General features: G+C 67.3%; 50 protein-coding genes and 1 pseudogene. 9 read left to right on the plus strand and 42 right to left on the minus strand.

The genetic code is table 11. The features are described from left to right. Positions 1–74: 74 nt before the first annotated feature. The 8 genes from ACFRAH_RS21680 to ACFRAH_RS21715 all read right to left on the minus strand — a co-directional run bounded on the left by ACFRAH_RS21680 (position 75) and on the right by ACFRAH_RS21715 (position 6,367). Entirely contained in the window at positions 75–1,376 is a 1,302-nt protein-coding gene (locus tag ACFRAH_RS21680; RefSeq protein ID WP_377992972.1) for an MFS transporter, read from the minus strand. A gap of 56 nt (positions 1,377–1,432) precedes the next feature. After that, positions 1,433–2,311 carry an SseB family protein gene (locus ACFRAH_RS21685; protein WP_377993017.1) on the minus strand — a complete coding sequence of 293 codons (879 nt, stop codon included), beginning with the start codon at positions 2,309–2,311 and terminating at the stop codon, positions 1,433–1,435. A gap of 57 nt (positions 2,312–2,368) precedes the next feature. Continuing rightward, positions 2,369–3,115, minus strand: coding sequence for a bifunctional 1-(5-phosphoribosyl)-5-((5-phosphoribosylamino)methylideneamino)imidazole-4-carboxamide isomerase/phosphoribosylanthranilate isomerase PriA (priA, locus tag ACFRAH_RS21690; protein WP_377992973.1), 747 nt, complete (start codon positions 3,113–3,115; stop codon positions 2,369–2,371). A gap of 74 nt (positions 3,116–3,189) precedes the next feature. Continuing rightward, positions 3,190–3,348, minus strand: a complete 159-nt coding sequence (locus ACFRAH_RS21695) for a hypothetical protein (RefSeq protein ID WP_377992974.1) — start codon at positions 3,346–3,348, stop codon at positions 3,190–3,192. After that, the gene (gene hisH / locus ACFRAH_RS21700) at positions 3,349–4,086 is read right to left on the minus strand and encodes an imidazole glycerol phosphate synthase subunit HisH (protein ID WP_377992975.1); all 738 of its coding nucleotides are present in this window, start codon (positions 4,084–4,086) and stop codon (positions 3,349–3,351) included. Next, positions 4,083–4,709 (minus strand): imidazoleglycerol-phosphate dehydratase HisB, encoded by a 627-nt coding sequence (gene hisB / locus ACFRAH_RS21705; RefSeq protein WP_003798736.1) that lies wholly within the window; start codon positions 4,707–4,709, stop codon positions 4,083–4,085. Before hisB ends, hisH begins: the two co-directional genes overlap by 4 nt. Before the next feature lie 59 nt (positions 4,710–4,768). After that, a complete protein-coding gene (locus ACFRAH_RS21710) occupies positions 4,769–5,887 on the minus strand; it encodes a histidinol-phosphate transaminase (protein WP_377992976.1) in 1,119 nt (372 codons plus the stop codon). A gap of 135 nt (positions 5,888–6,022) precedes the next feature. Then, positions 6,023–6,367: a LysM peptidoglycan-binding domain-containing protein gene (locus ACFRAH_RS21715; protein WP_377992977.1), complete on the minus strand. Its 345-nt coding sequence runs from the start codon at positions 6,365–6,367 to the stop codon at positions 6,023–6,025. Between the two features lie 506 nt (positions 6,368–6,873). Here ACFRAH_RS21715 and lexA point away from each other — a divergent pair. Next, complete coding sequence (lexA, locus tag ACFRAH_RS21720) at positions 6,874–7,620, plus strand: transcriptional repressor LexA (protein ID WP_377992978.1); 747 nt, start codon at positions 6,874–6,876, stop codon at positions 7,618–7,620. Positions 7,621–7,687: 67 nt separating this feature from the next. On the opposite strand, the gene ACFRAH_RS21725 is transcribed toward lexA, so the two are convergent. Both ACFRAH_RS21725 and hflX read right to left on the minus strand, forming a co-directional pair. Further along, entirely contained in the window at positions 7,688–9,745 is a 2,058-nt protein-coding gene (locus tag ACFRAH_RS21725) for an ATP-dependent DNA helicase (protein ID WP_377992979.1), read from the minus strand. Next, positions 9,738–11,315, minus strand: coding sequence for a GTPase HflX (gene hflX / locus ACFRAH_RS21730; protein ID WP_377992980.1), 1,578 nt, complete (start codon positions 11,313–11,315; stop codon positions 9,738–9,740). Before hflX ends, ACFRAH_RS21725 begins: the two co-directional genes overlap by 8 nt. A gap of 377 nt (positions 11,316–11,692) precedes the next feature. Here hflX and ACFRAH_RS21735 point away from each other — a divergent pair, with 377 nt between their 5' ends. Continuing rightward, the gene (locus tag ACFRAH_RS21735; protein ID WP_377992981.1) at positions 11,693–12,307 is read left to right on the plus strand and encodes a class I SAM-dependent methyltransferase; all 615 of its coding nucleotides are present in this window, start codon (positions 11,693–11,695) and stop codon (positions 12,305–12,307) included. Here ACFRAH_RS21735 and dapF read toward each other — a convergent pair. From dapF to ACFRAH_RS21770, 7 genes are all read right to left on the minus strand, one after another. Beyond that, positions 12,288–13,232, minus strand: coding sequence for a diaminopimelate epimerase (dapF, locus tag ACFRAH_RS21740; protein ID WP_377992982.1), 945 nt, complete (start codon positions 13,230–13,232; stop codon positions 12,288–12,290). The two genes, ACFRAH_RS21735 and dapF, sit on opposite strands and share 20 nt — an antisense overlap. Further along, positions 13,229–14,200 (minus strand): DMT family transporter, encoded by a 972-nt coding sequence (locus ACFRAH_RS21745; protein WP_377992983.1) that lies wholly within the window; start codon positions 14,198–14,200, stop codon positions 13,229–13,231. Before ACFRAH_RS21745 ends, dapF begins: the two co-directional genes overlap by 4 nt. A 31-nt stretch (positions 14,201–14,231) precedes the next feature. Beyond that, on the minus strand, positions 14,232–15,131 hold the full coding sequence (gene miaA / locus ACFRAH_RS21750; RefSeq protein ID WP_377992984.1) for a tRNA (adenosine(37)-N6)-dimethylallyltransferase MiaA: 900 nt from the start codon (positions 15,129–15,131) through the stop codon (positions 14,232–14,234). A gap of 4 nt (positions 15,132–15,135) precedes the next feature. Further along, positions 15,136–16,686, minus strand: coding sequence for a tRNA (N6-isopentenyl adenosine(37)-C2)-methylthiotransferase MiaB (gene miaB, locus ACFRAH_RS21755; RefSeq protein ID WP_377992985.1), 1,551 nt, complete (start codon positions 16,684–16,686; stop codon positions 15,136–15,138). Between the two features lie 57 nt (positions 16,687–16,743). After that, positions 16,744–17,409 (minus strand): regulatory protein RecX, encoded by a 666-nt coding sequence (locus ACFRAH_RS21760; RefSeq protein ID WP_377992986.1) that lies wholly within the window; start codon positions 17,407–17,409, stop codon positions 16,744–16,746. After that, positions 17,396–18,448: a recombinase RecA gene (recA, locus tag ACFRAH_RS21765; protein WP_377992987.1), complete on the minus strand. Its 1,053-nt coding sequence runs from the start codon at positions 18,446–18,448 to the stop codon at positions 17,396–17,398. Before recA ends, ACFRAH_RS21760 begins: the two co-directional genes overlap by 14 nt. Before the next feature lie 208 nt (positions 18,449–18,656). Continuing rightward, on the minus strand, positions 18,657–18,896 hold the full coding sequence (locus ACFRAH_RS21770) for a DUF3046 domain-containing protein (RefSeq protein WP_377992988.1): 240 nt from the start codon (positions 18,894–18,896) through the stop codon (positions 18,657–18,659). 42 nt (positions 18,897–18,938) lie between these two features. Between ACFRAH_RS21770 and ACFRAH_RS21775 the strand changes: the two genes are divergently transcribed. Continuing rightward, positions 18,939–19,448 (plus strand): MarR family winged helix-turn-helix transcriptional regulator, encoded by a 510-nt coding sequence (locus ACFRAH_RS21775; RefSeq protein WP_377992989.1) that lies wholly within the window; start codon positions 18,939–18,941, stop codon positions 19,446–19,448. Between the two features lie 103 nt (positions 19,449–19,551). Here ACFRAH_RS21775 and ACFRAH_RS21780 read toward each other — a convergent pair whose 3' ends face one another. The 7 genes and pseudogenes from ACFRAH_RS21780 to ACFRAH_RS21810 form a co-directional block, all read right to left on the minus strand. Then, entirely contained in the window at positions 19,552–20,004 is a 453-nt protein-coding gene (locus ACFRAH_RS21780; protein ID WP_377992990.1) for a helix-turn-helix domain-containing protein, read from the minus strand. A gap of 190 nt (positions 20,005–20,194) precedes the next feature. Next, complete coding sequence (locus tag ACFRAH_RS21785; protein WP_377992991.1) at positions 20,195–20,680, minus strand: CinA family protein; 486 nt, start codon at positions 20,678–20,680, stop codon at positions 20,195–20,197. A gap of 131 nt (positions 20,681–20,811) precedes the next feature. Further along, positions 20,812–21,432, minus strand: a pseudogene (gene pgsA, locus ACFRAH_RS21790) (CDP-diacylglycerol--glycerol-3-phosphate 3-phosphatidyltransferase); the annotation flags it as partial. 24 nt (positions 21,433–21,456) lie between these two features. Then, the gene (locus tag ACFRAH_RS21795; RefSeq protein ID WP_377992992.1) at positions 21,457–24,342 is read right to left on the minus strand and encodes a DNA translocase FtsK; all 2,886 of its coding nucleotides are present in this window, start codon (positions 24,340–24,342) and stop codon (positions 21,457–21,459) included. A 103-nt stretch (positions 24,343–24,445) separates the two neighbouring features. Then, a complete protein-coding gene (locus tag ACFRAH_RS21800; protein ID WP_377992993.1) occupies positions 24,446–26,137 on the minus strand; it encodes a ribonuclease J in 1,692 nt (563 codons plus the stop codon). 42 nt (positions 26,138–26,179) lie between these two features. After that, positions 26,180–27,088 (minus strand): 4-hydroxy-tetrahydrodipicolinate synthase, encoded by a 909-nt coding sequence (gene dapA, locus ACFRAH_RS21805; protein WP_377953814.1) that lies wholly within the window; start codon positions 27,086–27,088, stop codon positions 26,180–26,182. Between the two features lie 235 nt (positions 27,089–27,323). Then, positions 27,324–28,211, minus strand: coding sequence for a carbon-nitrogen hydrolase family protein (locus tag ACFRAH_RS21810; protein WP_377992994.1), 888 nt, complete (start codon positions 28,209–28,211; stop codon positions 27,324–27,326). Positions 28,212–29,011: 800 nt separating this feature from the next. Here ACFRAH_RS21810 and ACFRAH_RS21815 point away from each other — a divergent pair. Next, positions 29,012–29,578 (plus strand): dihydrofolate reductase family protein, encoded by a 567-nt coding sequence (locus ACFRAH_RS21815; protein ID WP_377992995.1) that lies wholly within the window; start codon positions 29,012–29,014, stop codon positions 29,576–29,578. Between the two features lie 68 nt (positions 29,579–29,646). Then, positions 29,647–30,882, plus strand: a complete 1,236-nt coding sequence (locus ACFRAH_RS21820; RefSeq protein WP_377992996.1) for a heparan-alpha-glucosaminide N-acetyltransferase domain-containing protein — start codon at positions 29,647–29,649, stop codon at positions 30,880–30,882. A gap of 15 nt (positions 30,883–30,897) precedes the next feature. On the opposite strand, the gene ACFRAH_RS21825 is transcribed toward ACFRAH_RS21820, so the two are convergent. The 7 genes from ACFRAH_RS21825 to ACFRAH_RS21855 form a co-directional block, all read right to left on the minus strand. Then, positions 30,898–31,386, minus strand: a complete 489-nt coding sequence (locus tag ACFRAH_RS21825; RefSeq protein WP_377992997.1) for a hypothetical protein — start codon at positions 31,384–31,386, stop codon at positions 30,898–30,900. Positions 31,387–31,390: 4 nt separating this feature from the next. After that, positions 31,391–32,149 carry a 4-hydroxy-tetrahydrodipicolinate reductase gene (dapB, locus tag ACFRAH_RS21830; RefSeq protein ID WP_377992998.1) on the minus strand — a complete coding sequence of 253 codons (759 nt, stop codon included), beginning with the start codon at positions 32,147–32,149 and terminating at the stop codon, positions 31,391–31,393. Between the two features lie 87 nt (positions 32,150–32,236). Next, complete coding sequence (locus tag ACFRAH_RS21835; protein ID WP_377992999.1) at positions 32,237–32,716, minus strand: molybdenum cofactor biosynthesis protein MoaE; 480 nt, start codon at positions 32,714–32,716, stop codon at positions 32,237–32,239. Beyond that, on the minus strand, positions 32,706–33,233 hold the full coding sequence (locus ACFRAH_RS21840) for a molybdenum cofactor biosynthesis protein B (RefSeq protein ID WP_377993000.1): 528 nt from the start codon (positions 33,231–33,233) through the stop codon (positions 32,706–32,708). Before ACFRAH_RS21840 ends, ACFRAH_RS21835 begins: the two co-directional genes overlap by 11 nt. After that, positions 33,230–33,724 (minus strand): cyclic pyranopterin monophosphate synthase MoaC, encoded by a 495-nt coding sequence (gene moaC, locus ACFRAH_RS21845; protein ID WP_377993001.1) that lies wholly within the window; start codon positions 33,722–33,724, stop codon positions 33,230–33,232. The genes ACFRAH_RS21840 and moaC overlap by 4 nt, the downstream gene beginning before the upstream one ends. Further along, positions 33,712–35,028 carry a gephyrin-like molybdotransferase Glp gene (gene glp / locus ACFRAH_RS21850; RefSeq protein ID WP_377993002.1) on the minus strand — a complete coding sequence of 439 codons (1,317 nt, stop codon included), beginning with the start codon at positions 35,026–35,028 and terminating at the stop codon, positions 33,712–33,714. Before glp ends, moaC begins: the two co-directional genes overlap by 13 nt. 18 nt (positions 35,029–35,046) lie before the next feature. Continuing rightward, positions 35,047–36,597 (minus strand): molybdopterin-dependent oxidoreductase, encoded by a 1,551-nt coding sequence (locus tag ACFRAH_RS21855; protein WP_377993003.1) that lies wholly within the window; start codon positions 36,595–36,597, stop codon positions 35,047–35,049. A gap of 142 nt (positions 36,598–36,739) precedes the next feature. Between ACFRAH_RS21855 and moaA the strand changes: the two genes are divergently transcribed. After that, positions 36,740–37,912, plus strand: coding sequence for a GTP 3',8-cyclase MoaA (gene moaA, locus ACFRAH_RS21860; protein ID WP_377993004.1), 1,173 nt, complete (start codon positions 36,740–36,742; stop codon positions 37,910–37,912). Positions 37,913–37,915: 3 nt separating this feature from the next. After that, positions 37,916–38,182, plus strand: coding sequence for a MoaD/ThiS family protein (locus tag ACFRAH_RS21865; protein WP_377993005.1), 267 nt, complete (start codon positions 37,916–37,918; stop codon positions 38,180–38,182). 90 nt (positions 38,183–38,272) lie between these two features. Here the strand turns inward: ACFRAH_RS21865 and ACFRAH_RS21870 are convergent, their stop codons facing one another. The 7 genes from ACFRAH_RS21870 to ACFRAH_RS21900 form a co-directional block, all read right to left on the minus strand. Then, positions 38,273–38,752: a DUF1579 family protein gene (locus tag ACFRAH_RS21870; protein WP_377993006.1), complete on the minus strand. Its 480-nt coding sequence runs from the start codon at positions 38,750–38,752 to the stop codon at positions 38,273–38,275. Between the two features lie 17 nt (positions 38,753–38,769). After that, positions 38,770–40,113, minus strand: a complete 1,344-nt coding sequence (locus ACFRAH_RS21875) for a M16 family metallopeptidase (protein WP_377993007.1) — start codon at positions 40,111–40,113, stop codon at positions 38,770–38,772. Positions 40,114–40,310: 197 nt separating this feature from the next. Further along, entirely contained in the window at positions 40,311–42,575 is a 2,265-nt protein-coding gene (locus ACFRAH_RS21880; RefSeq protein ID WP_377993018.1) for a polyribonucleotide nucleotidyltransferase, read from the minus strand. Between the two features lie 239 nt (positions 42,576–42,814). Beyond that, entirely contained in the window at positions 42,815–43,084 is a 270-nt protein-coding gene (rpsO, locus tag ACFRAH_RS21885) for a 30S ribosomal protein S15 (RefSeq protein WP_003798808.1), read from the minus strand. A 180-nt stretch (positions 43,085–43,264) separates the two neighbouring features. Beyond that, the gene (gene kynU / locus ACFRAH_RS21890; RefSeq protein ID WP_377993008.1) at positions 43,265–44,503 is read right to left on the minus strand and encodes a kynureninase; all 1,239 of its coding nucleotides are present in this window, start codon (positions 44,501–44,503) and stop codon (positions 43,265–43,267) included. After that, the gene (kynA, locus tag ACFRAH_RS21895; protein ID WP_377993009.1) at positions 44,500–45,354 is read right to left on the minus strand and encodes a tryptophan 2,3-dioxygenase; all 855 of its coding nucleotides are present in this window, start codon (positions 45,352–45,354) and stop codon (positions 44,500–44,502) included. Before kynA ends, kynU begins: the two co-directional genes overlap by 4 nt. A gap of 53 nt (positions 45,355–45,407) precedes the next feature. Further along, positions 45,408–46,391 carry a bifunctional riboflavin kinase/FAD synthetase gene (locus ACFRAH_RS21900; protein WP_377993010.1) on the minus strand — a complete coding sequence of 328 codons (984 nt, stop codon included), beginning with the start codon at positions 46,389–46,391 and terminating at the stop codon, positions 45,408–45,410. Between the two features lie 264 nt (positions 46,392–46,655). Between ACFRAH_RS21900 and ACFRAH_RS21905 the strand changes: the two genes are divergently transcribed. Then, positions 46,656–47,414, plus strand: coding sequence for a DUF937 domain-containing protein (locus tag ACFRAH_RS21905; RefSeq protein WP_377993011.1), 759 nt, complete (start codon positions 46,656–46,658; stop codon positions 47,412–47,414). A gap of 9 nt (positions 47,415–47,423) precedes the next feature. On the opposite strand, the gene ACFRAH_RS21910 is transcribed toward ACFRAH_RS21905, so the two are convergent. The 3 genes from ACFRAH_RS21910 to truB are packed head-to-tail and all read right to left on the minus strand — an operon-like array spanning position 47,424 to position 49,193. Next, entirely contained in the window at positions 47,424–47,879 is a 456-nt protein-coding gene (locus ACFRAH_RS21910) for a hypothetical protein (RefSeq protein ID WP_377993012.1), read from the minus strand. A gap of 1 nt (position 47,880) precedes the next feature. Continuing rightward, positions 47,881–48,234: a hypothetical protein gene (locus tag ACFRAH_RS21915; protein WP_377993013.1), complete on the minus strand. Its 354-nt coding sequence runs from the start codon at positions 48,232–48,234 to the stop codon at positions 47,881–47,883. A gap of 2 nt (positions 48,235–48,236) precedes the next feature. Beyond that, a complete protein-coding gene (truB, locus tag ACFRAH_RS21920) occupies positions 48,237–49,193 on the minus strand; it encodes a tRNA pseudouridine(55) synthase TruB (protein ID WP_377993014.1) in 957 nt (318 codons plus the stop codon). 91 nt (positions 49,194–49,284) lie between these two features. On the opposite strand from truB, the gene ACFRAH_RS21925 reads away from it, so the two are divergent. After that, positions 49,285–50,448 carry a pyridoxal phosphate-dependent aminotransferase gene (locus ACFRAH_RS21925; RefSeq protein ID WP_377993015.1) on the plus strand — a complete coding sequence of 388 codons (1,164 nt, stop codon included), beginning with the start codon at positions 49,285–49,287 and terminating at the stop codon, positions 50,446–50,448. Positions 50,449–50,493: 45 nt separating this feature from the next. On the opposite strand, the gene ACFRAH_RS21930 is transcribed toward ACFRAH_RS21925, so the two are convergent. Then, complete coding sequence (locus ACFRAH_RS21930) at positions 50,494–50,979, minus strand: nucleoside deaminase (RefSeq protein ID WP_377993016.1); 486 nt, start codon at positions 50,977–50,979, stop codon at positions 50,494–50,496. Positions 50,980–51,190: the final 211 nt, after the last annotated feature.

The following is a 51,190-nucleotide window of genomic DNA, read 5'->3' on the forward strand; positions in this document are numbered from 1 at the left end:
GGGCCGGCTCCTCGGGGCCGGCCCGCCGCCGTTTTTGTGCGTGGGGGCCGGCGGCCGTCAGGCCGCAGCGGCCGTCAGCATATGGCAGCGGCGCGGCGGCGGCGCTGCTGCAGGACAAGCCCCGCGACGCACAGCAGCACACCTGCCACGCCGACGGACACGAAGCCGCCCGCAGGCCCGACGCCGTCGATGAAGATTCCGGCCAGCGGAGCTCCCAGTGCCACGCCGGCGGTCAGCGCCGAACCGTACCAGCCCATGGCCTCGCCGCGCCTGGCCTCGTCGACGAGTTCGGCGACTTTCTCGGAAGCGGCCGATAGGACGGGTGCGCAGAGCAGCCCCGGCAGCAGCGACAGCAGGCTCAGGGTCAGCGTGTCGGTGGCGAAGCCCATGGGAATGGTCAGGGCCGCCATGCCCAGTAACAGGAGGAACGGAGAGACTGGGCGGTGCATCGCCCCGTACACCAGGCCGCCGACCACCGACGCGGCGCACCAGAAGAGGAACACCACGCCGATCTCGCCCTGGTGGCCGCCCGTCTCCAGCGCTGCCACGATGCCCACGTCTGTGCCGCTGAGCACCATGCCTGCGCCGGCGGCAACGACGAACACCGCGGCCACCGCAGCGGTGAACCAGCCGAAGCTGTGTGCCACCCGGCGCTTCAGAGCCGACCGCCGCCTGCTGCCCGCTGCCGCCGGACCGAGTTCGGCTGCAGCTTCCTGCAGGTGGGCGGGGGCGGCTGCCACCACGGCGACCTGTGCGGCCTCCTGCTCGTCCGCCTCGCACGCCTCCGAGCGGTCAGCGCTGCGGGTGGGCGGGTTGAACCACATGAGGAAGAGTCCGGCCAGCGATGTGGAGACTCCGACGGCGGTCAGCCCCAGCACGGAATGGCCGCTGGTGGCCACCACGGCACCGGCAGCCGGGCCGATCATGAACACCATCTCGGTACTGACCGCATCCAGGGCGAAGGCTGTCCGGCGCTGGTCACCGTCCGCCAGGACTCCCAACGACTGCCGCACCACACTGAAGATGGGAAGCGTCAGCAGGCCGCCCACGAACACGAGCGGCAGCAGCCACTGGTAGGAAACGTGCGGCACGATGGACCAGATGACGGTCTCTGAAATCACCGACGGGATCAGCGCCTTCCGCAGGCCGGCCGTATCCACCCGGCGGCCGCGCCACGGTGCGCCGAGGGCGATGCCAATGGTCATCACGGCCGCCGCCGTTCCCGCCGCGGCATAGCCCTCGCCGAGGGTCAGGACGATGTGCAGGGTCAGCAGGACGCCGGCTGCCGAATGGGGAATGCGGGCGATCATGCCGACGGCCAGGAGCCTGCGGATGGGCCGGACGGCCAGCAGCTCCCGGTACAGGCTGAAATTCACAGGTGGGTCCTCAGTTCCGCGGCCGCACAGCAGCGGCGGACCCCCGGGCCCGGCGGCTACTGCGCGGCGCGCCTTAGCTTGACTTCGATCGAATCAACGCGCTCACCAAACAATACATTCCGGCTCCACTCGGCTTGGAGGCCGGCGACCAGCCCCTGAACGGCAGCGGCGTCAAGGCCATCCTCGAGATACAGCACCACCCGCAGTTCCGGTCCGGACCCGCCGCCCTCGACGCGATGGCCAGAGGCAGTGGTGGTGGCCACTCCTCCGCCGGGAAGGACGTCGAGTCCGCGGACCGCGGGCTTGCCTTCGGCTCCGGCGCGAAGCACCGCTGCAAGCTCGGCGTCCCGGTAGGCGGGCACCCACTGCTGCTGTTGCGCGAGTGCCCAGACGCCCGGCCGACGGACAACGAAGGTCACCTCGGAACCGGGGTCAACGACCAGCAGTTCCGCTCCTTCGGAGACGGCGGACAAGGCCGCCCTCGCGGCGTAGACGGCCACGGGCCGCGCCTCCGGATGCCACGCGGCCAGGGCTCCCGCGGATGTGAAGACTGGCATGGCGAGACGGCCGTCCGGCGCCTTGAGCGTGACCAGCGCCATGTCCGCCTGCTTGTCGGCGTGCACGCCGTGCGCACCCTCGGCCTCCTCCGCCAGTTGGGCGACCACGGGGACAAAGACGCGGGCAGTGGCCAGCGAGGCGACCACGGCGGCTTCGTCGCCGTTGCCCGCAACAAGAGCGGAGACTGCGGTGAGATAACCGGCGTCGGCTGTGCCGTCGTCGTCCTCGAAGTTGTGGATCTTGGCGTCGTCACCGGCGAGGCTGCGCCCGGCCCAGGGCTGGCCGGCAGAATCCGTGGCGCCACCGGCCCTTGCGAGGGCGGCCTCGATGTGGCCGGGCAGCCGGCGCGGCTGCGCACCCCGACCGGCAAGGGGCAAGTCCGCTGCCGGCCCGCCATCCGCGGGGTTGCTGTGATGCTCGGCCACGGCGAAGCCCTAGCGGCGTCCGGCGACGTCGAGGGCCTCGGGCAGCGTGAAGGCGCCGGCGTACAGCGCCTTGCCGACGATGGCGCCTTCGACGCCGAGCGGCACCAGGGAACGTAGCACCTTCAGGTCATCAAGGCTGGAGATGCCGCCGGATGCCACCACGGGCTTGCCGGTCTTCTCCACCATCTGGCGCAGCAGCTCAACGTTCGGCCCCTGCAGCGTGCCGTCCTTGGTGACGTCGGTGACCACGTATCGGGCGCAGCCGGCCTCTTCAAGGCGGCCGAGCACGTCCCACAGGTCCCCGCCTTCCTTGGTCCAGCCGCGTCCGGCGAGGGTGGTCCCCCGGACGTCCAGGCCGACGGCGATCCGGTCACCGAAGCGGTCGATGGCCCGTGCAGTCCATTCCGGGTTCTCCAGGGCGGCGGTGCCGAGGTTGACCCGGGCGACACCCAGGTCCAGTGCCTTCTCCAGGGACTCGTCGTCGCGAAGGCCGCCGGAGAGCTCAACCTTGATGTCCAGCCGGCCCACCACTTCGCGCAGCAGGTCCGCGTTCGAGCCGCGTCCGAAGGCGGCGTCCAGGTCCACCAGGTGGACCCATTCCGCGCCCTGCTGCTGCCAGTTCAGTGCCGCCTCCAGCGGCGTTCCGTAGCTCGTTTCGCTGCCGGCTTCGCCCTGGACCAGGCGGACGGCCTGGCCGTTCACGACGTCGACGGCGGGCAGCAGTTCAAGTACCGGCAGCTCGTTTGGGCTGGTCATCGGGGTCCTCAGTTCTTGTAGGCGCTGGTTCCCGTGGGCGCCGTCTTCCGCGGCGCACACGGCGGTTTGGTTGGTTACTTGCCGGGGAGGGTCAGCAGGTAGGCGGCCAGCAGCGACATGGCCGCCAGCACGCAGAAGCCGATCTGGATCCAGAGCGGCTTGCGCTGCTGCCTGAAGGACAGGGCGCCGCCCACCAGGAGGCCGCCCAGTCCCATCAGGAGGATTGACCACATTTAGGCGTCCGCCGGCTGCCGGGAGTGGGAACCGCGGAGCCCGTCGACCCAGTTCTTCAGCAGGCGCGCGCCGGCGTCACCGGACTTTTCCGGGTGGAACTGGGTGGCGCAGAGGGGGCCATTCTCCACGGCCGCGATGAAGGGTGCGCCGTGCTCGGACCACGTGACCAGCGGCGGGGCCATCCGGGGCTGGATGACGTCGAAATCCCAGTTCTGGACGCCGTACGAGTGCACGAAGTAGAAGCGCTCACCCTCGACGCCGTCGAACAGCTTGGAGCCTTCGGGAACCTTGACGGTGTTCCACCCCATGTGCGGCACCACTTCGGCCGGCAGGAGCTCCACCTTGCCGGGCCACTCCCCCATGCCTTCGGCTTCTGTTCCGTGTTCAACGCCGGCCTCGAAGAGCACCTGCAGGCCCACGCAGATGCCCATAACCGGGCGTCCGCCGGCAACGCGGCGGCCGATCATCCGGATGCCGTCCACGGCCTTGAGCTCACGCATTACCGTTTCGAAGGCGCCGACGCCGGGCACAACAAGCCCGTCGGCGTTCAGCACGTCCTCGGGCTTGGAGCTCAGGATGACCTCAGCACCGGCACGCTCCAGGGCACGCACGGCCGAGCGGACGTTGCCCGAGCCGTAGTCCAGGACGGTGACGGTGGGCTTACCCTCCGGGGATGCCGGCTTCTGGGTGGCCGAAGGATCGAGGATCGCGCCCTCGCGCAGTACTTTTCCGGTCACAGTGCCCCCTTGGTGGACGGGATGCCTTCGACGCGGGGGTCCGGCTCGACGGCCGCGCGGAGCGCCCTGGCGAAGGCCTTGAACTGGGCTTCCACGATGTGGTGCGGGTCGCGGCCGGCGATGACGTTCATGTGCAGGCAGATGCCGGCGTGCAGCGTGATGGCCTCGAACACGTGCCGGGTCAGCGATCCCGTGAAGTGGCCGCCGATCAGGTGGTACTCCTGCCCGGCGGGCTCGCCGCCGTGCACCAGGTAGGGCCGGCCGGAGACGTCGACGACGGCGTGCGCCAGGGCCTCGTCCAGGGGCACGGTGGCCTCGCCGAAGCGGCGGATGCCCGCCTTGTTGCCCAGGGCTGTGCGCAGAACCTCGCCGAACGTGATGGCAACGTCCTCCACCGTGTGGTGCACGTCAATGTGGGTATCGCCGGTGGCCTTGACGGTCATGTCGATCAGTGAGTGCTTGCACAGCGCCGTCAGCATGTGGTCATAGAACGGGACCGACGTGCTGATGTCCGACACTCCGGTGCCGTCGAGGTTGATCTCCACCAGCACGGAGGATTCGCTGGTGGCGCGCTCCATGCGTGCAGTCCGTGCCTCGGCAGCCTTGATTCCGGTGTCGCTCATGGTGATAGGTGTCCTTTGACGAAGGATGGGGGCGGACCAGACATGGTCCATGGTCAAGTTTAGGCCGGAAGTGCTGCCTGCCCGGCCAGGATGCTTTCCAGCGTCTCCAGGAAGGCTGTGGTTTCGGTCTCAGTGCCGGCGGTGACCCGCAGGTGGCCGGCAATGCCGACGTCCCGGACGAGCACCCCGGCGTCCAGCAACCCCTGCCAGACCTCATGGGGGTTTTCCAGGCCGCCAAAGAAGACGTAGTTGGAGTCGGACGCCGCCGGCCGCAGCCCCATCCGCGTCAGCTCCGCCACGATCCGGTCGCGCTGGCGCTTGATGTCCTGGACGTCCGCCATGAGTGCTTCCCGGTGCTGCAGCGCAGCGAGGGCGGTTGCCTGCGTGACGGCCGAGAGGTGGTAGGGCAGGCGCACCAGCCGGAGGGCATCGGTCACCTCGGGGGCCGCTGCCATGTAGCCGAGGCGGGCGCCGGCAAGCGCGAACGCCTTGCTCATGGTCCGGGAGACGATGAGCCGTTCCCGGCCGGGCAGCAGCGTAAGTGCGCTGGGCGTGCCGTCATGGGCAAACTCGTGGTAGGCCTCATCCACGACCACCACGGCCTGGCTTGCCTCGCCTGCCTCGTAGACAGCTTCGACCACATCAAGGCCCAGACCGGTGCCGGTGGGGTTGTTGGGTGAGCACAGGAAGACGATGTTGGGCTGCAGTTCGCGGACCTGCCGGGCGGCGGACTCGGCGCTGAGGCCGTAGTCACCGGCACGCTTGCCGGCGATGTAGGCGGTGTCGGTGCCGCTGGCGAGCAACGGGTACATGGAGTACGTCGGGGGAAAGCTCAGGAGCGAGCGGCCCGGGCCGCCGAAGGCCTGGAGGATCTGCTGGAGGACCTCGTTGGAGCCGTTGGCTGCCCAGAGGTTGTCCGCGCCGAGGCCGTGGCCCAGGTATTCCGCCAGGGCTTCGCGAAGGTCGGTGAATTCGCGGTCGGGGTACCGGTTGAGCCCGGCGGCGGCCTCGGATACCGCCGCGGTAATTGCCGCCCGCACGTCGGCGGGCACGCCATGGGTGTTCTCGTTGACGTTGAGCAGGATCGGAACATCCAACTGCGGTGCGCCGTAAGGGCTCAGCCCCTTCAGGTTGGTCCGGAGGGGCAGTCGGTTCAGTCGCTCAAGCTGGTCAGTCACCAGGACAGTTTAAGGAACCCGGAGGGCCGGCCGGAAACTGTGACGGCCGAGGTGTCTGGAAGGCGCGTCCGGAAGGCGCTTTCTGCCGCCCGCATTTCGAGGGCAATGCCCCGACGACCCCACGTCGCCGCGCTCTCACTTGTTGGGCACATACAGCTGCTGCCCGGGCATGACCTTCCCGGCCTGAAGGTCGTTGAGCTGGACGATGTCCGCAATCACATCGCGGGGGTCGCGGTCCGGGTCCACTTTTCCGGCGATGGCCCAGAGCGATTCGCCGGGCTGCACCGTAACGGAAACCGTGGGCGTCACGGACAGTCCGTTGGCGTTGTCTGCTGCTTTGGCCGGCGAGTTCAGAAGCCCCGCCAGGGACAGGATAAGGGCTGCCAGCAGGACAAGCGGCAGGCCGATCAGGACAATCCGCCCGCGGCGGGTAAGGCGAAGGCGCGGCGGCTTGCCCGGGCGGGATGCGGCAGCGGACACGGTCGGTGCGCCCGGCTGACCAACCGCGCTCAGGTGGCGGACTGCGCCTCGCTCACCAGCTGCGCTCACGTGCCCGGCTGAGCCGCTCTTACCAACTGCGCTCACGTGCCCGGCCGAGCTGCGCCGACCGGCCGCGCTGCGCCGGGAACCTGTGAACCGGACTGCTGTTGAAGCTTTTGAAGCCGTTGAAGCTGACATGGCGTGAGCCCTCCTGGACCGGGTTGTACTACCTCGCGTTCGAACAAACAGTTCGAACACCGGGCCGACTAGCCGCCCTCACTAGAACACATGTTCGAACTTTGCTTTTCCTAGTTTTAGCACCTATCAACGAATTAAGTCGAGACTCGCTAGAACAAATGTTTGAAAAAGCTGTATGGCTGGCCTACGTTGGAAATCACAGAACAACCACATCTGCAGTTGATCAGCAGGGTCTGACATTTTTCAGGCCGGAAGTTCCCGGCAACTGCAGCTACAGCGCCGGGAGGAACGGAAAGGCGTTGGCGAACATGGCAGCACAGGCCTCTGACGGCAAGGCTCCCCAGCGCAGCCCGCGGTCTCAGCGGACCCCCAAAGGACTCACCGTCCGCCAGAAAAAGATCCTGGAAACCATCCAGCGATCGGTGAACGATAACGGCTACCCGCCGTCGATGCGGGAAATCGGCGACACCGTCGGGCTGGCCAGCCTGTCCAGCGTGACGCACCAGCTCTCGCAGCTGGAAAAGCTCGGCTACCTGCGTCGCGACCCCAAGCGGCCGCGCGCCATGGAGGTCCTGATGCCGCTCACTCTGGATGCGGGGACGGCAAAGCCCGGCAGCGCGGACAAAGCCCCCGCCCTGAGCCCGGCAGGCGCCACCGTGTCCGAGCTGCCCAGCGCGATGGACACCGCCATGGTGCCACTGGTGGGCCGGATCGCCGCAGGCGGCCCCATTCTCGCCGACCAGATGGTGGAGGACCTGATGCCGCTGCCCCGCCAGCTGGTGGGCCACGGCGAACTCTTTATGCTCAAGGTCGCCGGCGACTCCATGGTGGACGCCGCCATCTGCGACGGGGACTGGGTTGTGGTCCGCCGGCAAAGCGACGCCGTCAACGGTGACATCGTCGCGGCGCTGCTCGACGATGAAGCCACGGTCAAGACGTTCCGGCAGCGCGACGGCCACACCTGGCTGCTACCGCAAAACACCCAGTACGAGCCCATCCTCGGCGACCACGCCGTTGTTATGGGCAAGGTGGTTTCCGTACTCCGTTCGCTGTAGCTTCCTGCCCCGGAACGTCACCCTGAAAGCCTCAAGCCCCGGGCAGCGCTAGCCGCCCGGGGCTTCGTTATGCCTGCGCGCCGGCGAGCCGCTCGAGTGCAGCCACGGCGGTCTTCCGGTCTGTTGTGGGCCAGAACGGCGGCAGGGCGGCCCGCAGGAATCCGCCGTAACGTTCTGTGGACAGCCGCGAGTCCAGCACCGCCACCACGCCCTTGTCGTTCGTGGACCGGATGAGCCGTCCCGCGCCCTGGGCAAGCCTGATGGCCGCGTGCGTGGCGGATACGGACATGAAGCCGTTGCCGCCGGCCTGGGCGACAGCCCGCGACCGCGCGGTCATCAGCGGATCGTCCGGCCGCGGGAAGGGAATCCTGTCGATCACCACCAGGCGGCACGAACCGCCCGGTACGTCGACGCCCTGCCACAGTGACATGGTGCCGAACAGGCAGGTGTCGGGCTCATCGGCGAACTGCTTCACGAGGGCCGTCATGGTGGACTCGCCCTGGCAGAGAATGCTGACATCCAGCCGGGTGCGCAGGGTGTCTGCCGCTTCCTCTGCGGCCCGCCGCGAGGAAAACAGGCACAGCGCTCCCCCGCCGGAGGCGCGGATCAGTGACTCGAGTTCGTCCAGCGCCTCGGGTGACGTGCCGCGGCCGGGCTTCGGAAGGTGGCCCGCCACATAGAGGATGCCCTGCCGCGGGTAGTCAAAGGGCGAACCGACGTCGACGCCGGTCCAGCTCGGCGCGCCGTCGCCCACCAGGCCCAGGCCGCCGGCCGCGGGTTCGAATGCAGAGCCGATGGCGAGCGTGGCCGATGTCAGCACCACGGTATGCCCGGCGAACAGGCCTTCCCTGAGCCGGCCTGCCACGCTGAGCGGCGCGATGTTGACCAGTGCCGGGGCGGTCTCGTCGGGCGCCGAGTACCCCTGCTGGGGATCAAAGGTGCTGTTCCGGGAGAACCAGACCACCTCGCGGTTTTCCCGGGCGGCGATGAGCCGTTCACAAAGCTCCAAAATCGCCAGCAGACGGGACCGCGCGAGCTGCCGCCCGCCGTCGGCCGTGGTGTTGCTGTCACCCTTGGAATCGGACAGTGCCGCCCGGCAGGCCTCACGAAGCTGGTCCACGCAGTCCAGCTGTTCGTCGTTGAGCCCGTTGGGCAGCAGGCCGCTGGGTACGCCGGCGAGAGCCACCTCGAGGTTGGCGGCCGCGGTGTTGAGGGCGTCAACGGTAATGCCTGTGTGCTTGCGGGCGCCTGACGCTGCGGCGTGGACCATGGCCACCGAGAGCTGCCCCGAAACGGCGCCGGTGACCCGGTCCTGGAGTTCATGCGCCTCGTCCACCACCACGACGTCGTACTCCGGCAGCACCGCCAGCCCTTCGAAGGCGCTGACGGCGAGCATGGCATGGTTGGTCACCACGACGTCGGCTTCCGCGGCGTTGTGCCGGGCAAGTTCACTGAAGCACTCTTCGGCGAGGGGGCACTTCTGCGAGCCGAGGCATTCCATGGAGGTGACAGACACCTGCCGCCAGGCGCGGTCCGTGACGCCGGGCAGCAGCTCGTCCCTGTCACCGGTGGTGGTCTGCTCCGCCCATTCGCGGAGCCGGACCACTTCCTTGCCGAGCTGCGAGGAGGGGCCGCCCATCGCCGCAGCGAAGTGCGGGACGCTGGTGTCCTCGCCGAGTGAGAAGAGCTGGCCCTCCGATGGTTCCTCGGAGGGAAAGCCGCCCTCCAGCTTGTGCCGGCAGACGTAGTTGGCGCGGCCCTTGACCAACGCAATTTTCACAGGCCGGTCGAGTGCTGGTTTGAGGCTTTCCAGCAGCCGGGGAAGGTCCCGGCCCACGATCTGGGTCTGCAGGGCAAGGGTGGCGGTCGATACCAGCGCAGGCTTGTTGCTCTCCAGCGAGTGCGCGATGAGCGGGATCAGGTAAGCCAGCGACTTGCCGGTTCCCGTGCCGGCCTGAACCAGCAGATGGTCTCCCGTTTCGATTGCGCGTGCCACCTGCCGGGCCATCTCGTGCTGGCCGGTGCGGCTTTGGCCGCCCATGCCTGCCACGGCACGGTCGAGCAGGTCAAGCACACGCTGCTCGCCGGCCGTGGCACCCGCTGCGGCTGCCGCCCCGTCAGTCATTGGTGGTGAAGGATTCCAGTTCAGCCGCAAGTCCTTCCCGCACCATGACCACGGCGCGGGTTCCGCCCTCTTCGTGGTCGAGGCTCAGGATCTCCGCGTCGGAGTCATGGAGCTTACTGATGAGGTCGCCACGGTGGTACGGGACGAGGAGCTGCATCTTGACGTTCGGCCGCGGGATGGCCTCGCTGATGGCTTTGAGCAGCTCGGCAATGCCCTCCCCCGTACGGGCCGAAACCACCACGTGCCGCGGTTCGCGCTGCTTGAGCCGCTCCACCACAAAGGGGTCGGCGGCGTCGGCCTTGTTCAGGACGATGATCTCGGGCACCTTGCGGGCGTCCACTTCGGCGAACACCGAGCGCACGGCGGCGATCTGGCCTTCCGGGTCCGGGTGGGACACGTCCACGACGTGCAGGATCAGGTCTGCATCCGCAACTTCCTCCAGTGTGGAGCGGAAGGCCTCCACCAGCTGGGTGGGAAGCGAACGGACGAAGCCCACGGTGTCAGCCAGGGTATAGCCCATGCCATCGGACGTCTCAGCCTTGCGGACAGTGGGGTCCAGGGTGGCGAACAGGGCGTTCTCCACCAGGACGCCGGCGTCGGTCAGGCGGTTCAGCAGCGAGGACTTCCCGGCGTTGGTATACCCGGCGATGGCCACGGAGGGGACTTCATTACGACGGCGGTTGGCCCGTTTGGTCTCCCGTGCCGGCTTCATCGCGGCGATCTCGCGCCGCAGCTTGGCCATCCGGGTACGGATCCTCCGCCTGTCCAGTTCGATCTTGGTTTCACCGGGACCACGGGAGCCCATGCCGGCGCCTGCGCCGCCCACCTGGCCACCGGCCTGGCGGGACATGGATTCACCCCAGCCACGGAGGCGCGGGAGGAGGTATTCGAGCTGTGCCAGCTCCACCTGTGCCTTGCCTTCGCGGCTCTTGGCATGCTGGGCGAAGATGTCGAGGATGAGGGCGGTGCGGTCGATGACCTTCACCTTGACGATGTCTTCAAGGCCGCGACGCTGGGACGGCGCGAGCTCGGCGTCCACCACGACGGTGTCGGCGCCGGTGGACATCACGACGTCCTTGAGTTCCAAGGCCTTGCCCGACCCCAGGAACGTGCCGGGGTCCGGCTTGGCGCGCCGCTGGACGAGTCCGTCAAGGACTTCCGAGCCCGCTGTTTCCGCCAGCGCGGCGAGTTCGCGCAGCGAGTTTTCGGCGTCGGCGAGCGTGCCTTCAGTCCAAAGACCTGCGAGGACAACCCGTTCCAGGCGCAGCTGCCGGTATTCGACTTCGGTGACGTCTTCAAGTTCGGTGGACAGCCCGGCTGTGCGCCGCAGAGCCCGCCGTTCCTCGAGATCCTGCTGGTCGCCGTCGAATGTGCTGTGCTCTTCGGAGAGCTGCGAGATGGCCTGCGCCTTACCCAGGACACCCTTGCTGTCGGCGCGGCTGCCATCGGCTGCCGCTGCGTTCCTGGCCGGGACGTCCTTGGCGAGGATCCGGTCGATGACAGCCTGGATCTCCTCGGGACTCATGTCCTGGGCGGCTGGCTCGGATCCGGAATTTTGCTGATTGGTCATGGTCTCCTTTGAAGGTTCTGCATCTTCAGAATAGTGCTGATTGCCGCCGTTGGCTGCGGTATTCGCGCTGGGCTGACTGCGAGGGGTCATGGAGGTGCTCCTGACATGCCGGCAGCGGACACGCTGGACGGCGGGAAGTGGACTGATCGAGTGCTGTTTGGGCTGCGCTGTTTTGGCTGTGCCACGGCGGAAGGTGTTACACCTGCATCGCGTGGGAGGGCGCCCCGGGCCGGTGCCGGCGGCTAAACGCCGCGGGCAAAGAAATGCCGGCTACTCAAAAATCAGGAACATGCGTTCAAGGATAGCAGAACGCGGCTACCGGTTTTCGCGCACGCCTGGTTTCCCATCCGGCGGGCAGCCCACTAATCTGGCCAGTTATGGAGTCTGCCCACTATTTCAGCGCCTCACCTGCGGGGCCGTTCACCCGCAAGCCCCTCACAGTGGAACTGGCCGGTGAAACGCGGAAGCTGCAGACCTCGTCCGGCATCTTCAGCCCCGACGGCATCGACAAGGGGACGGCCATTCTGCTGTCCGATGTGCCCGCCCCGGCACCGCAGGGGAACCTGCTCGACATCGGCTGCGGCTGGGGGCCCATCGCCCTGACCATGGCCCTCCGGGCACCGCACGCGCAGGTCTACGCGGTGGACGTCAACGAGCGCTGCATCACGCTCACGAACGAAAATGCCGCACTGCTTGGGCTGGCCAACGTCAGCGCCAGCACGCCGGAGGACGTGGATCCCGAAATCCGATTCGACACCATCTGGTCCAATCCGCCGATCCGGATCGGCAAGGATGAACTGCACTCCCTCCTGCTGATGTGGCTGCCGAGGCTGGCGCCGGGCGGTTCAGCGTGGCTGGTGGTGCAGAAGAACCTGGGCTCGGATTCGCTTCAGCGCTGGCTGGCCGAGGTGCTGGATGATTCCTTCACGGTGACGCGGGAAAGCACGTCCAAGTCGTTCAGGGTCCTGCGGGTCAGGAAAGCGTCCCGGTAGCAACAATCGTTGCCGGGCCGCTGAGTTCAACGTGCTCGCGGCCGCCGGCAACGGTGAAGAACTTCACGCCCACAACGCCGCCCGGCACCTTTACCTGCCAGGCGTCCGGGGCGCCCTGCCCGGCCCAGTGGCGGATGGCCACCGCAGCCGCGCAGGCGCCGGTGCCGCAGGACTGAGTTTCGCCGACGCCGCGTTCGTGGACGCGCATGGTCACGGTGCCCACGCCGTCGTGCACCAGCGGCTCGGCCGGTACAACGAACTCAACGTTGGTGCCGTTGGCCGGGGTCGGGTCGACGTGCGGGGCGGTAAACAGCCTGGTGTCCCGGAGTTCGGACAGCTCGGCAAGGGCAACGACGGTGTGGGGGTTGCCCATGCTGACGGACAGCGCCGGCCGCGGCACCTCGAGACCGTCGGCGCTGACGAGTGAGTCCATGGCGCGGGCCGCTGCCTCGTCGGGGAAAATGAACTCCCAGGGGCCCATGTCGACAGCGTAACCGTCACCTGTGCGGACAATGGTCTTAACGCCGCCGCGGGTGCCGATGGTCAGCGAACCGCCGGCGGGAAGTTCCGCCAGGCCTTCGGCCAGGAGGAAGTGGACAAAGACGCGCACGCCGTTGCCGCACATTTCGGACAGGGAACCGTCCCCGTTCCGGTAGTCCATGAACCATTCGGCGTCGGGGTTTTCGGCAAGCACCTGGCGGCCCTCGTCAAGGAGCCGGGACGGGACGGCGCGGATGAGGCCGTCGCCGCCGATGCCGCGGTGGCGGTCGCACAGCTGGGCGACCTGCTCCGCGGAGATGGCGTGCACGCCCTCCGGGTCGGCGACCAGGACGAAGTCGTTGCCTGTGCCATGGCCCTTGGAGAACCGCAGTCCGCTCAGTGTGGTGGCGGCGGGCCGGGCTGTTTCTGCAAGGGTTTCATTCATGGTTCAAGGTTACCCGGCTGCCGGCGGCGCCGGGAAAACGGCCAGGATCCGGCACGGTGGCCGCGGGCGCCGGTCAGGAGGATGCCGGCGATCACGATCCCACCCCCTGTTATCTGGGCCATGGAGTAGGGATGCCCGGCGAGGATGGTGAAGAAGGCTGTAAAGACGGTGATGAGGTTGAGGAACACCCCGGCTTTGCCGGCCGGGATGACTGTCAGGGCGCGGTTCCAGAGCAGGTACGACATCACAGACGGGAAGAGGGCGATGAAGGCCAGCGAAATGATGGCGCCCTGCGTGGGCGGCAGGGCCGGGCCGCCGGCGGCGAAGCTGAGTGGCGTGAGCACGGCAACGGTGATCCCGGCCTGCATGGCTGTGGCGGTTATCGGCGGCAGCGGCGGGGCCAGGCGCCCGGTGATCGTGTAGGCGGACCACGCTGCGATGGCCCCGATCATGAACAGTTCGCCGGTTCCGAATCCCGCATGCAGGAGCTTGTCCAGGTCGCCGTTGCTGAGGACCAGCAGCACTCCGGCCAGCGCGATCAGGACCCCGCCAACAGCCCTGCGGGTCAGACGCTCCCGAAGGAATGCGGCCGCTGCCAGGGTGATCAGTGCCGGGTTGAACGCGTTGATGAGGGACGCGCTGAAGGCATCTGTGTGTTCCAGAGCCGTGTACAGAAGCAGGTTGTAGCCCAGCAGTCCGAAGACACTGAGGGCGATCAGCCACGGCCACGCGGCCAGTACCTGCCGCCAGTGCGGGCGCTCCACCACGTGGGCAATGGCCAGCAGCGGAACCAGGGCGAGTGACCAGCGCAGCAACACGAGGCTGAGGGGGTCGATGCTCTCGACCGCGCCGGCCCCGACAACGTAGTTGCCGGCCCAGAACAGCGTTGCCCCCAACAGCGAGGCGATCGCAACTGTCAGGGCCCGCCGCGAGGAGCGCTTGGACTTGGTGGCCACTGCAAGGGTCATAAGGGTCTTTCGTCAGTACGTTGGTGCCTGCTCAGCCGGAGAGGGCTGCCGCCTTGGCAGCCAGCTCCGGGTCCTGCCAGTCCAGCCAACTGATGCGGGGGTCGGCCCGGAACCACGTCAGCTGCCGGCGGGCAAACTGCCTGGTGGCCACGACGGTTTCTTCGGCTGCCTGCGGCACGTCCGCCTCGCCGTCGAGCACTTTGAGGAACTGGGAGTAGCCCAGCGCGCGGGGTGCGGTCTTGCCCCGCCGAAGGCCTTGGGCGTCCAGCCGTTCGACCTCCGCCAGCAGTCCCCGCTCCACCATCCGGTGCACCCGGATAGCGAGCCGGTCCCGCAGCTGTTCCCGGTCAACCTCCAGCCCGATCTGGATGGCCGGCTGGTAATACTCGCGGGTTGGCATGAAGGAGCTGAACGGGCGGCCCGTCAGCTCGAACACCTCCAGCGCGCGGATGATGCGGCGCGCATCGCCGAGGCGCCCCGCGGAAACGGGATCCACTGCCCGGAGCCGGTCCAGCAGCACGCCCGTCCCTGCCACGGCATTTTCCCGCTCAAGCCGGCCGCGGATTTCCGGGTCGGTTCCCGGGAAGTCCAGCACGTCCAGGGCGGCGCGTACGTAGAGGCCGGACCCACCGGCCAGGATCGCACGCTTGCCGCGGCGGTGGATGTCGGCGACGGCGGCTCTCGCCTGCTGCTGGAAATCGGACACCGACGCCTCCTGCGTCACGTCCAGGATGTCCAGCAGGTGGTGCCGGACGCCCTTTTGTTCGGCCTCCGTGACCTTCGCGGTGCCGATGTCCATGCCGCGGTAGAACTGCATGGCGTCGGCGTTGATCACCTCGCCGTTCAGGGACAGGGCAAGTTCGACGGCCAGGTCGGATTTGCCCGATCCGGTGGATCCGACGACCGCTATGACAGGGGGCTGGCCCGCCACCGGGTCAGCGGCCCCGGACCGGGAGCGACGGCATGCCGAGCGACACGCCGGTCCTGCCGCCCGGGGCCGCTGCACCCGGTGTTGGGACGCCGCAGGAGTCGGCCTGCGCCCGGTCCCAGGCATCGCCGGCGCGGGACCGGCGCAGGGAGTAGTCGGCTGCGGTGGCCGGATCGGCGATAAGGTGGAAGGCGGCCGCTTCGGTAACCGTGACTGTCACCAGGTCGCCGGGCCTCGGGGCAGGAGCTCCTTCGGGAACGGTGAAGTGGACCAGTCGCTGGTCCTGTGAACGGCCCGAAAGGCGGTGGGTCTCCTCGGACTTCCGGCCGGACTGGGCTGTGACCATGACCTCGACACGGCGTCCCAGCTGTTTGGCGTTCTCTTCCGCTGCGATGCGGTCCTGAAGCGCAGTCAGGCGCTCAAAGCGTTCCTGTACGACGGCCTTGGGCAGCTGGTCCGGCAGGTCCGCGGCCGGGGTACCGGGCCGCTTGGAGTACTGGAAGGTGAAGGCGGTGGCGAAGCGCGACTTTTCGACGACGTCCAGCGTGGCCCGGAAGTCCTCCTCCGTCTCCCCCGGGAATCCGACAATGATGTCCGTGGAGATCGCAGCGTGCGGCATCTTGGCACGGACCTTGTCGAGGATGCCGAGGAACTTTGCCGACCGGTAGGAACGCTTCATGTCCCGCAGCACCTTGTCCGAGCCGGACTGGAGCGGCATGTGCAGCTGCGGCATGACATTGGGCGTCTCGGCCATGGCGTCGATGACGTCATCGGTGAACGCCGCCGGGTGGGGGCTGGTGAAGCGCACACGTTCGAGGCCCGGGATCTCACCGCAGGCCCGCAGCAGCTTGGAAAAGGCCTGGCGGTCGCCGAACTCCACCCCGTACGAGTTCACGTTCTGGCCGAGCAGGGTCACTTCGATGGCACCGTCATCCACCAGAGCCTGGACCTCGGCGAGGATCTCCCCGGGCCGGCGGTCCTTCTCCTTGCCGCGCAGGGCAGGGACGATACAGAAAGTGCAGGTGTTGTTGCAGCCGACCGAAATGGAGACCCAGCCGGAGTAGACGGAGTCGCGCTTGGTGGGCAGCGTGGAGGGGAAGACGGCCAGCGACTCGAGGATCTCCAGCTGCGCCTCGTTGTTGTGGCGGGCCCTGTCCAGCAGCGCGGGCAGGGCGCCGACGTTGTGCGTGCCGAAGACCGCATCGACCCAGGGCGCCTTCTTCAGGATGGTTTCGCGGTCCTTCTGGGCGAGGCAGCCGCCGACTGCGATCTGCATTCCCGGGTTGGCTGCCTTGATCGGCGCCAGTTGGCCGAGGTTGCCGTAGAGCTTGTTGTCGGCGTTTTCCCGCACCGCGCAGGTGTTGAAGACAACGACGTCGGCTTGGGCACCGTCGGCCGGCACATAGCCGGCGGCCTCCAGCATGCCCGCCATGCGCTCGGAGTCGTGAACGTTCATCTGGCAGCCGAACGTTCGCACCTGGTAGGTGCGGTGCACAGCGGCATCGTCAGTTGTTGCGTTTTCGGTGCCGGTTGCGGGGGAAGGATAGGTCAGACTCACCCATTAAGGGTAACGGGTGCGCTCACTGCCGGTGAGCGGTGGCCTGCCGGTGCCCTCCTAGTGCGCCGGGTGCTCGTAATCCGCAGTTCCCTCGTAATGCGCAGTTCCCTCGTAATGCGCTGTTCCCTCGTAATGCGCTGCACCGCCGGCCGCAGCGTCCAGGACCTCGCCCACGATCCGGAAGGCCTGCGCCGGCTGGTACCCCTTGCGTGCAAGCATGGATGCAAGGCGCCGCGTGGTCTTGTCCCGTTCGGCCCGGTCTGTCAGGTCCGTTCCCGGCCGCAGCTTGCGTTCCACGAGATGGCGCGCGGCAGCTTCTTCGTCCTCGTCGCTCAGCTGCTCCAGGGCGGACGCCGCCGTATCGGCGTCAATGCCCTTTTCCGCGAGTTCGCGCCGAAGCGCCCCCTTGGCCAGCCTCCGCGTTTGCGACCTGCTCCGTACCCACATGTCCGCGAATTCGGCGTCGTCCACGAGCCTGACCTCTTCGAACCGGTCCAGGACAGCCGCGGCGATGTCCTCCGGCACGTTGCGCTCGGCCAGCTTGCGTTCCAGCTGCAGGCGGCTCTTGGGTGATGCGGTCAGTTGGCGCAGGACGATGGCGCGGGCCACAGATGCCGGATCCGCCTCGCGGTCCTGGTCGGGTTCCGGACCGGCCCCTGCCGTGCGGTCCCCTCCGGCCTTGGCGAAGGCCGAAGGGGACCGGCGTTTGCTAGAAGCCGTCAACGGCCTTCAGCTTCGGTGAGGCTTCAGCGTCGGCAGCAGGCTTGGTTCCCACGCCGAGCTTTTCCTTGATCAGGCGCTCGAGTTCCGCGGCGAGTTCGGGGTTGTCGCGCAGGAAGCGGCGCGAGTTCTCCATGCCCTGGCCAAGCTGGTCGCCGTCGTAGGTGAACCATGAGCCGGACTTCTTGATGATGCCGTGCTCCACGCCCATGTCGATGATGCCGCCCTCGCGGGAGATGCCCTGGCCGTAGATGATGTCGAACTCGGCGATCTTGAAGGGCGGGGCCATCTTGTTCTTGACGATCTTGGCCTTGGTGCGGTTACCGACGGAGTCGGCACCTTCCTTCAGGGTCTGGATGCGGCGGACGTCGATACGCACGGAGGCGTAGAACTTCAGTGCCTTGCCACCAGTGGTGGTTTCCGGTGAGCCGAAGAACACCCCGATCTTTTCACGCAGCTGGTTGATGAAGATGGCGGTGGTCTTGGTCTGGCTCAGCCGTCCGGTGATCTTTCGCAGGGCCTGGCTCATGAGGCGCGCCTGCAGGCCGACGTGGCTGTCTCCCATGTCGCCTTCGATTTCCGCGCGCGGCACCAGGGCTGCCACGGAGTCGATGACCACGATGTCCAGCGAGCCGGAGCCCACCAGCATGTCCATGATCTCGAGGGCCTGTTCACCGGTGTCCGGCTGGGAGACGAGCAGCGCGTCCGTGTCCACGCCGAGCTTGGCGGCGTACTCCGGATCGAGGGCGTGCTCGGCGTCGATGAACGCTGCAATGCCGCCGTTGCGCTGGGCGTTGGCCACGGCATGCAGGGCGACCGTGGTTTTACCTGACGATTCGGGGCCATAGATCTCAATGACGCGGCCCCGCGGAAGGCCTCCGATTCCCAGTGCGACGTCCAGCGCGATGGAGCCTGTGGGGATGACTTCGATCGGGGCGCGTGTTTCGTCGCCCAGCCGCATGATCGATCCCTTGCCGAACTGCTTGTCAATCTGCGCGAGCGCTGCTTCCAGCGCCTTTTCACGATCCGGGGCTGCCGCCATGGTTCACACCTCTAATGCTTTCTCGCTTTGGAGGGGCCTCTGCGGCCCTTTGTCTGTCATCACCGACGCTAGTGCCACCCGCTGACATTATTGCCGGGCTGGCCTGCGTATGTGGAAAAACCCGCTGAAAAAAGCATAGTCGCACCCGAACAGATATTCGAACAACTGCCCGGCGTGTCAACAGCTTCCCGGGCAGGACAGCGGCTCGCTAGACGAGATCCGCCCCGCCCTGGCGCGGCTTGATGTCACGGCCGAGGCGGCGTTCCTCGGGGACATCCTGCACGTCGCACACCGCCAGCCAGATGTCGCGCGGATTGATGCCTGCGGCGAGGGCCTGGGCCGCCGTGCGGCCGCCGACGCCGGCAAGGACGAGCGAGCCGCCCAGCACGCGCGAGTAGCCGGAGCCGAACTCATCGTCCATCAGCCGCCAGAAATCACTAATCCTCACGAAATAGAGTCTCTCACGGACGCTGACTCTAGAATGGTTGCCATGAGCAACCCCGCTGAAGCCCCCGGAGCCACCGTCCCCTACGAGGACACGATTGATGCGGCGCTGACCAATGTGGAGCATCAGATCAGCATTTTCTGGCGCCGGGCGCGGTCCGTGTCCCAGCAACTGTCGCGCGAGGTCCATCCGGATATGGAGCCCGCCGCCTATGGCCTGCTCACGGTGATCCGCAAGAACGCACCCATCCGGCTGACCGAACTTGCCTCCTGCATCGGCGTCGGCAAGCCTTCCGTCAGCAGGCAGATCGCCTTCCTCGAAAGCATTGGCCTGGTGGTCAAGGAAGCCGACCCGCTGGACGGACGTGCCCAAACGATCCGGCTCACCGCCGTGGGCGAGGAGAAGATGCACCAGGTGCAGGACGCCCGCCGGCAGGTGTTCCGGGAACGCCTGGGTGAATGGCCCGTCGAGGACCTCGAGGCACTGGCCAGCTACATGGCCAAGCTCAACGCCACGTACGAACGCGACGGATTCCCCCGCGACGGCGCTCTCTAAATAACCGGCGCCCCCTAAATAGCTTCAGGACACGACGAAGGCCTCCGGCACAGAGCCGGAGGCCTTTGCTGCAGTTGTGTGGTCTTGGTTACCCGGCGCTTGGTTACCGGGCGCCCGAGAGCAGTTCCGTGGCGAGTTCGCTGTTAAGCTCGCTGTTCAGGTCACGCTCCAGGTCACGGGCGTAACGCTGGGAGAATTCCTGCGGGACAGTGTCCGGCACGGCAACGCCTTCAGCGACAGCCACGCGGTCGCTGACCTCGCGGAGCATGCTGGAAAGCGGAACATCCAGCGCCGAACAGATCGAGGACAGGAGTTCGGAGGAAGCTTCCTTCTGGCCGCGTTCCACTTCACTCAGGTAACCCAGGGATACCCGGGCGCTGTGCGAAACTTCGCGGAGGGTGCGCCCCTGGCGCTGGCGGACATCGCGCAGGACATCACCGATTTCGTGACGAAGTACAACCATCTTGCGCTCCTTCTGTTCGCTCTTGGCCTGATCGGCGAGGCCCACGTCCTTCCAGCGGACAACGCCGTTTACGGACACGGGCTGCTTTACCATCTGTATCGCCTTGCTCCCTCATGGTTCCGGTTCACTGTGACGCAAACCGCATATGTTCTCTTCATCCTAGGCGCCTCCCTCAGGGAGAGGCGACACAATGTGACAACTATTCGGAATCGCTTTTTGTTCCCGGCAACCTTACTCCCGGTAGCTTAGCGCAGCCAGGGGCCCGGCCAAGGCGGCCGGAGGATCAGCCCAGCGCAGCCAGGGCTTCCTGAAGACGCTCCAACGCGGCGCCACAGGCCAGCCCCCGGATCTCGGCCCTGGTGCCCTCAAAGCTGTAGGGAAAGGCCTGCACGCCGTTGGCGGTTGCGACGCCGACGTACACCGTTCCCACGGCCTTGCCGTCGTGCGCGTCCGGGCCGGCGACGCCCGTGGTGGAGACGGCCAGGTCCGCGCCGCAGACCCGCCGCGCTCCCTCGGCCATGGCGGCGGCCACGGCTTCATCCACGGATCCGACGGCGTCCAGCAGCTCCTGCGGGACGCCAAGAACCTCACGCTTCACGGTGTTGTTGTAGGAGATCACACCGCCCTGCAACATGGCCGATGCCCCGGGGGTGTCGGCCAGCATTGCCGCGACCATGCCCGCGGTCAGTGACTCCGCGGTGGCCACGGTGACGCCACGCCCGACGGCCGCCGCAACGGCTTCGCCGGCGATCCGGTGCAGATTCGTCACTGCTGGCCCTCCTGCTTATGAATGTCCTGGTTGGGGATGTCCTTCATGGGCATGTCTTCGCTGCGGGCGTCCCGGTTGGACGTGTCCTGCCCCGCACTCTCCTGCACCGCATTCTCCTGCAGGCCGGCATCCTCGGCCCGCCGGCGGAGGCCTTCCGACCTGACTTTCAGCGCCTGAACGACGTATTCGACGCCGGTCCAGACCGTGATCAGCACGGCCGCCAGCATCACAGCGAAGGCCACCCAGGTCAGCCAGGGCGCGATGGATCCCAGCGGAAGAAGGTAAAGGAAAATCGCAACGGTCTGCACCACGGTCTTGAGCTTGCCGCCGCGCGATGCCGGGATGACGCCGTACCGGATCACGAAGAACCGAAGCGCCGTGATCCCCCACTCCCGGACCAGGATCACCAGCGTGATCCACCAGGGCAGCTCGCCCAGGAGGGACAGCATGACCAGGGCGGAGCCGGTCAGCAGCTTGTCTGCGATGGGGTCGGCGATCTTGCCGAAGTCGGTGACCAGTCCCCTGCTGCGGGCGATGTCGCCGTCGAGCTTGTCCGTGTAAATGGCGACGGCGAACGCCGCCACGGCAGCCCAGCGCCACCCGCCGGACTCGCTGTGCAGGCCCGGGGCATCGGCGACGAGAAACCAGACGAAGAACGGCACCAGCACAATGCGGAGCATCGTGAGGATGTTGGGAAGATTCCAGATCCCGGAGCTGTTGGAGCCGGCCGCGGTCGCTTCGGTGCTAGTCACCCTTCTAGGCTACCGTCTTCACGACTACCGGCCGGTGAGGGACCAGGCGTCCTCGGACCCGTCCCCGTCATCACCGGAACCGTCCGCGCCGTCGTAATACTCGATGCTCTGGGTGCGGTTGTCCAGGTCAGCGGCTACGAGGTCCTCGGCATAGCCGCCCTGCGCGATGTTGGCGTTGGCGTTGTCGCTGAGCGCGGCGGTCTGCGAATCAGCCGTGGCCGGGGCCTCCTGTCCCTTCATCGCAGCCAGCACGGCAGCGAGGTCGTCCGGCTTGACCAGCACGTCGCGTGCCTTGGAGCCTTCGGACGGCCCGACGACGCCCCGTGATTCGAGCAGGTCCATGAGGCGGCCGGCCTTGGCGAAGCCGACGCGGAGCTTGCGCTGCAGCATCGACGTCGAACCGAACTGGGTGGTGACCACCAGCTCCGTGGCCTGCAGCAGCACTTCGAGGTCGTCCCCGATGTCGTCGTCGATCTGCTTCTTCTCGGCTTCGGGCGCGACGTCGTCACGGTAGACGGCCTGGAGCTGGCCCTTGACGTGCTCCACGACGTTGTGGATCTCGGACTCGCTGACCCACGCGCCCTGCACACGCATCGCCTTGGAGGCACCCATCGGCAGGAACAGCGCGTCACCCTGCCCGATCAGCTTCTCCGCACCGGGCTGGTCCAGGACCACGCGGGAGTCGGTCACGGAGGAGGTGGCGAACGCCATGCGCGAGGGCACGTTGGCCTTGATCAGACCGGTAACCACGTCAACGGACGGGCGCTGGGTGGCAAGCACCAGGTGGATGCCGGCGGCACGGGCCAGCTGCGTGATGCGGACGATGGAGTCCTCGACGTCGCGCGGTGCCACCATCATCAGGTCGGCGAGTTCGTCCACAATCACCAGGAGGTACGGGTAGGGCCGGATGACGCGCTTGGAATCAACAGGGGGCTGGACCTTGCCGGCGCGGACTGCCTTGTTGAAGTCGTCGATGTGCTTAAAGCCGTAGTTGGCGAGGTCGTCGTAGCGGGCGTCCATCTCGCGGACCACCCACTGCAGCGCCTCGGCGGCCTTCTTGGGGTTGGTGATGATGGGCGTGATGAGGTGCGGCACGCCTTCGTAGGCGGTCAGCTCCACGCGCTTGGGGTCCACCATGACCATGCGGACCTCGTCCGGGGTGGCGCGCATCAGCAGCGACGTGATCATGGAGTTCACGAAGGAGGACTTACCGGCACCGGTGGCCCCGGCGACCAGCAGGTGGGGCATTTTCGCGAGGTTGGCAACGACGTAGCCGCCCTCAACGTCCTTGCCGACGCCCATGACCATGGGATGGTCGGTGCGGCGGGCGTTCTGGCTGCGCAGGACATCGCCGAGCGACACGGTCTCGCGGTCAGTGTTGGGGATCTCGATGCCGATGGCGGACTTGCCCGGGATGGGGCTGAGGATGCGCACGTCGCTCGAGGCGACAGCGTAGGAGATGTTCTTGGACAGGGCCGTGACCCGCTCCACCTTGGTGCCGGGCGCCAGTTCGATCTCGTACCGGGTCACGGTCGGGCCACGGCTGAAGCCGGTCACCGTGGCATCCACATTGAACTGCTGGAGTGTGTCCGTCAGCGCGGCCACGACGGCGTCGTTGGCTTCCGTGCGTTCCTTGGGAATGGAACCGGGCGTCAGCACATCGGAGGACGGCAGCGTATAGGTGACGTCGCCGGCGAGGGACAGCTGCTCCGTGCGCTGGGGAATGGGGGTGGGCAGCGGCGCAGGCGCCACAGGCTTGGACGGCACGTGCACGGCAGCGGCCGGAGCTGCGCCGGGTGCGGCCGCCGCGCCGGCCATGCCCGGGGCCACGAGGGGGATGGCCTCGGTGGCGTTCTCGGCATCGGCGCCCTTGCCGAGTCCCTGGGCGGCCTTGATCTTTTCGACGGCGATCTCAGCCTGGGTGGGCCGCCGGACTCCGGGGGCCACAGCAGGCGGTTCCTTGCGGGCAGCAGGTGACGGGTCGTCGTCGTCGATTACGGCGTGCTCAAAGGCTTCGTCGCCGACGTAGCCCTCCAGCCGGGGGTCGGTTTCCTCATCCTTGCCGAAGAGCCGCTTGCGCTTCTTCTTCGGGGCGGGAGGGCTGCTTTCGTACAGGTAGCTGCGGTCGTGGACGTCGCCGTCGTGCTCCTGGAGGTCGATGCCCATCAGGTGCTCATAGGCCCCGCGCAGCCGCCGCGGAATGGCGCCGAACGGTGTGGCCGTGACAATGAGCACGGACACGAAGGCCAGCAGCCCGTACAGGACCACCGGGACGGCGGGGTGAATGGCGGCCAGCGGGGAGGCCGCCAGGAAACCCAGCATGCCGCCGGCCTGCCGCAGCCCGTCGAAGCCCTCGCTGGCTGTCGGCTGGCCGCCCACGATGTGTGCGATGCCGCAGCCGGCGAACGTCATCATGAGGAAGCCGATGCCCACGCGGTTGTTTCCGCGGCCGTCAACCGGCTGCCGGAACAGCCTGCACGCGCACACGAAGAGCATGAGCGGAAGGACCAGCGACATCCAGCCGAAAGTGCCGTTGACGACGGCGTAGACGGCATCCGGGAACCAGCCGCGGAGGCCCCACCAGGCGAAGGTGGCGATGAAGACCGCCAGGGCCAGGTTGAACAGGGCAGCCCCGTCGCGGCGGTCCTCCGGCGCCACGTCACTGACGTCCTGGCCGATGCGGCGCACTCCCCCGCCCACCACGTGGCCGATGCCCTGCCAGGCCCCGCCGGCCACCCGCAGCAGCCAGGGCTGCCGGTGTTCGACGGCGGGAAGCTGGCGCGTGCGGGCACTGCCGCCGGACGATCCGGCCCGGCCGGACCTGGCAGCCGACGAGCCGCTGCGGCCGGTGGATGCGCCCGATTTACTGCTGGAGGTACGTTTTGGCGCGGGGGAAGTACGTGTGGCCATATCTGCCACGGTACTCCACTGCGGCCGCTGGGCCGCGGATTTCCGGGCCTTCGGGGGCTGTGTTCAGCTGCCTTTGGCTGGGTGCAGCCCCCGAAACCGGCAGTTATGCCTCCAGGACCACCGGGATGATCATGGGGCGACGGCGCAGCTTGCGGTTGACCCACGTGCCGATGACCCGGCGGATGATCTGCTGCAGCTGATGGTTGGTGTGGTCCGCGTTGCTGAGCACGGCCTCCTCCAGCGCGGCGTTGATCTTGGGGATGATGTCGTCGAAGACTGAATCGTCCTCGGCGACGCCGCGGGCATGGATTTCGGGACCGGAGACAACCTTGCCGGTGGCCCGGTTGATGACCGTGATGATGGAGATGAAGCCTTCATCGCCCAGGACCCGGCGGTCCTTGAGGTCCGCGTCGGTGATTTCGCCGACGCTGGAGCCGTCCACATACACGAAGCCGACCTCGACCTGGCCCACGATGTCGGCCTGGTGGTCACGAAGGTCGATCACCGTGCCGTTGTCCGCCAGCAGCACGCTGGCCGTCGGAACGCCCGACTCCTCGGCGATCTTGCCGTTGGCGATCAGGTGGCGGGTCTCGCCGTGCACCGGCATGGCGTTCAGCGGCTCAAGGATGTTGTAGCAGTAGAGCAGTTCACCCGCCGCGGCGTGGCCGGACACGTGGACCTTGGCGTTGCCCTTGTGGATCACGTCGGCGCCGAGCTTCAGCAGGCCGTTGATGATGCGGAAGACGGCGTTCTCGTTGCCGGGAATGAGGCTGGACGCGAGGATGACGGTGTCGCCCTGGCCCACCACCACACGGTGGTCGCCGTTGGCCATGCGTGACAGCGCGGCCATGGGCTCGCCCTGGGAGCCGGTGGACATGAGCACCACGCGGTTGTCGGGCAGCGTATCGATGTTCTTCAGGTCCACCAGGATGCCGTCCGGCACGTGCAGGTAGCCAAGTTTGGCGGCGATGGCCATGTTCCGGACCATGGACCGCCCCACGAAGGCGACGTTGCGGCCGTGTTTGTACGCTGCATCCAGGACCTGCTGCACCCTGTGGACGTGCGAGGAGAACGACGCCACGATGATGCGCTTGCTGGCCTGGGCGAAGAGCCGGTCCAGGGTGGGGCCGATCTCCTTTTCGGCAGTGGTGAATCCGGGGACGTCGGCGTTGGTGGAGTCGGACATGAACAGGTCCACGCCTTCTTCACCCAGCTTGGCGAAATGCCGGAGATCGGTGATGCGGCCGTCCAGCGGCAGCTGGTCCATCTTGAAGTCACCCGTGTGCAGCACCGTGCCGCCGGCTGTGCGGATGAAGACCGCCAGGGCGTCCGGAATGGAGTGGTTGACGGCAACAAACTCGCACTGGAAGGGGCCGAACTGCTCCACCTGTCCCTCTTTGACGGACAGGGTGTAGGGCCTGATCCGGTGTTCCTGGAGCTTGGCTTCCACCAGCGCCAGGGTCAGCTGGGATCCCACGAGCGGAATGTCGTTGCGGAGCCGCAGCAGATAGGGAACGGCGCCGATGTGGTCCTCGTGGCCGTGCGTCAGGACGACGGCAACGATGTCATCGACCCGGTCCTCGATGTAGGAGAAATCTGGCAGGATCAGGTCAACGCCGGGCTGGGTTTCCTCGGGGAAGAGGACTCCGCAGTCCACAACCAGCAGCTTGCCGTCGATTTCGAACACAGCCATGTTCCGGCCAATTTCGCCCAGCCCGCCCAGCGGGACAATCCGCAGGGTGCCCTTGGCAAGGCGGGGAGGCGTAACGAGGCCGGGGAGGGCTACTTGGGTCATAATGCACTTCTTTCCAGACGGAAGAGTGCCGGTCTCAGTCCGTCAGGAAAAGACCAGCCCTCCTTCCGCCAAGTCCTCGCGGATGGTTTCGATCTCGGCTTCGTCCGGCTCCACGAGGGGCAAGCGGACAATCGAGTTGGGCAGGACTCCCTGCCATTTAAGAATTTGCTTGGCAGCAACGGCGCCCTGGACACGGGTCATCGTGGCGCGCACTACGGGTTCAAGCTCGAAGTTGATCTTGCGGGCCGTTCCGAGGTCGTTCGCGTTGATCGCGTCGATGAGCTCCCGGAAGCGGCGGGTCACCACGTGCGTGGTGACACCGACGAGGCCCACGGCGCCAAGGGCCATCCACTGCAGGGTCAGGCCGTCGTCGCCGGAGTAGAAGGCAAGGTCGGTCTCGGCCAGAACACGGGTGGCCGCGGCGAAATCGGCCTTGGCGTCCTTGACGGCCACGATATTCGGGTGCTGCGCCAGGCGGATCATGGTGTCCGGCGCGATCTCGATGGAGGACCGTCCGGGGATGTCGTAGAGCATGACGGGAAGGTCCGTGGCGGAGGCGACGGTCTCGAAGTGGGCCCGGACACCGGCCTGGCTGGGCTTGTTGTAGTACGGCGTGACGATCAGCAGGCCGTCGACGCCGAGCTTGGCGGCTTCCTGGGACAGGTGCACCGAGTGGGCGGTGTCGTTGGTCCCGGTGCCGGCGATGACGGCGGCACGACCGCCGACGGCTTCCATCACGGCGCGGAACATGCCGAGGTTTTCCTCGTCGGTGAGGGTGGACGTCTCGCCGGTGGTTCCTGTGACGACGAGGCCATCGCAGCCGTCGTCGACAAGCTTGCTGGCCAGTTCCGCAGCCTGCTGGTAATCGACCTTGCCGTCCGTGGTGAACGGGGTGACCATGGCGGTCAGGAGGGTGCCCAGGGCAGGAATGTTCGCGGAAGTGTCAGCCATGGGAAAAACGTTACCCTGTCACGTGCAGGTTAGGACAATGGCCGCCGCGTGATGAGCGTCAAATTGCGGCGCAGACGCTGGCTGCAGCCGGCCGCCGGGCGTCTGCCGGTCAGCCCGCCTGCATCGGACAGCTTCCAGGCTCAGGGGCCAGGCACCAGCGCGGCTGCCGGTACCGACCTGGTTACCGGCACCGACCTGGTTACCGGCACCGGCTGGGTTACCGGTACCGGCTGGGTTACCGGTACCGATTCAGGGATCCCCGCCGTAGTACAGCGGTGACCACTTCCGTTCCGGTGCCGCCCGCGTGCTGCATCGACAGCCCGTCGGGCCCCCAGAAACCACTCAGCCCACAGGATGGCCCCAGCGGCGAACGGCCGCCCAGGTTGGCAAGGACGCTGTACATGCGGTTATCCATGGCCCGCGCTCCGAGGTGCAGCCCCAGCCGATGGCCTTCCTCCTGCGTGTAGAGTGCCGAAACTGCGTACACGTCAGCTCCGGCGGCGGCAGCAGCACCGGAGTGTGCAGGATGGGCCGCGTCGAAGCAGATGGCCAGTGCGATCTTCCAGCCATCCACGTCCAGCAACAGCGGCTCCCGCCTTGCCTCATGTCCCGACGCTGCTTCACGTCCTGGACCTGCTTCAAATCCTGGTCCTGCTTCGAACAGAGACTGCTCGCCGCCATGAAGGTGAGCCTTGAAACCGCACTCTTCCGTGCCGTTCGGGTGGACGGCGAGCGATGCCAGCCGCGGTGTACCGTCCGGCTCCCGGAAGGGTGCGCCAACGACGGCGGTGATCCCGGTCCTGCGGCAGATCTCCCGAATGGGGGCTAAGCGGCGGTCCGCGGGCGCCACCCACAGGTCCCCGACCCCTTGGCCTTCCTTCCTTCGATCCCCGCCCGCTTGGTCGCTGCCCCATCGGCCGCTGCCCCACCTGTCACTGCCGCGAAGCAGCGGCAGGTCGTATCCCGTAAGGGAGAGCTCGGGAAACAGCACGAGCCTTGCCCCGTGCGAGTCGGCGTCCTCGATGAGGCGGACATGCTCCGGCACATTGGCTTCGATGCCGCCGTCCAGGGCCGTGTACTGCACGGCGGAGACGGTCAGCGGTGCTGTCACAGGTGCTGTCACGAGCCCATCCTAGGCGGGGCCTGGCCTAAGCGGTATCGGCCCCGGGTGGTATCGGCCTTGAGCGGATCGACCCTCGGCGGTAACGGCCCCCGGTGGCGTCGGCACTAGCTGGTGTCGGCACCCGAGCAGTACCGCTCCACGGCCACCTCCCGCAACGATTCGGCCCACAAGGCAAGGCGCTGGGCGGCGCGGACGTAGTGGAACAGTTCAGTGGGAGTCAGGGCGTCGACATCCGTTTCGGACAGCCTGCGTGCAAGCTCCGCACCGGGCGCCTGAGCCGAGAGTGCAACGCCTTCCCGGCCCCATTGGACATCTTCGGCCGGCTCCCCGCCACGAGCTGCCGGAAGAGGTAGTCCACCACACCGGGGCTCATCGCCTTCAGGGGGTCACCCTTGAGCGGATCACCCTTCGGTGGATCAGCCTTGGATGGATCAGCCCGCCGCGCGTCACCCCTTCGCGGATCGGCTCTGTGCCCGCCGACTCCGGGCGGACCAGCCTTCGGCGCAGGAGCCTGGAGGGGATCACTCTTGAGCCGGCGCCCACCAGGCTCGAGTCCTTCCAGCTGGTGGCCTGCCGAACGTCCGGATGACTTCTTCATGCCGAAATACTATTCGAACATATATTCGAATACAAGACCGTCCCACCCGATGCTGATGCCGGACCCGATTCGGAGCCACTGACAGCGGAGCGGTGAAGACCACGGCGAGGAAACAATGCCCTGTTTCCATGGATCCTCGAGTGCTTCACTGGAAGGTACGACGGCGACCTGGCCGCCTTCCGCCGGCACCGGAGGTAGTCGAATGCGCAGGATCATCCTGATGATGTCGGTGTCCCTGGACGGATACTTCGAGCGGCTCGACCGGGACATCAGCTGGCACTTGGTGGACGACGAACTCCTCCGCTACCTCAACGGGCGGTTCCGGACGATGAGCGCCTTCATGTCCGGGCGCATCACCCATGAGCTGATGGCCGGTTACTGGCCCGCGGCCGACCAGGATCCCGATCTGTCGGCGCCGATGCGCGAGTTCGCCGGGATCTGGCGCGGGATGCCCAAGTTCGTGTTTTCCCGGACCCTCACCCAGGCCGGCTGGAACACTACGGTGATTCACGACGTCGTGCCTGAACACATCGCCGAACTGAAGGCCCGGCCCGGCGGCGACATCGCCCTTAGCGGCGCCAACTTGGCTTCCGCATTCATGCGGCAGGGCCTGATCGACGAATTCCGGATCCTTGTCCATCCCGTGGTTCTGGGCAAGGGCCGGCCGCTGTTCGAAGACCCGGACATCAGTATGAGCCTCAGGCTCATGGAAACGCGGTCCTTCGGCAACGGCGTGGTTTTGCTTCATTACTCGAGCGGCGGCGCCTAAGTGCCACGGCCCGGAGACAGCCGTTCATGAAAGCCGGGGCCCCAGTGCCGATATGAGACGATCACATCATGACCTCGCGGAGCACGGCTGCATCGTCCAAAACAGCGAAGGGGCCGGCGTCAGGCATCCGTCTGGCCGGTATTGATGCTGCCCGCGGCCTGGCCCTCCTGGGCATGATGGCCACGCACCTGCTCCCCACCTTCGAGCCCAATGCCGCCCTGACCCCGACCTGGGTGGGCCTGACGTTCTCCGGCCGCGCGGCAGCCCTGTTTGCAGTGCTCGCCGGCATCGGCCTCGCTTTGTCCACCGGCAAGCAACAGCCTCTTGACGGCCCCGCGCTCACTGCCGCACGGCGCGGCATCGCGATGCGCGCACTGGTGATTGCCGTCGTCGGGCTTGCACTCGGCGGACTCGACGTCAACGTCGCGGTCATCCTGGTGCATTACGCGGTGCTGTTCCTGTGCGTGCTGCCGTTCATCGGGCTGCGGCTGAAGGCACTGTGCGCCTGGGCAGCGGGCTGGATCCTGCTTTCGCCGCTGCTTGCCTTCCTGCTGCGCCCCTGGCTCATGGCCGCGGAGCCGCCGCTGCAGCTCAAACACAACCCCGGATGGGAAGACCTCGCCACCCCGGGCCGGCTGCTCGGCGACCTGTTCCTGACCGGTTACTACCCGGTGTTCCAGTGGATCTCCTACCTGCTGGTGGGACTCATCATCGGCAGGCTCGCACTGACAACGGCAATCGTCCCGGTGCTGCTGCTGCTCGGCGGCATTGCAGTGGGGGCCTTCGCCAAAGTCCTGGGCACCGCGGCGATGGAGCAATGGGGCGGGCGCGCCGCCCTACAGGACATCCTCACGGACCCCAACTATCCGCTGGACAGCCTCCTGCAGGTGAATCTGGCCGGTGTCCGCCAGGAAGGATCCTGGTGGTGGCTGGCCGGCAGTGCACCCCATTCCGGAACCACGCTGGATCTGCTGCATACCAGCGGCGTGGCGGCCGCCGTCGTCGGCCTTTGCCTCCTGGTGGGCCGGCTGGGGCAGTGGCTGGCCCTGGACCTTCTGCTTCCGCTGCGCGGGCCGGGCGCCATGACGCTGACCCTGTACACCGCCCATGTGTGCGTTGTGGCGTCGTTCCACCTCAAACCCTTGCCGGTGGGCTGGACAGAGGACGGGATGTACTTCGCCCACGCGGCGCTGGCCATACTGATCGGGATGGTCTTCACGATCCTCAAATGGCGCGGTCCGCTGGAATGGTTCGGGCACGCCGCGAACCAGGTGGGGCGGCACCAGCCGGCAAAGGTCCGCTGAGCCGGCTGTACCTGGCTACCGGGCCACCGCGTCCCCGGAGTCACGGAACAACCGTACGGCGTCGCGCATGGACGAACGTGCCCGCTTCCGGTCACCGGAGGCGTCATAGGCGCAGCTGAGCCGGAACCAGGAGCGCCAGTCATCCGGCGCCGCTTCGGTTTCCGCGCGGTACTTCTCGAACTCCTGGTCCGCCGCCGCCCGGATGATCCTGCCGGCCGGCGTGCGCGGCAGGTTGTCCTCCGGCAAGCCGCCTTCGGCCTCAAGCACCCGTGCCATCTGTTCAGTCCGGGCACCGAAAAGGAGTTCCCGGATCAGGGCCCAGGCGCCGATCACGGGCAGCACGAGATACGCCGCGCCGATGGCCTTGGCCACAGGCTGGGCGTCCGTCAGCAGCAGAACGGAGCGCTGGAAGGACACCACCAGATAGAAGACCAGCAGGAGCGTCACAGCACCCACCCAGATCTTGGTGCGGTTTGTCCTTAGCCACCCAAGAAGAGGTTTCACTGCCTTACAGCCCCAGGTCCAGGTAACCGTCCAGGCCAACAGTGAGTCCGGGGTGCGCTGCCACGCTGCGCACGCCCAGAAGGACACCGGGCATGAACGAAGCCCGGTCGAAGGAATCGTGACGCAGCGTCAGCTGCTCCCCCGGGCCGCCGAGCAGGACTTCCTGGTGTGCCACGAGCCCCCGGAGCCGGACGCTGTGCACGCGCACGCCGTCCACCTCGCAGCCGCGGGCACCGGCAAGTTCAGTCGTGGTGGCATCGGGGCTGGGGCCGACGCCGGCCGCTTCGCGTTCGGCTGCCACCAGCTGGGCGGTGCGCACCGCGGTGCCCGAGGGCGCATCCACCTTGTCCGGGTGGTGGAGTTCGATGATCTCCACGGATTCGAAGTACTTGGAGGCCTTGGCGGCGAATGCCGACGTGAGCACGGAGCCCAGGGCAAAGTTGGGCGCAATGAGCACGCCAACTTCCGGGTGGGCGGCCAGCAGAGTCTCCAGCGACTCCAGCCTGCCCAGGTCCCAGCCCGTGGTGCCCACCACGGCGTGCATGCCGTTTTCGACGGCGAAGCGGACGTTCTCCTCGGTGCTTTCCGGAACGGTGAGGTCCACGACGTACCGGGCACCGGCATCGATCAAAGTTTTGAGGGAGTCACCGCGCCCCAGCGCAGCAACGAGCTTCATGTCGGCTGCGGCCTCCACAGCTTTCACGGCCTCGGCGCCCATGCGCCCGTTTGCGCCCAGAACGGCGACAGGAAGTTGTTGGGTCATGGATTCAACACTACCGTTCGCGCGCGCGCCGGACGGAACCGGGGCGCATGCGTTACCTCACGCCTGCAGCGCCTGTTTCCCCGGCTTTTACTCCCCGGCCCCGACCCATTCAACCGTGCCGTCGCTGAAGAACTGCTCCTTCCAGATCGGCACCTGCGCCTTGACCCGGTCCACCAGCTCGGAGCAGACGGCGAAGGCCTGCCCGCGGTGGGCGGCCGCCACGGCGCAGACGAGCGCGGGATCGCCAATCTCCAGCGGGCCCACCCGGTGGGCAACCCAGATCCGGATCGGCGGGTTCCCGAAATCAGACCCTTCGGGCCCGGCTGCTTCGGCCTGTTCGGCCACCAGCTTCGCGACGACGTCGTCCAGCACCTTCCGGGCGGTCGGGTGGGCGCTGTAGCTGAGCCGGTCGACCGGCTTGCCGCCGTCGTGGTTGCGGACCACGCCGCTGAAGCTGACCACGGCACCGGCGGTGTCCGACTCCACGGCGGCGATGGCCTGGTCCACGGAGATGGGTTCGGTGCTGAGCACCGCGTGTACTACTTCGAACGATGCCTCAGTGGCCATGTCCGCCCTCCAACTGGTCGCACAGGTGCCCGATCACCGGGTCCAGGACGGACAGGCCGTCCATGACTCCCTTGGGTGATCCGGGCAGGTTGATGATGAATGTCCGGCCCGCCGAACCGGCGTGCCCCCTGCTCAGCATTGCATGGGGGGTCTTGGCCGTTCCAAACTGCCTGATCCCTTCCATGATGCCCGGGATTTCGCGGTCCAGCAGCGGCAGCGTCATTTCCGGCGTGCGGTCATCCGGGCTGAGGCCGGTGCCGCCGCTGGTGATGACGACGGCGGGTTCCTGGGTCAGGAGCGCCCTGATCGCCGCCCCGACGGGCTCGCCGTCAGGCACCACCATAACCGGATAGGGCACGAAGCCGTGTTCGGTGAGCCAGTCAGTGATGACCGGCCCGGTCTCGTCCTGGTACACGCCGGAGGCTGCGCGGGTTGACGCGATGACGACGCCGGCCTTCCGGCCGTGCACTTCGCCGTGGACGTGCGCTCCCCTGGTGTTGGCGCTGGGTGTGCTCACAGGGCCCAGTCCCCGCTCTTGCCGCCGCTCTTCGCCAGCACCTTGATGTCGGTGAGGACCGCGTGCTTGTCCACGGCCTTGATCATGTCGTACACGCTCAGCGCTGCCACGGAGGCGGCCGTGAGAGCCTCCATTTCGACGCCGGTCACACCCCGGGTCTTGACGGTGGCCAGGATGTCCACGGTCTCGGGCCCAAGCTCAAAGTCGACCGTCACTTTTGAAATCGGCAGCGGGTGGCACAGCGGAATCAGCTCAGGGGTCTTCTTGGCCGCCATGATCCCGGCAACGCGGGCGACGGCCAGGGCGTCGCCCTTCGGCAGGCCGCCGGTTCCCAGCAGCGCCAGGACCTCGGCAGTACTGTGGACCGTCGCCGTGGCCGTGGCCTCGCGCGTGGTCTCCGGCTTTTCTGAGACGTCCACCATCTGGGCGGTGCCGTCACGGCGCAGGTGCGTCAGGGCGCCGTGGTCATTTTCTGCAGTCACAACATCCATACTTCCACTTCGTCGCCCTCGTTAAGAACGGTGGTGCCAACAGGTACATGCACCAGGGCGTTGGAGTGGGCCAGCGCCTGCACCAGGTGGGAGCTTTCGCCGCCCTGCAGCCGGACAGTGCCGTCGCCCTGCAATGATCCGCGGCGGACCTGGTGCTTGCCGGCCGGGGAAGACAGCGGCTGCGCCAACCGGGCCCGGACGGCGGGCCTGGGCGCGGGCGCGCCAAACAGTTCGCCCAGCACCGGACGAAGGAACATCTCAAAGGAAACGAGGCAGCTGACGGGGTTCCCCGGGAACGCGAGGAGGGGGACGCCGTCGAACGTTCCCAACCCCTGGGGACCGCCGGGCTGCATGGCGACGTGCTGGAATGTTACGTCCTGGCCGTCCATGGCCTGCCGCACCACCTCGTACGCCCCCTTGCTGACTCCCCCGGTGCTGACGATCAGGTCCACGGCAGATGTGTGGGTGCGCAGCAGCGTCCGCAGGGCTTCCGGGCTGTCGGCGGAAATGCCGGACCTCGTCACGGCAAGTCCCGCCTGCCGCAGCGCGGATTCCAGGAGGGTGCCGTTGGCATCGTAGATCTTGCCGTCCCCCAGCGGTTCCCCGGGTTCCACCACCTCATCGCCGGTGGTGACCAGCAGGACGGACAGCTGCTTGTGAACCAGAACCGCCGGCAGCCCCAGCGCCGCGAGCAGGCCCAGCTGCGCCGGGCCCAGGCAGGTGCCCGCGGCCAGAGCCGGCCGGCCGGCTTCGATGTCGCTTCCGACGGCGCGGATAAACGTGCCGGCAGCCGTGGCGGGCAGCCGCACCTCGGCTTCCTCGCCGGCGACCGGAAAGACGGACGGGACGGCCTGTTCAATGGGTACGACGGCGTCTGCACCCTCGGGCAGCATGGCGCCGGTCATGATGGGCACGGCGGTGCCTGGCTGCAGGGGCGCGGGACTTGCGCCCGCCGGAACGGGAGCCGCGACGCGCAGGTCCGCCCCGCCGTCGGGCACGTCCCCGGAGCGGATGGCAAAGCCGTCCATCTGGGAGTTGGGAAACGGCGGCAGGCTCAGCGGCGCCGTGATGTCTTCGGCCAGCCCGCGGCCCAGGGCCTCAACCAGCGGAAGCGTCTCGGTCCGCTCCCTCGAGAGCAGCGGTTCAAGGAGCTCCCTGACCGCCTGCCGGTGGTCCGTGACACTGCGGTGCGCGCTGTGACCGCGGGTGCCGTGTACGGCGGGAGCGCCTGCGTCAGGTGCGGCGGCAATGGGTCCGGCGGAAGGTGCGGCGGCATCGCCGTGCGGCTGCGAATGGCTGTGCATGGTCCGGCCTTAGGTGGGCTACGTTTTCACGTCCACTCTAATGGTGTGGAAGCCCGTGGCACCGTCCGGCGCCACCGAGCGCCGTTCCTCCGTCTGCACAGTGCCCTTCAGGTCCGTCGCCCGCACCTGGACCTCGTGCTGACCGGGCTGCAGGTCGACGCTGGCCTCCCATTGGTACCACGTGTCCACCGAGATGCCCGGAGCGAGCCGGGCCGGCTGCCAGTCCCCCCGGTCCACGCGCAGCTCGACTTTGCCGATTCCTGTGTGCTGCGCCCAGGCCACGCCCCCAAAAACCACCTTCCCGGCCGGCACCGAGGCGCCATTCCGGGGCACGTCGATCCGGGATGAGAGCTTGATGGGCCCGCGCTCTGACCATCCACGGGGCGTCCAGTAGGCGACGTCGTCCGCGAACCTGGTGACCTTGAGTTCAGTGAGCCATTTTGTCGCGGACACGTACCCGTACAGCCCCGGGACGATCATCCGCACGGGAAAGCCGTGTTCGAGCGGAAGCGGGTCGCCGTTCATGCCAACCGCGAGCAGCGCGTCCCGGCGGTCGGTCAGCACTTCCAGCGGAGTGCCGGCCGTAAATCCGTCGGAGCTTCGCGACAGGACCATGTCCGCCTCCGGTTTGGGGCCGGCCATCGCCAGCAGCTCCCGCACCGGCCAGCCCAGCCAGCGTGCGTTGCCGATCAGGTCCCCTCCCACCTCGTTGGATACGCAGGCGATGGTCACGTGCCGTTCGATCAGGTGCTTTGCCAGCAGGTCCTCGAAGCTCAGCTCCACCTCGCGTTCCACCAGCCCCGTGACCTTGAGCCTCCACTCGCGGGAATCAAGCACAGGGACGGACAGCGCGGTGTCGATGCGGTAGAAGTCGGTGTTGGGTGTTACCAGTGGGCCCACTCCCGCCAGTGCGAGGTCGGCGCCGGCCGGGATGGGCGGCGCCGGGGATGCCGGCACGGGCAGCCGCAGGGTCCTGCGGGCCTCGTTGACGCCCGCGGCCCCGCCCCGCCAGACGGTGACGACGGCGCCTCCCACCAGGACACCGGCGGCGGTGCCTCCCAGCAGCTGGAAGAAGCCCCGCCGGGCCGGTCCCGGGCCGGCATCGCCGCCAAGGTCCGAGGCCGCCAGGCGCCTGACCAGCTTCAACAGCACGGCGATCCCGATCCCGGCCGCAAGGAGCGGAAGAACGACGGCGGCGGCGGTCACCTGGGCACGGGTCAGGACCGCGGCCAGGCCGACGGCGCCGAAGACGGCAAAGATGGCAGCACCCGCGAAGCGCCGGCGCAGCTCGAGGACGCCGGCCGCGGCAGCAACTACAGCGATCACCAGCGCCATGCCGGCCAGCAGGGCAAGCTTGTCCGCTGTCCCGAAAAGGGAGACGGCCCAGTCCTTGACGCCGGGCGGGGCGGCGTCGATTACGGCGCCGCCCAACGCTGAAATTGTTGAAAGGGAAGGACTGACGAAGCCGGCTATGAGTTCACTGGCGACGAGTCCGGTGCCGGCCGCCACCACTCCTGCGGCCGCCGCCCACCGGCGCAGGTGCCGGCCTGGCTCATGGGACCCGTTCACCCTTACAGCATAAGTTCAGCAGCGCTTTCTGGCACGGCCGTCGTCCCTGCCGATACTGACGGATCTGCAGGCCCGCGCCTGCAGCGCAGTCACAGGCCGGGCCGGGTGTGATCGGCGCCCTATCGTGGCGTAGCCTGAAGTAATGAGTGTTCAGCTTGGCATACCGCAGCTCCGCGAAGGAGGCGCACCCTCTTCCGGTCCGCAGCCCCTTCCGGCTGCCGGTCCCGCCGGGGTCCCCGCCCGCCCGGCCGACGCGCCTGCCGGCCTCGCCGACCGCTACGGACGCAGGGCCACGGATATGCGGCTTTCACTCACGGACAAATGCAACCTGCGCTGCACCTACTGCATGCCCGCCGAGGGGCTGGAGTGGCTCGCCAAGCAAGCGGTCATGACGGCCGAGGAAATCGTGCGGATCGTGGGCGTCGGCGTCAACCTGCTGGGCGTGCGCGAGCTGCGCCTGACCGGCGGTGAGCCGCTGGTGCGGGCCGACCTCGTCGACATCATTGGGGCACTGCGGCAGGCGCATCCCGAGCTCCCGATTTCCATGACAACGAACGGCGTGGGGCTGGACCGGAAGGCTGCTGCCCTCAAGGCCGCCGGGCTGACGCGCATCAATGTGTCCCTGGATTCGCTGCATGAGGAGACCTTCGCCAAACTGACCCGCCGCCCGTTCCTGGACCGGGTGCTGGCCGGGGTGGATGCCGCCTGGGCTGCTGGACTGGGTCCGGTAAAGCTCAATGCCGTGCTGATGCGGGGCATCAATGACGCAGAATCGCCGTCGCTCCTGGCCTGGGCGCTGGACCGCGGCTATGAGCTCCGCTTCATTGAACAGATGCCGCTGGACGCCGACCATGGCTGGACCCGCCGAAACATGATCACCGCGGCCGAGATCCGCGAACTCCTCTCCCAGGAGTTCGTGCTGAGCCCGGATCCGCGGGCCCGCGACGGCGCACCGGCGGAACGCTTTGAAGTACGACGCCGGACGGCCGGTTCCGCTGATACGGCCGGTTCCGGCGCATCTGAGAGCCCGGTGCTGGGAACCGTGGGGATCATCGCCTCGGTCACCGAGCCGTTCTGTTCCGACTGCCGTCGGACCCGGATCACGGCCGAGGGCAAGATCATGAGCTGCCTCTTCTCCCGCGAGGAGTTCGACCTGCTTGGCCTGCTGAGGCAAGGGGCCAGCGACCAGCAGCTCGCCGAACGCTGGCAGGATGCCATGTGGCTGAAGCCCAAAGCCCACGGCATGGACCACGTGGGACTCGACGCTCCGGACTTCGTCCAGCCGGACCGCAGCATGAGCGCCATCGGAGGCTAATCCTTGAACGTACGATACTTCGCTGCCGCACGCGCCGCGGCAGGCCTGGATGAAGAACGCTTCGAACTTCCCGCCGGCTCAACGGTGGAGTCCCTCCTCGCTGCCGTACTTGATGTCGAACGACCGGAACCTCCGGCCGGGACGCCAGCACTGGAGAGGATCCTGGCCCGCAGCAGCTTTCTGCTCAACGAGGTTGCCGTCCGGGACCGGACCACAGTGCTGGCCGACGGTGACGTAGTGGACGTCCTGCCGCCTTTCGCCGGCGGCTAACCGCCCCGGCAGCCCCCGACGCTGATCTGGGGAAGCGTCCGGGGAAACCCGACGGGATCTGAGAGTGCGTTTGGAACCGCGGCGCGCGGTTCAGGCGCGGCGGCACACGGAGGTCAGGAACGGCTGGAAGTCCTGGGCCTCCCCCAGCCTCAGCTCCGCCGTGTGAATCAGCACGCCCTGGTCGACCCGGAAGGTGTGCCGGGCGGTGCCGCGGTCACTGTGCCGCTCCACCGTGAGCGTCGCGTCGTGCCAGACACCGCGGGCCGGGGTGGACGGCGGCCGGCCCATGCTGTCGACGTAGTACCAGAGTGTTTCGTCGTGGTCAGGGTCCACGGTGAAGACCCCGTGGCCCTCGAAGTGGGTGCCGTCGGGTTCCGTGTGCCGGTAGGACTGGACGACGGCGAACCCTCCGGCCGCGCGGGTGAACGTCACCTCCGCGGCGGCAGTACGTGCCGGACCCCACGGGGACGCTGCCAGTTCGGTGGTTCCCAGCCATCGGCCGACGAAGACCCCCAGTGCCTCGTGCGCCGTGCTTGGTTGGGGCACGGAGCCGGGTTGCGGCTGGTCCACTGTTTCCTCCGTATGGTTCAGAGCCCGAAGGTTTCCGATTCGTCGAAGGGGCCGACCACCGTCACGGTCCGCGGCGCTGCAGCCAGTTCGCCGGCAAGTTCCTGGACCTGTTCCACCGTCACGGCCTTGATGAGCCGCAGGGTCTCGTCGATGTCCTGGTATTCGCCGGAGACCAGCTCGGCGCGGCCCAGCCGGGACATGCGCGACCCGGTGTCCTCGAGGGCCAGGACGATTCCGCCGCAGAGCTGCCCCACCGCCTTGCGGAGCTCGTCGTCGGAAATGCCGCCGGCGGCGAGGTTGTCCAGTTCGGCGCCGAGGAGTTCCAGGACCTGCCGCACCTTGGTGGGCGTGCAGCCGGCATACATGCCGAAGTAGCCGGCGTCCGCGTAGGACGAGGCAAAGGAATAGGTGGAGTACACGAGTCCGCGCTTCTCGCGGATCTCCTGGAACAGCCGCGATGACATCCCGCCACCGAGCACGGCGTTCAGCACACTCATCACATAGCGGCGCTCATCGGTGGCCACGATGGTGGGGCAGCCCATGATGATGTTGGCCTGTTCCACCGGACGGGTGACCACGTGCAGCCCCGCGGTTCCGGCGATCTGTGCCCGCTCGGTGGAGCGCCGCTCCACGGGAGCCGCCCCGGGCTCAAGTGACCAGCCGGCCGAGTGGAGGGCATCCACCACAAGCCGGCAGACGACGTCGTGCTCCAGGCCGCCGGCGGCGGTGATCACCAGCTCGTCCGGGCGGTAGTAGCGGCGGTAGTGGTCCCAGACGGAGTCGCGCGCGACAGCGCGGATCGCGTCCGGGGTGCCGCCAATGGGGCGCCCGAGCGGATGGGTGCCCAGCACCGCTGCCACAAAGTGTTCGTGGGCGACGTCAGTGGGGTCGTCGCTGTCCATGGCGATTTCCTCGAGGATGACGTCCCGCTCCTGCTCCATCTCCGCGGGATCCAGCACGGCGCCGGTGATCATGTCGGCGATGACGTCAATGGCCATGGGCAGGTCGGTATCCAGCACGCGGGCGAAGTAGCAGGTGCTTTCCTTCGCCGTGGCGGCGTTCGACTCGCCGCCCACCTCGTCAAAGGCGGAAGCGATCTCCAGGGCGGTCCGCCTCTTGGTGCCCTTGAACAGCAGATGCTCAAGGAAATGCGTCGAGCCGTGCTGTCCGGGGGCTTCGTCGCGGGACCCCACTCCCACCCAGAACCCGATGGTGGCCGAACGCTGCCCCGGCATGGCCTCAGTCAGGACGCGCACCCCGCCCGGGAGGACCGAGCGGCGGACTTCCGAACCGCCGTCGGCTCCGTGGATCAGGGTGTCGCCGGGGTGGTTCTGCTCCAGCGGCAGGGGTACGACAGTCATCAAGGCCTTTCGGGAAGCGGAGCCAAATCTGCCTGCAATCGTACCAGCGGGCCCCGCCGTCGGCGTGGCTCTGACGTGGGCGGTTTTGCCGCCGCAGGCGGGGTTTTGGGAGCGGGTTAAACGGGGCGGGGCCGGTGGTACAACCAACGGCCCCGCCTTGATCGGTTCCGGCAGCACGCAACTGCCGGAGTCCGGAACTACTCGGAGGCGTCCGAGCCTTCTGCCGGAGCGGAAGCGTGAACGCGCTCGGCGTCGCCGGCGCCTTCCTCTTCAGCCACTACCGGAGACAGGGACAGCTTTCCGCGGTCGTCGATCTTGGTGATCTCGACCTGGATCTTCTGGCCCACGGAGACGACGTCCTCGACGTTGTCCACGCGCTTGCCGCCGGCGATCTTGCGCAGCTCGGAGATGTGCAGCAGGCCGTCCTTGCCCGGGGTCAGGGACACGAACGCACCGAAGGTGGTGGTCTTGACGACCGTGCCCAGGTAGCGTTCGCCGACCTCAGGAACCTGCGGGTTGGCGATGGCGTTGATCGCGGACCGCGCGGCGTCGGCAGACGGGCCGTCGGTGGCGCCGATGTACACGGTGCCGTCGTCCTCGATGGAGATGTCGGCGCCGGTGTCCTCCTGGATCTGGTTGATCATCTTGCCCTTGGGGCCGATGACCTCGCCGATCTTGTCCACGGGGATCTTGACGGCGATGACGCGCGGAGCGAACTCGGAGAGCTCGTCCGGGGTGTCGATCGCGGCGTTGATGACCTCGAGGATGTGCAGGCGGGCCTCGCGTGCCTGCTTCAGTGCTGCTGCCAGCACCGACGCCGGGATGCCGTCGAGCTTCGTGTCCAGCTGGATCGCGGTGACGAACTCGGAGGTACCGGCAACCTTGAAGTCCATGTCACCGAAGGCATCTTCGGCGCCGAGGATGTCGGTCAGTGCGGCGTAGCGGGTCTGGCCGTCCACCTGGTCGGAGACCAGGCCCATGGCGATGCCGGCAACGGCGGCCTTCAGCGGAACACCGGCGTTGAGCATGGACAGCGTCGAGGCGCAGACCGAGCCCATCGAGGTGGAGCCGTTGGAGCCGAGGGCTTCGGACACCTGGCGGATGGCGTACGGGAACTCCTCGCGGGACGGCAGCACCGGAACGAGCGCACGCTCGGCAAGGGCACCGTGGCCGATTTCGCGGCGCTTCGGGGAACCGACGCGGCCGGTCTCACCGGTGGAGTACGGCGGGAAGTTGTAGTTGTGCATGTAGCGCTTGCGCGTTACCGGCGACAGCGAGTCGATCTGCTGTTCCATCTTGAGCATGTTCAGCGTGGTGACGCCCATGATCTGGGTTTCGCCGCGTTCGAAGATGGCGGAGCCGTGCACGCGGGGCAGAACCTCAACCTCGGCGGTGAGCTGGCGGATGTCCGTCAGGCCACGGCCGTCGATGCGGATCTGGTCCTTGAGGATGCGCTGGCGGACCACGTGCTTGGTCACGGAGCGGAACGCTGCGGACAGCTCCTTATCGCGGCCTTCGAACTGCCCGGCCAGGGAGGCGACAACCTCGTCCTTCAGCTCGTCGGCGGCGTTGTCGCGCTCCTGCTTGTCAGCGATCTGGAAGACCGAGGTGAGCTTTTCGGCGGCGGCAGCCTCGACGGCGGCGTACACGTCATCCTGGTAGTCCAGGAAGACGGGGAACTCGACCGTGGGCTTGGCAGCGCGGGAAGCCAGGTCCTGCTGTGCTTCGCACAGAGCCTTGATGAACGGCTTGGCAGCCTCCAGGCCCTCGGAAACAACCTCTTCGGTGGGGGCGGTGGCACCCTGTTCCTTGATGAGGCTCCAGGAGTTGTCCGTGGCTTCGGCCTCGACCATCATGATGGCGACGTCGTCACCGGCAACGCGGCCGGCAACCACCATGTTGAACACGGAGTTCTCGAGCTGGGAGTGCTTCGGGAAGGCAACCCACTGCGAACCCTGCTCGTCGGCGACGAGGGCAACGCGGACGCCGCCGATCGGGCCGGAGAACGGCAGGCCGGAGAGCTGGGTGGACATCGAGGAGGCGTTGATTGCCACGACGTCGTAGAGCTCGTCCGGGTTGATCGCCAGGACGGTGACGACGATCTGGACCTCGTTGCGCAGGCCCTTGACGAACGCGGGGCGCAGCGGGCGGTCCATCAGGCGGCAGGCCAGGATCGCTTCGGTGGACGGGCGGCCTTCGCGGCGGAAGAACGAGCCCGGGATGCGGCCGGCGGCGTACATGCGCTCTTCGACGTCCACCGTCAGGGGGAAGAAGTCGAAGCCTTCACGCGGGTGCTTGCCGGCGGTGGTGGCGGAGAGCAGCGCGGTGTCCTCGTCGATGTACACCATGGCTGCGCCGGCTGCCTGCTTGGCAAGACGGCCGGTTTCGAAGCGGATTACACGCTTGCCAAAGCGGCCATTGTCAATGACTGCTTCTGAGAACTGGATTTCGGGACCCTCCAAGAGAGTCACCCCCGTTTCTTATGTAACGGAAGTCCAGCCGCATCAACCCAGTCCAGCATCTGTCTACTGGCCCTGCACCCGGTCATCGATCGAGACCCACGGGCCGGCTTCAATCAGCGAAGCTTCCCGGGGATCACTACCGAGGACCGCGAATGCGTGATGCGGTTGATCCTCCTGTTTAGTTTTTATGTACTGAAGAAGCGGCCCGTTCCGGAAGGAAAGGGCCGCCCCACGTCAGACTAGCGGCGCAGGCCGAGGCGCTCGATGAGCGAACGGTAGCGGGCGATGTCGGTGTTCTTCAGGTAGGTCAGCATGCGCTTGCGGCGACCAACCATGGCCAGCAGACCGCGCTGGGTGTGGAAGTCGTGCTTGTGCTCCTTCATGTGCTCAGTCAGATCCTTGATCCGCTGAGTCAGAACCGCAATCTGGACCTCCGGCGAACCGGTGTCGCCCTCGGACGTTGCGTATTCCTTGATGATGGACTGCTTTACGGCGGCGTCAAGTGCCACAATAACTCCTAGAGATGTGCCGTGAGGCCCGAGTCAGAAAATCACTGCCGGGGATGCCGGCGCGGGGGTTCCGAAGAAGATTCCGCACAAGGCAGGATCCAGCAACCACGGACTGCAGCCGGATCCACCGCTTAGTTTACCGGCCGTGTTGCAATCTTGTCGAAACGGCAACAGGGCGGTTCAGGCGTCCGGAAGCAGGTCCCGGATGGCGGCCATGCCCCGGTGGAGTTCGGCAAAGCAGGTGCTCAGCGGCGAAAGTCCGATCCTGATGCCCTGCGGCGCGCGGAAGTCCGGGATGACATCCCGCTCCCACAGCGCCGCGGTCACCTCGCGGAAGGCGGGATGGTCGACCGTGATGTGTCCTCCGCGCTGGTCCGGATCCCGCGGCGTGGCAAGCCTCACCCCGGCCGGCGCGAGCCAGGCGTCGTGCAGTTCCAGTGCGTAGGCTGTGAGCTGCCGCGACTTTTCGCGGATGGCGGCCATGCCGGCCTCTTCAATCAGGTCCAGCGTGCCGCGCATGGCGATCATTCCGAAGATGGCCGGCGTGCCGCTCAGGAATCCGCGGATACCGACGGCCGGTTCATACCCGGGCCCCATCTCGAACGCGTCCTTCCGGCCCATCCATCCCCAGATCGGCTGGGCCAGCCGGGGCAGGTGCCGGTCATTGACGTAGGCGAAGGCGGGTGAGCCCGGGCCGCCATTCAGGTACTTGTAGGTGCAGCCCGCGGCAAAGTCCACGTTCCAGGCGTCCAGCTGCAGCTCCACCGACCCGGCGGAATGGCACAGGTCCCAGACCACCAGCCCACCGGCGTCGTGCACGGCTGCCGTGATGGCCGGCAGGTCCGCGAGGTACCCCGAGCGGTAGGCCACATGGCTGAGGAGGACGACGGCGGTGGCCGGCCCAACTGCCGCCCTCACCTGTTCGAGGTGGACGCCTGAGGCGGGATCCGCCTCGATCCAGCGCAGCGTCAGGCCTTGCTCCCTGGCGATACCTTCGACCAGGTAACGGTCGGTGGGAAAGTTGTCCGTGTCCGCCACGATCTCTGTCCGCGCCGGATCCCCGACGGCGGCCACGGCGGCCCGGATCAGCTTGTACAGGACCACGGTGGTGGAGTCGGCAATGATGGTTTGGCCTGCCGCGGCGCCCAGCACTGCCCGCCCCAGCTGGTCGCCGATGGCCTGGGGCAGGTCCAGCCATTCCTCGTCCCAACCCCTGATCAGTCGGCCGCCCCAGCCCTCCTCGATGAAGGTGGCGATGTCACCGGCGGTCCGGTTGAGCGGCCGGCCCAGCGAATTGCCGTCGAGATAGGACAACTCGGTGTCCGCGCCGACGAACAGGTCGCGGTACGGTGCCAGCGGGTCCGAGGCATCGAGGCGTGCGGCTTTTTGCTGCAGGGCGTCGCCTGCCTGCGTGGTCACTGGCCGATCTCCGTCCGCACTGCGAACAGCTCGGGGAAGAACGTGAGCTCAAGGGCCTTTTGCAGGAACGCCGCCCCGGAGGAGCCGCCGGTTCCCGTCTTCATGCCAATGGTGCGCTGCACGGTACGCAGGTGGCGGAACCGCCACAGCTGGAAGTTGTCCTCCAGGTCCACCAGCTCCTCGCATGCCTCGTACGCGCCCCAGTTGGCGGCGGCGTTCTCGTAGATGTGCTTGAAGAGGGGCACCAGGGCCGGTTCAAACTCGTGCGCCCGGGTCACATCCCTGTTGAGCACCTCTTCGGGAACATCGAACCCCTGGCGTTTCAGGTAGGCGAGGAACTCATCGTAGATGCTGGGCGCGTGCAGGAGTTCGGTCAGCAGGGCATGGGCCTCGGGATCGGACTCGAAGACGGGGAGCATCTTGTGGTTCTTGTTGCCCAGCACGAACTCCACTGCACGGTACTGGCTGGACTGGAATCCGGAGGAGTTACCCAGGAACCCGCGGAATTCCGCGTACTCGGTGGGTGTCAGCGTGGCCAGGACGGACCACTGCTCGGTGAGGGTCTTCTGGATGTGCTTGACCCGCGCGATGCCCTTCAGGGCCGAGCCGAGATCGTCCGAACGCAGCCACTGGGCGGCGCTGCGGAGCTCGTGGAGCACCAGCTTCAGCCAAAGCTCCGTGGTCTGGTGCTGGATGATGAACAGCAGTTCGTCGTGGTGCGCCGGGACGCTGACGGGCTGCTGCGCGCTGAGCAGTATGGGCAGCTGAAGGTAGGACGCGTAGCTCATCCGGGAACTGAAATCCCGCACAATCCCCTTGTCCAGTTTCCTGGTGTTCTTCTCTACGGTCACAGCGTCGCCTTCCTTGCCAATACTGTGTGCTGCGGGACTGCTCGCGGGGCGGGTCAGCGCTTGAGCAGGATGTCGTGCGTCTGCAGGACGTCCTGGCGCATCTGCTCCACAAGGGCTTCAGGCCCACGGTATGCCACCATGCCGCGGAGCCTGGCCACAAACTCCACAACTACTGTCTGGTCGTACAGATCGAAGTCCTCAATGCGTTCTTCGGGCCGGTCGATGACGTGTGCCTCCACCTGGCGGCTAACGCCGTCGAACGTGGGGTTGGAGCCAACGGAAATGGCGGCAGGCCAGCGCGTCCCCGCTTCGTCCACGAGCCACCCCGCGTAGATGCCGTCCGCGGGAATCAGTCCGCTCGCGTCGCTGGAGAGGTTGGCCGTGGGGAAACCGAGGTCCCGGCCGCGTGCCGCGCCGTGGACCACCTCGCCGCGCATCCGGTGTGCGCGGCCAAGGACGGCGGCGGCGGTGGCAACGTCCCCCTCCCGCAGCGCTTCACGCACCCAAGTGGAGGAACAGCGGCGGTCCGTCCCGCCGTCGTCATGCAAAGGGAAGCCTTCGGACCCGAACTCGCTGATCACCAGCACTTCAAAGCCGAACTTCTCGCCCAGTTCCTGCATGGTGTTCAGGTCGCCGGAGTTGCCCTTGCCGAAGCGGGTGTCGTGGCCGATGACGACGTGGCTGGCGTGGAGGCTGTCCACGAGGACCGAGCCGACAAACTCTTCCGGGGTGAGGCTGGCCAGCTCCAGGGAGTACTTCATGACCAGGATGGCGTCCAGCCCCAACTCGCCCAACGCCTGAAGTTTGTCCTGCAGGCCCATGATCAGCTCGGGCGCAGTTTCCGGCCGGTGGACCAGGGCCGGGTGGGGATCGAACGTCACGGCGACCGATCTGGCGTTGTTCAGCCGGGCCGTCCTGATGAGCTGGGACAGCACCTGCTGGTGGCCGCGGTGGACGCCGTCGAAATTGCCGATAGTGACAACGGAAGGACCAAAGTCTTCGGGGACCTCGGTCGGATCATTCCAGATGTGGACCATCAACCTCGCCTTTTGTACTGCCTGCAAGAGCTTCCTTCCGGCGCACTCCGGGCCGGAACTCTCTAAGGTTACCCGCAATCGAGGCCCGTCACGGACGGCCGGGACGGGCGGCGGTGAACGGCCGGGATCATGGCCAGCGGGCCCTACCGCCTGCATGAACGCCCGGCTAGGATGCAAAGGCAGCGGCCAGGCAGCGTTGCCCTGGGCTTTCTGAACGTCAACACACGGATCGCCTGCGGGATGAGCAGGCCGGAAGGAGCCACCATGAGCGACATCCAAGAGCTGTTGGGCCAGATCCCTGTCCAGCAGATCGCTTCCATGCTGGGGACAGACACGGCGTCAGCGCAGGCCGCCGTCGAAGCCGCGGTGCCCACCCTGCTTGCCGGACTGCAAAGCAACGTCCAGGCGCCGGACGGCGCGGCGGCGCTGGAATCCGAGCTGGCCAGGCACCGGAACGGACTGGCCGACGGCGGCGTGGACCCCTCGCAGGTGGACACCCAGGACGGCGAAAAGATCGTTGGCCACGTCTTCGGCGGCCAGCAGGACCAAGTGGCGGACCAACTGGCCGGAACGGCAAACCTCGGTGGGGTCGGCGGGGATCTCGTCCGCAAACTGCTGCCGATTCTCGCCCCGATCGTCATGTCCTACCTGGCGAAGAAGGTCCTCGGCGGCGGCCAGGGTTCCGGTGCGGAATCGCCCGGCGCCGGTGGGGGCGGGATTGACCTGGGAAGCATCCTCGGCGGAATCCTCGGCGGACTTGGTTCCGGCGGCACCGGCGCTGGCGGGCAGGGCGGCGGGCTCGGGTCAGGCGGCCTTGGCGACATCCTGGGAGGCATTCTCGGTGGCGGCGCGCAACCGCAGCAGTCTTCGCTGACAGAACAGGACGAGGAGCCACGCACGCAGTCCGGCCCCGCACCGGGTACCGGTGACTCAGATCCAACGGTCAATCCGGTGCCGCCGGGCCAGCGGTCCGTGACGCCCGGAGAGCTGATCGAGGTGGACCTGCCCGAGGAGAACCGCTAGTAGCGGCTCCTAGACAGCCTGGGCTGAGGGCCGCCGTCGGTAGAGCCAGATGAGTCCCAGGACCGGCAGGATCAGCGGAACGAAGGCATAGCCGCGGCCGAACCCGGACCACACGGTTTCGTGCGGGAACTGCACGGGGTCGAACAGGCTCAGCGCGCCCACGATGATGACGCCGACCAGTTCCACGAGGACGGCGACCAGGGAAACCTTGAACCACGTCCGGCCGGCCTTTGCCAGTGACACCGTGGCCACGACGTAGACGACGGCCGCGAAGGCCGAGAGCAGGTAGGCCAGCGGGGCGTCGGAGAACTTGGTGAGAATCTGGTAGCCGGCCCGTGCGGTGGCGGAGATGGCGAAGATGGCGTAGACGGCGATGAGGAGCCGGCCGGGACCGGTGTTCCTCGTGTTGCCGGGGCGCTGGCCGGTGTGTTCGGACGTTTCAGTCACTTTGCGTGCTTCTTCCACTTCAGTACCAGATCTGGTTCATGCGGGCGGCCATGACGAGGGCGGTGACCCCGACGGCGGCCAGGACAAAGTTGCTCCAGCGGGTCCGTTCCAGGATGGACCAGTACACGGCTGCAACGGGCAGCAGGAGGGCGGTGGCGAGGTAGCCCCAGAACTCCCAGGCCTCCCCGGCAATCTGCTCCCCTGCGATGACGCGCACTATGGAACCCACGAGGTAGACCAGCAGAGCGAGTTCGACGGCGGCCACCGAGAGGATGGTGATGTCGTTCGGGGCCTTTTTCATGAGGCCTGCCGCCACGCAGACGAGGGTGGACAGCAGGCCGACAGCCAGGATGATGTAAAAGTACGCGTCCAACGCTAGGCCTGCCCGCCGCCGTCGGAACTGTTTGCACCGGGTCCCGTTCCCGGGGCGAAGACCAGCACGGGCTTGGCAAAGCTTCCGCTGTCCGCGAGCAGGGCCACAAGCGATCCGTCCGGCGCGAATGCGGCTGCGGGCTTCTCCGCCGTGGCGGCCGCCGGCGTGCCTGCCGCGGCGCCGGCCGCGATGCGGCGGCCGAAGGAGATCTCCGTGGTTTCGTCTTCGCTCAGTTCACGGTTGGGCATCAGCGCCCTGGCCGCCTGGGACATTTCCAGGATTTCGAGGTCTTCGGCGAGCTGCTCGAGGGTGCGGGCCTGGTCCAGCGAGTACGGTCCCACGTTGGTCCGCCGCAGTGCGGTCAGGTGCCCGCCGACGCCGAGGGAGTTGCCAAGGTCCCGGGCGAGGGCACGGATGTACGTGCCCGAGGAACATTCCACCGTCACGTCGACGTCCACGACGTCCGTGCGGTGCCCTGCGGCCTGGTCCCGGCGGATTCCGTGGATGTCGAAGCGGTGGATGGTGACCGGCCGGGCAGCCAGCTGGACGTCTTCCCCGGAACGGACGCGGGCGTAAGAGCGTTCACCGTTGACCTTGATGGCACTGACGCTGCTGGGAACCTGCTGGATCTCCCCCGTCAGGGAGTCCACACCCGAGCGGATGGCTTCTTCGGTCAGGGCGGCGGCGCTGACCCGGCTGACGACTTCGCCTTCGGCGTCGTCAGTGATGGTGGACTCCCCCAGCCGGATGGTGGCCGTATAGGTCTTGGACGTGCCCACGATGTACGTCAGGAGCCTCGTGGCCTTGTTGATGCCGAGCACCAGCACGCCGGTGGCCATCGGATCGAGGGTTCCCGCGTGGCCCACTTTCCGGGTACCGGCGATCCGCCGCATCCGTCCAACCACATCGTGGCTGGTCCATCCCTGCGGTTTGTCCACTATTACCAGTCCAGAAAGCACGCCTATCAGTATATCGGTGACGGGGAAGGGGTCTGGAGTACGCGGTGGGCCCCGTCGGGCCGCCGCTGCGCCCGGGGCTAGGATGGCAGTCATGCCCGAGCTTTCCGCGCACATACGCGACGTCCCCGTCAATCAGATCCGCGAGATCACGGAGGCGGCGTGGCGCACCCCCGGGGCGCTGATCCTGAGCATCGGAGAGCCGGGGTTCCCGCTCCCGCGCCATGTCCTGGATGCCGGAATCGCGTGCCTGGACCGTGACGAGACCAACTACACTCCAAACGCCGGTCTCCCGCCGCTCCGGGAGGCCTTCGCCGCAAGGTTCCGCGAGCAGTCCGGCGCCGACATTGGCGCGGACCGCGTTTACGTGGTGGATGGCGCACAGCAAGGCCTGCACTTCGCCATGAGCCTGCTGCTGGCTCCCCGTGACGAAATCCTGATTCCTAATCCCGGCTATCCCACGTTTGCCATGACCAGCCGGCTGCTGCATGCCACGCCCGTGGGCTACCCGCTGTACCCCGCCCATGATTTCCAGCCGCGAATCGCTGACATCGAGGCGCTCATCACGGACCGGACGCGCGTGCTCGTGCTCAACTCGCCGTCGAACCCGCTGGGCGCGGTCCTCCGGGAGGACCTGACCAGGGAACTGGTTGAACTGGCCCGCCGCCACGACCTGTGGATCATCTCGGACGAGTGCTACGAGGCCTTCACCTACGACGTCCCGCACGTGAGTCCCGCACGGTTCGACAGCACCGTGCCCGGCGAGGCGCGTGTGTTCACGTCGCTGACGCTGTCCAAGACCTACGGGCTCACCGGCCTGCGCATCGGCGCGCTGATCTGCCCGCCCGGCCTGGAACAGCAGATGAACAACGTCATGGAGGCCATCGTCTCGTGTGTGGCCTCGCCGTCGCAGTACGCGGCGCTCGCCGCGCTGACCGGTCCGCAGGACTACGTGTCCAAGGCCCGCGCTCACTACCGTGCCAACCGCGACGCCGCTTCGGCTGTGCTGGCTGAGAAGGGCATACCGTATCTCAGCGCGCAGGGGGCGTTCTATCTGTGGGCGGACGTCTCGCACGTGAGCGGCGGAAACGTCCGGGCCTGGGTGAAGCGGTTCCTCGCCGAGGCCGGCGTTTCCTTTGCGCCCGGAACTGCCTTCGGCTCCATCGGCGAGGGCTGGATCCGGATCGCGCTGTGCGGCGAGAGGAACGAACTGGTCGAGGGCGTGAGCCGCTTGCCCCGCAGGGTGCCCGCCGAGTAGCCGGTTTTAGGCGTTGCTGACCGATTCAGTAGCGGCCAGCGGCCTTCAGTAGTCGGTGCGTTCGGCGTTGTTGCGCCAGGCATCGAACGGGCCACCCGACGTCGGAACCGGGGTATGGCTGACCGGCAGCAGTTCCGGCCGGGAACCACCGAAGTATTCATAGAAGAGCGCGTCGTCGAATCCCGCAGCGGCGGCGCCGTGCCTGTCGGCCGCGAAGTACACCCGGTCGATCCGCGCCCAGAGCGCGGCCGCGAGGCACAGCGGGCATGGCTCGCAGCTGGCGTAAAGGACCGCACCACTCAGGTCGAAGTTCCTGGTCTCCGCAGCGGCCGTCCGGATTGCCACCACTTCGGCGTGGGCGGTGGGGTCGTTGTCCCGCGTGACGCGATTGACGCCTTCGTGGACGGTGCCGTCGGCTGTTACCACCAGCGCACCGAAGGGTCCACCGCCGGCCGCGACGTTCCGTTCCGCCAGAGCCACCGCCGCGGTCAGGTATTCGGTCACGTCTGCAGCTGATGGGTGGGCGCGCATGCTCTGATCATAGCCAGCCGGATGGTTCCGCGGGATAGGTCCGGCCGCCGAGTTCCGGGATCCGGCTGCGCCAACCCGCCTCGGCGCGATTCCGAAGACGGCACCGTCCCGTGGAATTCCCGTCGTCCACCAGTCATTCGCGGTGGGGTCGTGAGCGGAAGTATTGGTTGCGGCGGGGTTTTCGGTGGGGGTCGAGTTCTGGTGGGGGTTT

Source organism: Arthrobacter sp. NPDC056727 (assembly GCF_042790555.1).
Taxonomy (GTDB): Bacteria; Actinomycetota; Actinomycetes; order Actinomycetales; family Micrococcaceae; genus Arthrobacter.

Bases quoted from the DNA above. Each gene is read 5' to 3' on its own strand.
- ACFRAH_RS21930 (WP_377993016.1), bottom strand. From the start codon at position 50,979: ATGCGCGCCCACCCATCAGCTGCAGACGTGACCGAATACCTGACCGCG.
- hflX (WP_377992980.1), bottom strand. From the start codon at position 11,315: ATGACCAATCAGCAAAATTCCGGATCCGAGCCAGCCGCCCAGGACATG.
- ACFRAH_RS21725 (WP_377992979.1), bottom strand. From the start codon at position 9,745: ATGACTGACGGGGCGGCAGCCGCAGCGGGTGCCACGGCCGGCGAGCAG.
- dapA (WP_377953814.1), bottom strand. From the start codon at position 27,088: ATGGCTGACACTTCCGCGAACATTCCTGCCCTGGGCACCCTCCTGACC.
- ACFRAH_RS21800 (WP_377992993.1), bottom strand. From the start codon at position 26,137: ATGACCCAAGTAGCCCTCCCCGGCCTCGTTACGCCTCCCCGCCTTGCC.
- ACFRAH_RS21875 (WP_377993007.1), bottom strand. From the start codon at position 40,113: ATGACTGTCGTACCCCTGCCGCTGGAGCAGAACCACCCCGGCGACACC.
- ACFRAH_RS21775 (WP_377992989.1), top strand. From the start codon at position 18,939: ATGAGCAACCCCGCTGAAGCCCCCGGAGCCACCGTCCCCTACGAGGAC.
- lexA (WP_377992978.1), top strand. From the start codon at position 6,874: ATGGCAGCACAGGCCTCTGACGGCAAGGCTCCCCAGCGCAGCCCGCGG.
- moaA (WP_377993004.1), top strand. From the start codon at position 36,740: ATGAGTGTTCAGCTTGGCATACCGCAGCTCCGCGAAGGAGGCGCACCC.
- ACFRAH_RS21695 (WP_377992974.1), bottom strand. From the start codon at position 3,348: ATGTGGTCAATCCTCCTGATGGGACTGGGCGGCCTCCTGGTGGGCGGC.
- hisB (WP_003798736.1), bottom strand. From the start codon at position 4,709: ATGAGCGACACCGGAATCAAGGCTGCCGAGGCACGGACTGCACGCATG.
- moaC (WP_377993001.1), bottom strand. From the start codon at position 33,724: ATGGATGTTGTGACTGCAGAAAATGACCACGGCGCCCTGACGCACCTG.
- ACFRAH_RS21735 (WP_377992981.1), top strand. From the start codon at position 11,693: ATGGAGTCTGCCCACTATTTCAGCGCCTCACCTGCGGGGCCGTTCACC.
- recA (WP_377992987.1), bottom strand. From the start codon at position 18,448: ATGGCGGCAGCCCCGGATCGTGAAAAGGCGCTGGAAGCAGCGCTCGCG.
- ACFRAH_RS21820 (WP_377992996.1), top strand. From the start codon at position 29,647: ATGACCTCGCGGAGCACGGCTGCATCGTCCAAAACAGCGAAGGGGCCG.
- ACFRAH_RS21780 (WP_377992990.1), bottom strand. From the start codon at position 20,004: ATGGTAAAGCAGCCCGTGTCCGTAAACGGCGTTGTCCGCTGGAAGGAC.
- ACFRAH_RS21905 (WP_377993011.1), top strand. From the start codon at position 46,656: ATGAGCGACATCCAAGAGCTGTTGGGCCAGATCCCTGTCCAGCAGATC.
- ACFRAH_RS21835 (WP_377992999.1), bottom strand. From the start codon at position 32,716: ATGGCCACTGAGGCATCGTTCGAAGTAGTACACGCGGTGCTCAGCACC.
- ACFRAH_RS21745 (WP_377992983.1), bottom strand. From the start codon at position 14,200: ATGACCCTTGCAGTGGCCACCAAGTCCAAGCGCTCCTCGCGGCGGGCC.
- ACFRAH_RS21900 (WP_377993010.1), bottom strand. From the start codon at position 46,391: ATGGTCCACATCTGGAATGATCCGACCGAGGTCCCCGAAGACTTTGGT.
- glp (WP_377993002.1), bottom strand. From the start codon at position 35,028: ATGCACAGCCATTCGCAGCCGCACGGCGATGCCGCCGCACCTTCCGCC.
- priA (WP_377992973.1), bottom strand. From the start codon at position 3,115: ATGACCAGCCCAAACGAGCTGCCGGTACTTGAACTGCTGCCCGCCGTC.
- ACFRAH_RS21925 (WP_377993015.1), top strand. From the start codon at position 49,285: ATGCCCGAGCTTTCCGCGCACATACGCGACGTCCCCGTCAATCAGATC.
- ACFRAH_RS21795 (WP_377992992.1), bottom strand. From the start codon at position 24,342: ATGGCCACACGTACTTCCCCCGCGCCAAAACGTACCTCCAGCAGTAAA.
- dapB (WP_377992998.1), bottom strand. From the start codon at position 32,149: ATGACCCAACAACTTCCTGTCGCCGTTCTGGGCGCAAACGGGCGCATG.
- ACFRAH_RS21815 (WP_377992995.1), top strand. From the start codon at position 29,012: ATGCGCAGGATCATCCTGATGATGTCGGTGTCCCTGGACGGATACTTC.
- dapF (WP_377992982.1), bottom strand. From the start codon at position 13,232: ATGAATGAAACCCTTGCAGAAACAGCCCGGCCCGCCGCCACCACACTG.